Source organism: Methylosinus sp. LW4 (assembly GCF_000379125.1).
GTDB lineage: Bacteria > Pseudomonadota > Alphaproteobacteria > Rhizobiales > Beijerinckiaceae > Methylosinus.
The window spans coordinates 707,837-765,276 of record NZ_KB900627.1; the positions used below are offsets into that span (position 1 = coordinate 707,837).

A 57,440-nucleotide genomic window follows, 5' to 3' on the forward strand; every position below is an offset into this window, starting at 1 on the left:
ATCGATTTTCTCAACACCACGCCGATTGTGAACGGAGAGACGATCGACTTTCTCGCCGACGCCGAAGGGCTGGCGAAATGGGCGCGCGCCGCTGGGATCGATTGCTCGCACAAACCCTCGAAGGTGGAGCTGAAGTCGGCGTGGGAGACGCGCGAGGCGCTCCGCAAGCTCTTCGACAAAATTTCTACCGGAGAAGCGATCTCCACGCGGCTCCTCGAGCCGGTCGATAGTCTGCTAGGGTCGGTGGAGATTCGCGAGCGACTGTTCTTGCGCGACGGCCGCGTCGCCCTCACGGAGGAAACGCGAATCGAGAAGGATGTGGTCGCGGCTGTCGTCGCGCGAGATTTCGCGAAATTCGTTTGTGAGACGGAGCCGGGACGAATGAAGCGCTGCGCAAATCCCGACTGCTCGATGGTGTTCTACGATCGCGGACGCAACAATATCCGGCGATGGTGCACGATGGCAATCTGCGGCAATCGAGACAAGGTCGCGCATTATCGCGCGCGCAAGGCGCGAGAAAAATGAGCGCGGCTAATCGCCGCTTCTCGAGAGCGCGAATTGAGCGAGCTCGGCGAGCGATCTACCCGTCGCGTCCGGCGTCACGCCCAACTCTTCGAGCGGCGCATCCGTTCGATTGACCCAGAAGGTTTCGCGAGCGTGAGGCCCGCGGCGCCGGCTGCGTTCACCGCATCGGCGGCGTTCGCGAGGGCGATGGCGTCGCGCGCGACGAGCACGACGAATGTGTGCCTACCCTGATGTCGAACGGTCGAATCGGCATCGGCATCGGCATCGCCATCCGATATCAGCATCAGTAACAGTCCTCCTCAGCAGCTTTCGCGGATGCTCAGGGAATTCCGAACCCCGCCATCGCCCTGACGTGCTGTCGTGGCGATGGCGTCTCCAGACGAGCGGCGACGAGCTCGACGCGCCGCCGGCGCCAAGGGGCGCCCACCCGTCGTTGAGCAAAATGCGCCCCACCGCGTCACCGCCCGCCCAATCAATTTCCCCCGCAATGATTTCGGTTAGCCGCTGGCTTGCCTAAAGACCACGGGCTTAGACGCTCTGCGCCGGAGCAGGGTCATCAGCAGTGGTCCGACTGAGAATGCGCCTTGCTCGGCCTTGGCCGTAAGGATGCGCAAATAACCGCCGGCGCTTTTGATTTCGTCGCCCCGCTGCAGAATGGCGGCGATGACGATCGCCGCATCGTGTTCGCCTAGAACTTCCAGCGCCCGCGCCCAGGCGTCCGGTGAGACGCCGAGCGCAGGTCTGACGATCGCGGCGGCGGCCTGGAAGTCCGCCCAGTCACCAATGGCCCCTCCCTTGGCGTAGTCGACGATATCGGGGCAGGCGGCGACCGCCATCGAAAGCGGGTAGACGCGCGACGCTGCGCGCATCTCTCCGGCGGCCGGGTTCGCGGCAGGCGACGGCTCGCTGGAGTCGACACCCGCGGCGCCGCGATCTGGATTTTTCGGCAACGGCGTTTCGGCCCCGCCTTCTCGAAGGCCGTGGTCAATATCACGAGCATCTGTAGTTTGATTCTGTAGGTGCCGCTCATTCGAGGCGTCATTGCCGCTCATTTTTCCATCTTTTGCGCGTGCTTTCAGAAGACTGCCGACTTCTTCGGCGAGAATGCCGAGTTCGTCGGCGAGAGCGTCGAGTTCCGCCCTCGCCAGATTTCGCGCGTAGCGTTCCGCGAGCGAGAGAAGTTGTCGATGCAACTCTTCCCAGTCCGCGTGAATGGCCTCCTCCAAGCCGGTCGCAATCATCTTGGCGATATCGCGCCGCAACAGCGATATCCGCTCACGCAGAAACGCAATCGCACTGTCCTCGGCTCGCGCGGCCTCGGCTAGGCGTTCGATCTCGGCTGCGCGCGCAACGAGCGGCGAAAGATCGAAGCCGAAGGCCGCATCGATCTTTCCGCAACGCCGTCGTGCGAAGCGTTTGCCGTTGGGAGAGTCACGTCGGATGATCAACCCTACGTCGACGAGACTCGCGAGATGGCGTCGCAGGGTCGACGGCGCCATGCCATGCGCTCGGATGGAGAGCTCCTTGTTCGACGGAAAGACGACGAGAAGACCTTCCTCCGTTCGCGGCAGAGCAAGGGCCGTCTCCGGGTGAAAACTCAACAGAGCGTGTAGGACGGCTAGCGCTCGATCCGTCGTTCCGATCAGCACCTTGGCTTCGGTGAGCGCGCGAAACAAACGCCATTTGTGGACGACTGACTCTGCGTCGCCCGTCCGCCCGGCAAAATCACAGGCCGAAACCTGCGCCGCCACCATGGCGAGCGACAGCGGTCGCCGTCCGAACGGCGTCGATAGATGTGTCTGCACGATCCTCTGCCTTTTCTCGTTCAGGCAAAAGAAATCCGCTCGCCGAAACGGCGCCGACTCTTGACAGCGATGTCCGGAAATGGTCCTCTGATCTTGCTAATGGATCGGCTGAGGGCTTCCGGGGCGGAGACGTTTCGGAGGCCTATTCTTTTGCGCGTTGAAACTCCTTGCAGGCGGTTTGAAAACTGTTCTGCCGTATGCGGTGACGATGGACGCGGCGAAACGGACGCCATGAAAATCAGGCCTTGTTGGTCATTCTCCTTTGTTCGATGATGCGAGCACGGTCTTCAGATCGGGATCGCCAGCGCGGCGAGCAGCGCCGACTCCAATCCTGACGTGCGCGACGCAAAAGGACGATCTCGCCGGGCGCCGGTGATCGAGCTAAAAATTGCGTCCTATTCGAACTGCGCTTTCATTTCTTCGTAGGCGTCCCCGAAGGTCGAGAAATCTTCATTGAGCTCATGGGAGCCCGGCTGCGCGATCGCATCGTCGAACTCTTCGATGTCAAAATCGTCGAAGCGCTCTTCTGCGATCGCCTGGACGACGAGCGGCCGAAGCGCGGACAAGCCGACACGCGCCGCGAGCGACGCCCAGCCGAGCCACACGATGGGCTCGTCGCCGAGCTGTTCGTAGACATCGATCAAGAAATTGGCGACGGTTTCACGATCGACCTTTTCTCGATGCTCGAGCATCGCTAGGGCGTTGACGAGGATGTTGTGGCGCGCGATTTTGTGAGCCTTCAGATCACGCACAATTTCGAACAGAGGCTCTGGATCCCCGTCGAACACGGCGGCGATGACGCGGTGGCCGACCATGTCGAATACGGATTCGAAACCTGGATGATCGGTGAATTCGGGACAATGGATCAAGCGCGCGAGCGGACGATAGGCTCTTTGGTCCCCCCAGTCGCCGAGAACGAAGAAGATGAGCAACACGGGAGTAGGGCTTTCGGCTTGCACTTTCGACGACGCGGAGATGAATTTTTCAATCTCGCTCAGAAATAGAGGAAGCAGCTCTTCGCGTCGCCGCGAAGCTTCCTGCAGCGCGCGTTTCGGAATTCGTCCATCAGTAAAATAGCGGCGGGTCAGCGATCGCAAAATCTTTCCGGGGGGCAAAGGGGGAGATGCCATGAATGCTCCTTATGATCGACAAAGCGCCTAGTTCGGCCCAGCCTCTATAGCGTGATGGATAATCTCGACCGAATTATCGACGCCGCCGGATCGACATCAGACACTTTTTTGCCTCGGACGACGAGCTGGCCCCGAATCGACACGCGTCGATGCTGGCGCGACTCTGCGCGAATGTCGCAGGACGATGGCGCGGCGATTCCGATGGCAAAATTTTTCTGCTGCGACGAAATGACTCACTCGACAAGGCCGCTAATTTCGGCGGGCTGAGTCGCGCGATCTCACAAAGGATGAGTCCTGAAAGGACGTTAGCGCGTAAGCGTTGCTGTGGCGACGACTCGTCCAACCAAAACAGCGGGCTATTGCGTAGGGGTGACGTTGCTGTATTCTCGAGATCGAGACCTGTGGCGAAGGCGGCGCGCGCGGTTCCCAGCTGACATAATTTGCGTGCGCGCGAAATTCGATGCAGCGAAATTGAAAGCGGACGCGCAGAACGCGCCCGACAAGACATTTTCATTCGATTAGGGGACCGCGAAATGACAGCATCATTCCCGCGTCGAAAGCAGCCGCGCGATTTAATTTCTGGGCGCGAAATATTGGCCGCCTTGCAGAACGAAACGATGCACCCACGCGTTCAAGGAACGCTACTTCGAAAATGTGACGAGACACTCGACTGCTTGATGGAGTTCTCTGATCAAAACACGCCTAGCCCCGCGTCAAGAGGACGTAAGCGGCTCGATCAGCGGCGCGGTGCCGATGCAGTTCGATATATCGAGCAGATGATCCGCCAAATCGTGGCGACCGTGCCCGCGAGCGCGGGTGAAAAGATGGGGAAGATGGCTATCTATCGGGAATACGCAGATTTCAGCGAAGGGCGACCAGAAGTGTTGAGGATCCTGTTGCGAGCTGCCTGTGACGAGATGGAGCGGGAGTTTCTTGGAACAGCGAAACATACAATCGGAGATTCGTGAAATTTCGCGGTCCGCATTCGCGTACATGTCTTCTAGCGTCGGGTGGTCGAAAGGAGACCACCATGAAACCACATATGCTTGCGATCGGGGCGATATTCGCCTCGACGATTGCCCTCGCCGAGCCCGGAATTTGTCGGGCGGGCGTAGAGAGCGACGCCCATGGGCCGGAAGCCTCGTTTGCTTCCGAACGGCCGAGCGGCGACGCCGCCGTGACTTTCAGCGCCGCGGGGCTATCGCCTCTTCCGCCGGAACTCGTCGAGCAAACGCCGGCGCTCAGGCATCTCGCAGGAAGCGGCGCGCAGCTGTTCGACGTGGGAACTGCGCATGGTCTGCGCGTTGTCGTGGCGCGACAGCGCGAAGAATTCATGATCTTGCAGGTTGCTCCCGATGGTGAGGCTATTGTCGCAGGCGCACAGGCCGATTTGTCGGCGACGCTGCTACTCGTGATCGCGGGTCGAGACGAGTCGCGCGTGACGGATCTCGGAACCAGTCATGGAATGCACGGGCTATTCGTGCGAAACGGTCGACAGTTCCAGGTATTTTACGCGACGCCCGACGGCGAGCGCGTGATCCCGGGCGTCATGTGGGACGCGAGTGGAAAAAACATCACGCGTGAACAAGTCGCTCCTTTGCCGGGCGTGACGCCGACCGTGACGATCGGGGGCGAGAAGGAGATCGGAGCGACGAGCGCCGGCGGCCGAAGCAATTCCGTCTCGGCATTGGAGGCCGCTCGAAGCGCGATGTTCGGGACGATGGGATCAGAGACCGCGCCGAGAATCTATGTCTTCATCGATCCACTATGCGGATATTCCGTTCGCGCCCTTCAGCAATTGCAACCGTTCGTCGCCGCGGGGAAGGCGCAGGTCGCGCTCATTCCCGTATCGGTGCTCGACTATGAGGATGAAGGCCGGAGTACCAAGAGCGCCTTGGCGATGTTGAGCAAGCCTTCCGACCAAATGGCGGCCGCGTGGTCGCGCGGCGATTTGAACAGGGCGCCGGCGAAGGAAGCGGACGAGTTGCTTCGTCGAAACATGGCGATCGCCGAAGCGGTCGGTTTGCGCGGGACGCCGACGGTGATCTGGCGCAAGCAGGATGGTTCGGAGGGGCGCGTCGACGGGCTGCCAGAGGATTGGAACGCTGTCATCGCATCGATGGGGAGCGAGAGCCATGCAGCAAGATAAATGGAGCCCGAGACGATCGGCGGCGCGTAAAAGGGCCTCGCTGCTGAACCGCGCATGGAATGGCGTCAGATGGATCGGCTCCGTTCCGGGACGCGCATTCCCGAAACCTGAAGTCGCCGAAGGCGGTCGCTTCTTAGCAGGATTGGTCTCGGGCGTTCGTCGCCGCGCGCGACACGATAGCCGACTCAGAGTGGATGAAGATCGCCGCATCGATTTCGAGGCGACGGCGTTTCTGCATGGGATGAAAGTCTGGCAGGTCGAGCAGTTGGTGCAGCGCCGTCGCCGGCAGACGGCGCTGGCTGCTTATCTCTTATTTGGCGCGGCCTGGGCGCTGTTCTTCTACTGGCTCTGCGAGATCGCGATCACGCCATGGGAGTCCTGGCGCATTGCTCCGGTTCTGGAGTTTGCGCCGTTCTGCGTGTTTCTGTTTCTGGCGGCGTTCCAAAGCGCGCTGCAGAATTATCAGCTCAGAACGCGGCGCCTGGCGACGGCGTGGGAATATCTCACCACGTCCGAGCGATTCTGGCCGAGCTGAGAGCCGCGCATTTTCGGCGGCGTCGATGAGCGCCGGCGCGAGGCTCCGGAGCAATAAGCTCCCGACGATCTCCTGCATGACGAAAAATGCTCGGGCGGTGCGCAGAATTATCTGCGCACCGCCCGAAGCATTTGTTCTCGGCGATGCCGAGCGTTCATGGCGATCACGGCTGTTGATTTCCACTGAGAGCTGACCCAGGCAGCACGGGTTTTTCCACCGAGAACTGACCCATGTTCGAACCTTTCCCCCTCGACCGTCGCGGGGGACCTGGGAGTGATCGACATGGAGTTATTGAGCGTCATCCGACGCTGGCGATATCGGCAGGAGTTCTCGATCCGAGAGATCGCGCGACGCACGGGGCTGTCGCGCAATACCGTGCGCAAATACCTGCGCTCGGACAGCGTCGAGCCGCGGTTCGCCACGCCCGATCGACCGAGCCGGCTCGACCCGTTCGCCGACAAGCTGGCGCACATGCTGCGTCACGAGGCCGCAAAGTCGCGCAAGCAGAAGCGGACGGTCAAACAGTTGCACGCGGATCTGGTCGCCCTCGGCTACGACGGCTCCTACAATCGCGTGGCGGCCTTCGCGCGGGAGTGGAGGGCGGCGCGGCATCGGGAGCAGCAGACCTGCGGGCGCGGCGCGTTCGTGCCGCTGACGTTTCTACCCGGCGAGGCGTTCCAGTTCGACTGGTCGGAGGATTGGGCGATCATCGCGGGCGAGCGGACGAAGTTGCAGGTCGCCCAGTTCAAGCTCTCCTACAGCCGCGCGTTCTTCCTCCGCGCCTACCCGCAACAGACGCATGAGATGCTGTTCGACGCTCACAATCACGCCTTCCGCGTGCTGGGCGGCGTGCCCCGGCGAGGCATTTACGACAATATGAGCACGGCGATCGACAAGGTCGGGCGCGGCAAAGAGCGCCAGGTCAACGCCCGCTTCGCCGCCATGGTCAGCCATTTCCTGTTCGAGGCCGCATTCTGCAATCCGGCCTCCGGCTGGGAAAAGGGGCAAATCGAGAAGAACGTTCAGGACGCTCGTCACCGCCTCTGGCAGCCGATCCCGAGCTTTCCGTCGCTGGCGGCGCTCAACGACTGGCTGGAGGCGCGATGCCGCGAGCTGTGGGCCGAGATTCCGCACAGCGCGCAGCCGGGGACGATCGCGGACGCTTGGCGCGAGGAGGTTCCGCAGCTGATGCAGCCTCCGCGGCCATTCGACGGCTTCGTCGAACACACCAAGCGGGTCACGCCGACGTGCCTGATCCATCTGGAGCGCAATCGCTACAGCGTGCCGGCCTCGTTCGCCAATCGCCCCGTCAGCGTGCGGGTCTACCCCGAGCGCGTCGTCGTCGCCGCCGAGGGGCAGATCGTGTGCGAGCACGCCCGCGTCTTCGCCCGTTCGCATAACGACAAGAGCGTGACGGTCTACGACTGGCGGCATTATCTCTCCGTCATCCAGCGCAAGCCGGGCGCGCTGCGCAACGGCGCGCCCTTCGCCGAACTGCCGGTCGCCTTACGGACGCTGCAACAGCGCATGCTCGAGAAGCCGGGCGGCGACCGTGAGATGGTCGAGATTTTGGCTCTGGTCCTACAGCACGACGAGCAGGCCGTGCTGACCGCCGTCGAACTGGCGTTGGCGGCCGGCGCGCCGACCAAGACGCACATCTTGAACCTGTTGCATCGCCTGGTGGACGGCAAGCCGGTCGACGCGCCGCCCGTGAAGCCGCCCAATGCGCTGACGCTCACCACCGAGCCGCAGGCCAATGTCGAGCGNTACGACGCGCTGCGCAAAGGTCGGGAGGCGCGCCATGCGTCATAATCCTGCCGCCGGCGCCATCGTCATCATGCTGCGCAGTCTCAAAATGCACGGCATGGCGCAAGCCGTCAGCGAGCTGACCGAGCAAGGCTCCCCGGCCTTCGAGGCGGCGCTGCCGATCCTGTCGCAACTCTTGAAGGCGGAAACCGCCGACCGGGAGGTGAGATCGATCGCCTACCAGCTCAAATCCGCGCGGTTCCCGAACTATCGCGATCTCGCCGGCTTCGACTTCGCCAGCAGTGAGGTCAACGAGGCGCTCGCGCGCCAGCTTCATCGCTGCGAGTTCCTCGAAGATGCGCATAACGCCGTCCTGGTCGGGGGACCTGGCACGGGCAAGACGCATCTGGCGACAGCAATCGGCGTCCAGGCGATCCAGCATCACAGAAAGCGCGTGCGGTTCTTCTCCACCGTCGAGCTCGTCAACGCGCTCGAAACTGAAAAGCACCAAGGCAAGTCGGGCCAAGTCGCGGCGCGGCTCGTTCATTCCGATCTCGTCATCCTCGATGAGCTCGGCTACCTGCCGTTCAGCGGCTCCGGCGGGGCGCTGCTGTTCCATCTGCTGAGCAAGCTCTACGAGCGGACCAGCGTCATCATCACGACGAATCTGAGCTTCGGCGAATGGGCCGCCGTCTTCGGGGACGCCAAGATGACGACGGCTCTGCTCGATCGCCTCACTCACCGCTGCCACATCCTCGAAACCGGGAACGACAGCTTCCGGTTCAAGGACAGCTCGGCGACGGCGGACAAACCTGCAAAGGAGAAGACCAAAACTTGACGACCGACTGACCCGCAAGCCATCTTCAACCCGGGTCAATTCTCAATGGAAATCCTGGGTCAAATCTCGACGGAAATCGACATGCGCAGGTCTTCCTCGACGCGGATCTGCGCGGAATTGGTGACGCGCAGCACCTGCCGCGGCTCGTCCTCGGCATTCTCGCGCTTCGCCCAGGCGGAGACGAGATCGACATGCTCGCCGTGAAGCTCGATCCCCTTGCGCTCGATCTGCTCGACGACGCGGTCTATGTCCTTGACCCCGCCGGCGACGCCGGCGCCGATCAGTCCGCGCGCCGCGTGGACGCGGAGTCGATCATGGTCGATCACGGCGGCCGTGTGGAATTCTTCGGCGAGGTGTCTCGCGGCGAAAGCGTAGGCCCGCTCGATCCGCGCCTCGACCGGCAGCGCGTCGATCTTCGCGCCCTCCATGACGGTGGCGTGTTTCCAGCCCATCGCCTCGGCCTGATCGCGCCAGATTTTGTGGTCGGTCTTCTCGCCATGCTTGGCCAGGCGAGCGGCCGCCGCCGCCTCGCGGAGGATTTCGGCTTTCTTTTCGGCGGAGATGTCGTCCCAGTCGAGGCCTTGGCCTGCGGCGAAGGCCTTGGCGTTGCGCAGGACCTGATGGGTGCTCTTGCTGAAGGCCTCATTGGCGAATTGCGGGATGGCGAGGATGACGGCGGCCTGCTCCTTCTCGTCATAGGCGACGCGAATGCCGAGCGCGCGCAGCTCGTCGGCGAGGACCGCCTGAGCGAAGGCGCCGAACTCGTGGACGCGGGCATGGAGCCGCTGGGTGTCGAGCGATCCGATATGGCCCTCGCCGGTGACGACGAGATTGAACAGCGCATTATGGATGTGATCGTGCGGATCGCCGGCGATCGGCGCTTCGAGGAGATAGGTCGCGCCCTCGCGGCCGTCCTGAACCGGCAGGGTCGGACGGGCGATATAATGCTTGAAGCTCACCCAGCCGACCGCGCCGGGATCGGCGCCGTTCTCCCCCGCGCGCCCGCGCCGCGCCCAGCCGATTTCCCGAGCGACATAGCGCATCGCTGCATCATTGGCGCGATGGATGGCGTTGCGGATGGCGGCCGCCTCTGCCGGATCGGCCGCGAATTCGGCGGCGAGCGTCACGGATTTGTGGGGCGAGAAGGTGAAGTCGTAGCCGCTGATCTCGCGCTTATGGTTCGACCAGGCCTCGCCATTATCGGCGCGCTTGCCTTCGAACAGGCGGTCCAGCTCCTCGTTCTTGGGCGCATGATGAGAATTGACGCCGAGCGCTCGGGCGACGGAAAGAGGCATGTCCGGCCGCCACGCCGGCCCCGCGTCGCGACCTGTGTAATAGTTGGTGAGGCGGGAACCGGGCTCCAGCTGTTGGCCGAGCGCCTCGGACGTCTGCTCGGCCGGCTGCGGGCCGAGTCTCGCCTCGGTGAAATACATGCGGACGAGCTTGCCGTCGGAGGCCGCCGCGAATTTGCGGAAAGTAATCATCGCTCAGGCCTTCGCGAGGGAGGCGAAACGCTTTTCCAGCGCCTCGACAGTCTGGTCCGGCAGGCCTTTCTGCATGTCGACGAGAAGGTCGACCGTCCTGCGCGAGAGGATGAGCTGCTCGCGGTTCTGCGCGATCAGATGCGCGAGCAAGTCGCTCAGCGTCGGCTCGCCGGCGTCGTCCTTGGGAGCGAGCAGGGCGATGATCTCGTCGAGACGGGCGATGGCGATGCGGATCTGCTCGTTCTGAAGGCCCACGGCTTCGACGATCTGGTAGGCTTCGTGCTCGACCCGGCCGAGCCCTTCTTTCAATTCCTTGGTCATGAATGCGCCTCCTGCATGGAGGCCGAGCGTCACCGGACTCTGCGCGAATGAAAACGACCTGACGAAACGCCTGCGTGGCGGGGCGACCTCGCCGAGCGCGCCGCTGCATCGCGCTCCGAAAGCCCCGTCGCGAACGAAGGCGCGCCGCTATGGAACGTCGTCGCCGGGCTGGATCGCTCCCGCGGCCGCGACTGCCGATCTGAGATGGGGCGCAGCTTTGAACACAACGACCCGACGCGACGAGATGAGAGCCGCGGCGCCGGTTTTCGGATTGCGGCCAGGCCGGGCGTTTTTGGAACGAATTCGGAAAGTGCCGAAGCCGCGTAGACTTAGGTCTTCTCCGCGGGCCAAGGCCGAGAGCATTTCCTCGAGCGCGCAATCGAGCAGGGCTTTGGCGTCGACGCGCGAGAAACCGGGGATGCGGGCATAAATGGCGGCGGCGAGATCCTCGCGCGTCACCGTGCTTCGAGAAACAGCTTCGTCCAAATTCCTGTCCGGCTTATCGCCGTTCCCTCGAAATCGCCGCGCCGTCTGCGGCGGAAAAAACGAATCACAATGCGGCGGAGAGCTCTCTAAAGCCTATGTATGGACGAGGCCAGCTCCGCCTCCGCTGACTATTCGCGCTCGGTGTGGTTTTTCGTTGACGATCCGATTGATGGGTCGGAACGAATGGAGACCGCGCCATAGAAGGATGCGAAACACCACAGGTTCCGGTCTGCGATGGCGAGGATGCGCCATAAGGAGACGATCGTCGTGGATAGCCGGAGGGTCGGCTTTCCCTGGATTTCGCGGACATTCCTGGTAGCGGAACAGGAGGAAATTCACCTCACGTTCGAGGCGAAGGCTTTGTGACGACGTCCCGTCCCCGACACTCTGGGCTTTGCGATGCGCCTACTACGACTGTGCGCGACCAGATACCGGCGCCGACCAGCGAAAATGACTATCCTCCGGTCGCCGTGAACAGCGCCGCAACGTCGGAGAGGCGGCTCACCTCCGCGCGGACGCGGGCCATAGAGGCGTTGAGATAAGACTGTTGCGCGGTCAAGACGGCGAGCTGCGAGACGCCGCCATATTTGCGTTGCGCGCGCGTCTGGTCGAGGAAGCGCCGCGCGGCGGCTTCCGCGAGGCGCGCGGCGCGCACCGAGCGCGCGTCGGCTTGAAGCGCCCGCAGGCTGTCGGCGACATTCTGGAACGCGCCGATCACCGTCTCGCGATAGCGCGCTTTCGCCTCCTCGAGCCGCGCTTCGGCGGCGCGCTGGCGATTCAGCAGCGTCATTCCCTGAAAAATCGGCTGCGAGACCGTTCCCGCGAGCGTATAGAAGCCCGTTCCCGGCGCGAATAATTGTGCGAGCTTCAGCGCGCTGGCTCCTGTGTCGGCGGTGAGCGTCACATTGGGGAGGCGGGCGGCGACCGCCACGCCGACATCCGCGCTCGCTCCATGCACATCCGTCGCCGCCTGCAATATGTCTGGCCGTTTTTCGACGACCTGCGCCGGCAGACGCAGCGGAAGCTCCTTGGGAAGCGCCAATTCGGAGAGCGCGAAGGTCTCGTCGATCTCCTGTGACGGATAGCGGCCGGCGAGCGCGGTCAGGCGATTGCGCTGCGCCGCGAGCCGCCCATCGAGTCCGGGGAGCGACTGGCGCGTCTGCGCCAGCGCAGCTTCCTGAGACGCGAGATCGAGCCCCGAGGCGGCGCCGAGAGAATGCTGCAGGGTGAGCAGCGCGAGGTTTTCCTGCTGGATCGCCACCAGCTTCTGCGTCGTGGCGATCTGGCTGCGCAGCGAGGCCTCCTCGATCGCCGCGACGACGACGTCATGGGCGAGCGTCAGTCGGGCCGCCGCCAATTGCAGGCGCGCGCGCTCGGCCTGCGCCTCGAGCGATTCGACGGCCCTCGCGTTGGCGCCCCAAATGTCCGGCGTGAAGGAGGCGTTCAATTGCTTGGTGAACAGATTGGTCGGCGCGCCGCCGCCGGCGCTCGACCGGGTCGAGCTCGACATTCCCGAAACCTGCGGAAAAAACGCCCCCTCCTGCGCGCTCGCCGTCGCATCCGCCGCGCGTATCGCCGCCTCCGCCGCCTCGAGCGTCGGGCTTTTCGCGAGCGCCTCCTCGACGAGCGCGTCCAGCGCCTCGGAGCGATAAGCCTTCCACCATCGCGGCGGCGCCTCCGCCCCTTGCGCGAAGATCTGTCCATTGCCGGGCGAGACGGTCGGCTCGCGCGTGAATCGCGTCGCGTCGGGCGCGGGAGCGGGCGTGTAATCCGGGCCGACGGCGCAGGCGGAGAGCGTCATGCTCGCGAGCGCCGCTCCGAGGACGCAGCCGCGGCGAATGAGGAGATTCGCGTCAGTCACGGGCGAGCGCCTCCACGGGATCGAGCCGCGCGGCCTTGCGCGCCGGCGCATAGCCGGCGACGACGCCGGTCAGCGCCGCGCAACCGACGGCGATGGCGACGGCGCGGCCGGACAGTGCGAATTCGAACCCCTTCGGCGACAGCCATGCGAGGACGAATCCGATGGCCACAGAGATCGCGACGCCTCCCGCGGCGCCGAGCAGGCATGCAGCGATCGCTTCGGTGAGAAATTGATCGCGGATATCGGCTCGCCGCGCGCCGACGGCGATGCGTATGCCGATCTCCTTGGCGCGTTCCGCCGCCGACACCAGCATGATGTTCATCACCCCGACGCCGCCGACGACGAGCGAGATCGCGCCGATCGTGGCGAATACGAGCGACATGACCAGGACGAGATTTTCACTCGTCTTGCTCACCTCGTCGAGGTTCCACACGACAAAGTCCTTTGTCCGATGCCGCTCCGAGAGCAGGTCGGTCATTCTGCGCTCGGCGATCTCCGTCGATTGATCGGCGCGCAATCGCAGGAAAATGTTCTGGAGATGCTGGCGGCCGGTCAGCCTGGTCGAGACGACCGTGAACGGGACCCAGACATTGAGCTTGCTATCCGAGCTTTGCTGAAGCCGTCCCTCGACATGGCCGACAACGCCGATGATCATGCATGGCAGATTGCCGATATAGACCGTCTTGCCGAGCGGAGACTCCGAGCCGAAAAACTGTCGCTGGACATTCTCGTCGATGACGATGACTTGCGCCTGTCGGGCGACGTCTTCCGCATCGAAGGCCACGCCTGCGACGATGGCGAGAGATTTGACGTCGAAATAGCTCTCGCCGACGCCCCAGATCGTCGCGAGCCCGCTCGACGAGCCATATCGCAACAAAGACGATGTCGTTTGTCTCGGACTGGCGCTGCGGACGTAATATTGTCGGCGGAGCGCGTCGAGGTCCTGAACGGTCAGAGTTTGCAGCCGTTCGGCGCGGGGGTCGCCATATTGCTGTCCCGGCTCGATTTCGAATTGCTTCGCGCCCACCGCTTCGAGGGATTTCTCCAGGAAGCGCTGCGCATTGTCGCCGAGGGCGACGGTCATGACGACGGCGAAGACGCCGATGATGACGCCGAGCGCGGTCAAGGCGGTGCGCAACCGATGCGCCCGCAACGACAAGAAAGCCATTCGCGCCGCGTCGAGGTAGCGGATCCATGGCGAGGGACGGATCGTCGAGATCGCGGGCTTCGGCGACGCCGGCCCGGCCTCATGTGCGATGGCGCGATCGCCGACAATGACGCCGTCCGCCATTTCGATAATTCGCTTCGCATGTGCGGCGACCCGATGATCATGCGTCGCGATGATCAGCGTATGCCCTCGAGCATTGAGCTCGAGCAGGATTTTCATCATCTCCTCGCCGGTCGCGCTGTCGAGCGCACCGGTCGGCTCGTCCGCGAGAATGACGGCGCCGCCATTCATCAGCGCGCGCGCGATGCTGACGCGCTGCTGCTGGCCGCCGGACAGCTCGTTGGGCAGATGATCGAGCCTTTCGCCGAGGCCGAGACGCGTCAGCAGCTCGGTGGCGCGGGCATGTCGTTCGGCGGCGCCCGCGCCGGCGTAGACTGCCGGAATCTCCACATTGTCCCTGGCGGTCAGCTGCGACAGCAAATGATAGCGCTGGAAGACGAAGCCGAAATAAGCGCAGCGCAAGGCGGCGGTCTCATCGGGATCGAGCTTCGACGTATCTCGTCCGGCGACGCTGTAGATTCCTGAATTGGGTCGATCGAGGCAGCCGAGAATATTCATCAAGGTCGATTTGCCGGAGCCGGAGGCGCCGACGAGCGCGATCATCTCGCCCGAGGCGATGTCGAGATCTATGGCGCGGAGCGCATTCACATCCTGGCCGCCGACGCGATAGCGGCGGGATACGGCGCGCAATCGCAGAAAAGGCGCGTCGCTCATGGCTCGTCCTTTGCTCCGCGCACCGACGAGCCGAGCCGCTCGCCGACGACGACCTCCTCGCCCTCGGCGAGACCGTCGATCACCTCGACTCGAATGTGATTATTGACCCCGGTCCGAATGCTGCGCGTCGCGACTCCAGAGCGGTCGATGACGCGCACGCGATAGCGTCCGTCGGCGATCTTCTCGCGCAAGGCGCCGACAGGAACGGCCAGAACATTGCGCGCGTCGCCGAGCCGGATCGAGACTTGCGCGGTCATGCCGATGCGCAACAGACGGTCGGAATTCGCGACATCGAACAGCGCATTGTAGAACACCGCGCTCGACGGGCCGGTGCTCGAGGAGGAGGATGCGGAGGCCATCGAAGCCGGCTCGGAATAGCTCTGCGGTGCCGGCTCGACCGCGCGTAGCACGCCGGAAAAGCTCCTGTCCGGCTCGCTCATGATCGAGAAGGAGACGGCTTGGCCGACGCGCACGCGCGTCACATCGCCTTCGGAGATTTGCGTCTTGACGGTCATCGCGTCGAGATCGGCGAGCTTCAATATGACCGGCACGGTCTGGGAGGCGACGACAGTCTGGCCTTCGCGCGTCAGAATGGCGACGACGTCGCCGTCGATCGGCGCGGTGATCTTCGTGTAGGCGAGGTTGGTCGCGGCGATCTCGATCTGCGCGCGGGCCTGCGCGATCTGCGCGTCGAGCGAGGCGATCGATTCTTCATCGGCGATCAATTGCTGCTCGGCCGCCTCGAGATCGCGGCGCGAGGTCGCGTCGCCTCGGATCATGCCCTTCTGCCGATCGAATTCGAGCTTCGACTTTTTCTGGCGCGCGATCGCCGCCCGGCGGTCGGCCTCGAGCCGCGCCAGATTGGCCTGCTGGGAACGCAGATCATTCTCCGGCAGAACCGGATCGATGATCGCGAGCAGATCGCCCGCGTGGACATGATCGCCCAGGGCGACCCTCAGCGACTTCAGCTGCCCGGTGACGCGCGTGCCGACATCGACCTGACGCGTCGCCTGCAAGGCGCCCGTCGCGAGCACGCTCGTCTCGAGATCGACGCGGGCGGCTTTTTCAGTGACATAGCCGATCGACGCGGGGGCGAAGAGGAATCTCACGGCGAGATAGGCCGCGAGGCCGAACGCGGCCAAAATCGCATATCGATTTTTTTTGTCGAAACCCCGCAAGGAAAAGAACGCCGCCATGACCCGCTTTCACTACCGATTTGACTGACACGCTATGCCGTTTGCATACAGCGGCGACGATAGTCTGCGACATCGTGCGCGATCGGATGCGTTCGATCGAAGGAGAGTTCCGTGAGCGGTGTCACCAGCAGCAAGGGATCGCTCTCGCCGACCTCCACCTGGCACATGAGGCCGAATGCCCCGCCGGCGTCGAACACATTGGTCACCTTGCATCTTCTGTCCGAACCTCTTTTTCCGAAGCGCATCAACGAAGCGCGCAACCGTCCTCTCGGATGCGCCATGAGAGGCAGGCATCGACGAAATGCTTCGAGCAGGCGTCGCGTGTCCCGATAGCTCGCGGCGCGGAGGCGCTCTATGTCGGAAGAAGTCGTGCGATGAAACATGTCGTTCATTTCCAACGCAATTTATATCCATCAATGCTGACATGGTCATTTCAACGAGAGGGTTGGTCGGATCATTTCGCGTCGCATACGGACGAGCGAGCGCGGTCAGTCGGCCGCCAGCGACTCTCGAGGCGCGCGGGCGGACGAGCCGCGCCGCTTGCGGAAGCGTCGGGCCTCGAGCTTCTTCCACCAGAGGTAGACGCCGGTCGCCGACAGCAGGGTGATGACGAGGCCGAGGACGCAGACGAAGATTTTGTATGGCAGGCCGAACACGCCCGCCACATGCAGCGCGACGAGCCAGCGGTCGACGAGTTCCTGCTTCTCCGTCAGACGTAGAAAAGGAACATCGGCTGGCGCTCCAGTGTCGCCGTCGATCGTGATGAGGCTCGGTCGCTCTTCGAGGAAGCCGTCTCGGGGAGCGCTGCTGCGCGCGGCGTACATATAGACGCCGAACGGCTCCATATAGAGAAATTGCGTGGGCTCCGGCGCGCCGTGACCCTGCGTCTTCGCCTGCTCGGCCGCGAGGCGCTGGGCCGCCTCCAGAGCGGCGCGCGGCTCGAGCGCGGGGACGGGCTTCGCCGCGCGCATCGGTATGTCCTTCAGCTTCATGACTTCATCGAGAATGGAGTAGTGATGCATGAATCTCGACATCGTCCAATCATAGAGCGGCCGCAGATTGAACATCACGCTCGACCAAGCGAAGATGAACAGCATGGGCCAAAGCCAGAGGCCGCTCGCCCGGTGTAGATCGAGATTGAGCCGATAGGCGCCGGCGCCGCGCTTGATAACCCAAGCGGCCTTCCATTTCCGCCAGAAGCCGGAAAAGGAGACGGGAAGCGTCAGGTAGAATCCGTTGAAGCAGTCGAGCGTCCAGAGCACGGCGACGATACCGAGGATCAGCGTGCCCGGACCGGAGACGAGCAGCGCGACGTGCAATTTGTAGATGAAGCGCATGAAGTTGCTGCTTTTGGAATAGTCGCCGATCATGCGACGTCCGAGCTCGTCGCCGGTCCAGGGATCGACGCAGAGCTGGTTGAATCCGAGATCATAGGGCTTGCCTGTGGCCGGATCTTTTTCGGGCCTGTAGTTGATCTGCGCCTGATCGATTCCGTTCCATTGCGCGCCGATGATCCGCGCATGGGGAATGGGCGGCGCGCGCTCCATCAGCGTCGCGAAATCGAGGGGCGGGACGCCGGGCCGTGGCGTCGCGTAGAACTCGGGCGCGAAGACATGTTCCAACTCGTGGTGGAAGGCGAGCAGGCTGCCGGTAAGGCCGACGATGATAAGAAACACCGCCATCAACAGGCCGACCCAGCGATGCAGGAAGACGAAGGTGCCGCGGATCATGTTCGTGAATCCTTTTTAATACAGCAAAGCCCCTTTCAAGGGCGCGTCCCTCTCCCATTGGGAGACGGACGCGGAGCGGCCGCCGGGTGAGAGGGTTCCCTCTCGCCGATCATCGTGCGGCGAGCCCCTCATCCGACCTCGCTTCGCGAGGCCACCTTCTCCCTGTGGGAAAAGGGTCGCGCGCGATCGACACGGGTATGTTTGCGGCTCCACGCGGTCCCCCCATGTCGGTGGGAAGATGGGACCATCTGGACGAGATCGACAATGAAGAACGACGCCTCATGGCAAAGCCTGCCCGTCAGAATTCGAACTTCAGTGACCCGACGATGTTGAAGGGCGCGCCCCAGGTCCTACCATTGATGACATTGTAGTTCGACGACGGCAGGGTCTGCACGCGGGCGAATGTGTAATAAGAGCGATCGAAGATATTCGTGGCGTTGATCTGCGCCGTTGTCTTCACCCCGTCGAGATCGAAGCTGTAGGCCGCCATCAGATCGACGAGCCCGTAGGACCAGAGCAGAGGGACCGCGCCGACTCTCCCGGCGGTGACGTCAAACGGCGGCTGCGAGCCGTGATAGGTGTAGCCGGCGCCGACCTTCAGCCCCTTTAGCTCTGGCACCTGAAATTCATAGGTCGTCCAGAGCCGCGCGAGATTGCGCGGCACATTGGGGTAGCGCTGGCCGGGCTTCAAACCGCTTTGTTGAGTGCCCTCGGCGACGCGAACGTCCTGGTTCGTATAATTGAGGATCACGTTCCAGCCCGGCAGCAGCTCGCCTTGAATGTCGATCTCTGGACCAGAGCTTCGCGCCTTGCCAACGAGAGAGATACAGGACGGCGTGCCGTTGCAGAGATGAGTCGCGTCCGGATCGGATATCGGAACATTGGTCTTGACTAGATTGTAATAGTCGATATTGGCGCGCAGCCTTCCGTCGAAGAACTCGAACTTCGCGCCTGCCTCCCAGCTCTCGGCGTCCGTGGGCGGCGCAGGCGTGCCGGGATAGATCGTGCCGGAATTCGCGGCGAACCCTTCCGTGTAGTTGCCATAGAGGCTCACCCAAGATTGCGGACGCCAGAGCAAGCCGAAACGCGGCGTGACGCGGGCCATGTGGGCCGGTATGCCGGAGTTCGACACGGGCCCCGACACGAACGACGCCGATCTACTCGCAAGCGTGTTCCACTGAAAAACGTACTGATAGCGGGCCCCGGCCATCACATGGAAACCGTATGGCAGCTCGATTTGGTCCTGCACATAGACGCCGGCCGTGTCCTGCCGATTGTACGATTCCTGGTGATTGGTTGAAGTCAGCGGTGAGGCAGGAACCCCAGGAAAGATGGGATTCAGCAGGCTGATGGCCGACCAGCCCCAAGGAACGAAGCCTTGACTGATCGATGCGGAAGTGAATCGAGAGTAGTCGCCGCCGAGCAGCAGAGTGTTCTTGGCTCCGAGCAGATCGAAATGGCCGACGAGATCCTGATTGGTCTGCCAAGACGACATTTGTGTCGTCGAATATGAAGTACCCAGCGTGATCAACGGGTTGGAGCCCGCGCTTGTCGATAACGCCGGGTCGGTTATCGCGTTGCTGTTCGTGCTGTAAAACGTGACCCGCGATCTGAGTGACCAGTCATCATTGAAATTATGCGCTCCTGTCAGCGCCGCATAGACTGTCGGCTGAAATGCTTGGCCAAATCCATAGAGGCTCGTGTTGCGTGGCGTGTCTAAGAACGTTCCGTTGATCGACGCAGCACGGAATTCATAAAGGCTCGACAGGTCGTTGCTGTAATTTACCTCCGCCTTTATCCAGGTGTCGTTGTCGATCTGCCATTTGACGACCGGCGCGACAAAAAAATTCCGGCTGTGCGTTCGGTCGATGACGGAGCCGAAGGGTGCGCCGTTGTTCTCATAGGACATGTCGACCCTGTACAGCACCGACTTGTCGCTGGTGACCGGGCCCGTGGCGCTGAGGCTCGTGCGGTAGAATGCCAACGCCCCGATCTGCTGCTGGATGGCGTAATGAGGCGTGTCCAGGGGGGCCCGAGTCGTGATGTTGACGATGCCTCCGGGCTCGGAAAGTCCGTAGAGAATAGCGGCGGGGCCTTTCAGCAGCTCGATTCCGCCGATGTTGGCGAATTGTTTCGTGCCGGCGATATCTATTGTGCCGGCGCCATTCGTAGTGACGCCGGTGACCCGAACCCCGTCCTGGTAGAACTCCTGCGTCGCGAAGCCGCGAACAAAAAAGCCAGCAGTTCTCTGTGACGTTTGCCCGAGAGCTTCGACGATGGTGACGCCGCTGACATTCTGCAAGGCGTCCCTCAATGTCGTCGCCTGCTGGTCCTCGAGCGCTTTCTGCGTGATCGTCTGCACGTTGATCGGAGTATTCATGACCGGCGTGTCGGTCTTGGTCGCCGTGGAGGCGTTCGGCACGACATAGCTGTTCTGCGAGGTGAGGCCCTCGCCCTTTCCGCTGCCCGGCCCACCCGCCCGCGGCCGTTCCGCCCCTATGTCGATCGCCGGCAGCGCCTCCGCCCCGGCGTCGCTGCGCACGCCCGTGTCGTTCTGCGCCAGCACGATGAACACGTCACGCTGATTGTCGGCGAGGCGGTAGCCGAGACCCGTCCCCGCCAGCAGCCGATCGAGCGCGCCGCCGAGCGTGTAGTCTCCGGCTAACCCACTCGTCTTCACATTGCGTGTGAGCCCGGCCAGGAACACCAATTGCAGGCCATTCTGTTCAGCGATGCGGGCCAGCGCCATGCCGACCGATCCGGCTGGAATGCGATAGGATTTCACTTCGGCGGCGATCTCCGCGGCCGGCATGCGGGCGTGGGCGGACGCCGGCGCATCGCCGCCGAATGCGAGAACCCCCATCGCCGCCGCCAGAACCGCGCTCATACGCTCGTCCTTTCGACCGAAATCCTTGCGCCTCATCCGCCGCCCCCTCGCTCGATTGCCGGGGGACGAATGCGCCCCCTATTAAGGAGGACGGCCGGTGGAGACGTTTGGAAGGGTCGGGTAAGCGAAATATTTTCACTTTTTCGACGCAACCGACGGCGCCGCGCCGCGCCATTTCTCAGTTATATATATAAATCAGATAGCTACTGAGAGAGAGCGTCTTCACGCCCAGCGCGGCTTCGAGAGCGCTCGCGGCGCCGATCGGATTTGCAGCGTCGAAGGAGCCCGTCACGCGCAGGCCCCGCAGGGAGGGCGCTGCGAACAGGAAGCCCCTGTGATAGCGGCCGAGCGTCGCCAGCACGTCGGCGAGCGGCGCATCCTCGAAGACCAGGCGTCCGCGCCGCCAGCCGCCGACGCGAAAGAGATCGACCGGCGACGGCTCGGTGGTCCGCGCGTCGGCGCCGAAGCGGCTCTGCCGGCCCTCCTCCACAATGGTGCGGGCGTCGCCGCTCGTCACGGCCACTCTGTGCTCGGCGACGGCGACCTCGGCATGGGTCTTGTCCTCGAGCGCGATGTCGAAGGCCGTGCCGAGCGCGGTCACGGTCGCACCCGCCGCCTCCACAACAAAGGGGCGCGCCGCGTTCGGCGCCGCCTCGAAATAGGCTTCGCCGGCGAGCAGAGCGATGCGCCGCTCGCCGGCGCTGTAATGTATAGTGAGGGCGGATCGCGCCGAGAGATGGGCGTGCGAGCCGTCCGCCAGTTCGACCACGCGGGTCTCGCCGACGCCGGTGAGGACGTCGGCGCGAAAGCGCAGAGCGATCTCGTCGAAGAACAGAAACGCCGCCAGCGAGGCGGCGAGCAGCGCCGCGAATGGCGTGATCCGCGCCGGCCTTTTCGCAAGACCGGGCCGGCCTCCGGTCCAGAGCTCCTGCACGTCGTCGAAGAGACGCGAGGCCTCGTCGAAAGCGGCACGATGCGACGGATCGGCGGCGAGCCAGGCGTCGAGAGCCGCGCGATCGGCTGCCGAGAGCGGCCCGGCGTCGCATTTGACCCACCAGGCAAGCGCCGCCGCGGAAGGATCGCCGTCACGGTTCGGCTCGTCGTCACGGCTCATCGGAAAATCATCGCCTCCGGCGCTGGATTTCGGCGGGACAGCCTCGGGCCGCGCATGCGAGCGGTCGCTGGCGCGTCGCCCCCTCACTTTCTTAGACGCCCGAGACGCGAGAATGGAAGGGTCGGCGCCCGCCTATTTTATCGCCGCGCGGCACCGCTCCATGGCGAGATGAAAGTGCTGCTCGACCGTCTTGCGCGAAATTCCCAGTTTGATGGCGATGTCGCGCTGCGACATGTTCTGGCTGACCCGCATCTCGAAAATCTCCCGGCAGCGAGGCGGCAGCGAGGCGACTGTTTCGGCCAGTCGCGCCGAACGTTGCGCGTGCTCGATGAGATTGTCGGCGCCGGGCTCGTCCGAAGCGGCGTCGATCGACTCCGCGCTCGCGGGGTCGACGAGCTTTTGCTCGCGGTCACGATGGCGCGCGAAATCATTCGCGAGATTTCCAGCGGTACGGCGCAGATAGGCGGGCGGGTCGACGATCTCCGCCGTCGTCTCGCGGCTCAAGAGGCGCACGAAGGTCTCCTGAAGGAGGTCGGGCGCGTTCTCGCGGCCCACGCGCCGATTCAAATATCGCAAGAGCGCACGCCGGTTGCTCAGGAAGAGCTCACGGAAAGAAGCTGATGTCTTGTCCACCATATGGGGCTTCCGATGGCAGATCGGGGGGGCGACGCCGATGTCAGGGATTTCCCGTTCATTCAGCGCCCAGAAATGGGCGGATCGCGAAGATGAGGAATCGTCCCGTTCGCCGGGGAAGCGGCTCGAGCGCAGACGCGCATAGTATCGAGCGATCAGCCGACCGGCGGCGCGCGCGACGACCAGGAACTGATCCACCCGGCCGGCGACGATTGCTCGACGATCGGAAAAACATCGCCTCGAGCGAACGACGCGGCCAGGATGGAGAGGCCTAGGGCGATTGGAATGGCCGAGAGCGTTTCCTGGGGGCCATCCAGCTGACCGGACCGGCATGGAACGCAGCAAGAGCAAGAAAAATGAGGCCCTGGGGAATGGCGGTGGTCATGGACGTCGTCGAGGCCGCCGCAATCGCCGACGTCCAGAGGGGCGACCCCGCGGTCCATTCCATGGGACCGAGCGGCGGCGGTCATGCCGGACAAGACGAGAGCCCAAGCCATGAGGCCCGCAATCAATAGGCGGGTGATTCCCATCGGCCGGAGCGTGAGCTTTTCCATCCTGCCTACGGAACCCCCCGACGCTTCGCAGAGTCAAGGCCGGGGGCTGGCGGACCAGCGAAAGCCCTTTCTCTGTTGCAGAAACGCAACACAGCATGAAGAGCGGTTTTTTGCGGCAGTTGTAATTCTCGGCCGCCCCCGAGACGGAGCGTATTTTTCACCGAAGCACGACGCATTCCATTCCCGGCGGCCATGACGCGACAGCAGATCCGGGAATGTCGGCTATCGGCGAAACCGGACGTCGGCCCCGAGGGCTGGACGCGGCCGTTTAGGGTCATAGTTCCTCCTTCGCCCTCGGGAACGGCCAAGGGGCGCCAGGAGCGGACCTACGCCAGATCCCGCGTTCGATCATCTTTTTTCGCTTCACCATCCCGCGGGGAGCTACACTCTTTCTCCTCATCGGCCCCGTGGCGCCACGAATAGGCACCCTGGCAATCACCCGCCCACACGTCGTCTTTGCAGCTTCCCGTTGAGATTCGCCGCTCTGGCAATAAACGAGAGAAAGGGCGATCGCGGTCATTCATCTATTGGACGACGTTAGGGAAGTTTATTCCACGCTTAAACCAAATTGCCTTTCGAGTATATCAACTAAACATTCCACCTTCCGATCAGGAAGCTTCCACACACACAAGTGATTAGGGTCAGAGGCTGCGGTAGGACAAAAGAATGGCGTTCCAAATTTTAGCGGGCACCGAATCGCGGGCGCAAATATAGCTTGCATAAGTATTGAGTGGACTGTAATACAATCTATTGCTCTTGGAACAAAAATATCAGGCTGTTTAGTATGTAAGTTGTAAAATACAATAGACTGTCGCGCTCTAGATACAATCCTATTTAATCCTCCTGTTGTAATTAGCTCTATTGGGAATATGCTTGCTCCAATATCGCGCCGTATTTTTAGCGCGTCTCGGTGAGCCTTTAGCGCGCCCCCCATGAGAGCTCGTTCCCAAGGGAGCTGTTTCAGAATATTGTCTGCAACAGCAAATGCCTTGTCCGCCATCCAAGTGGGGGACGGCAGCCCAACGCATGCGCACAGCTCCTTGGAGAACCTCTCAATCTCCGCCGGTTCCGCGCTTTCGATAGGCCTCAATTTTGGTAGAGCATTGCAGACGGTGACAAACGTTTCACCTGGGTAGCAATCTCCTCGGCCCTGCTCATCTACAATATCCCATGGAACATCATAAAGAATAAAAGGGTCATACATGAGCGCAATGTCGATGCACACCGAAAGGGTCGGGAGCAGGGTGTCGAGACGACAAAAGCCAGACTGCAAAACATACAAGATGACAGCCCAATATTCATTGCCTTCTGGGAGGTAATTAAGTGCCTCGGCGAGATCGCATCTCAGGGCATTTTGCAAATGACTTAACTCGCATACTACAGCATAAGCCTCCATAAGCGACGCTGCGTTTAATGCGATCTGAGCTAACCCATCCTCTGTTGCAACCTCGATTATTGGAATTTTTTTGATGTGTGCCCCTATCGAAACAAGGAACTTTATGAACTCATCCTTCTCGATAGACTCTCTATCCGCTGGTGTGATTGAAAAGTGAGGAGACCAAGGCTCCATTCTCACCGATACGGTCAGCCCAGAGAGACATTTCTTCAGGGGATCAAAATTTTGGCTTATCGATAGCTGATCCATTGCATCAGCCAACATAAAACAGTGACCGTACATAGTTTTTTCATCTTCTGATAGAGACTCTAGCCGGCTGTGAAGATTTTGAAAAATCGGCAGCGGCCATCCTCGCTTTGTAGACAAATTGCGCAGGCAAATGAGCGTATAGCGAAGAGTTCTCAGCCCAAAAGAAGAGCTAATGAATTGACTGAAGTGGGCGCACTCATGAAAAAATGTCAATGATGTAGAAAACTTATTCCTCACTTCTATTGATATTGGCTGAGTGATTGGATAAGGTTGCATGGATGCCTCTGCTTCCAGCACAGAGGACTCTATGCCTATTGCATACGCAAAAGGGGAATACGCTCCCGCCTCAATTCGGCTATTTCCTAGTATGTTTTTTAGATGCATGTCCTAAGAAGTCCTGAATTTAGTACAGTTGACCAAAGAATAAACTATCCTGGTCTGTAGCATTCTCTGCATCGGCACTGCGTCCGAGTGTAATCGGCTTGAAATCTTTTGGAAAACCTGGAAAGGGACTTTGGATCTTGCAAACCCCGATGAGCGGGACAAGTCCTTCCTCGGCCACGAGTTGAAACCCGATATTGCTTTGAGACAGCAATTGGACCTTTGCTGACGCGTCTGCAAGATCAATCAAAGGCTGTTCCGCTGAGCCCTCAAGGATCAATGACGAATTGTCGCCGCCAGAAATAGCAACAGTTGTCGAGCCCGCGCGAACCAAATCCGTCACAACTACCCACGACAACTTCCAAGAAGTCGCGCGATACATTTGCATAATCTGGCGACCGAGGGCCGGCTTATCAGTAACTTGCCTGTGCCGGCAGCCAGCCGCATTGAAAAATACTGCATCATTGCCGCGAAAAGTTACTTCCATCCTGGCTTTTGCGTAAGCGGTGCCTTTTGCGTGAAGCTTGATATCGGTGCTTCCTTCGGACGAAAACGTCATACGATCCGATCGGGTATCCTCCCGCTGCTCAAAATTCACACCCTGATCACGAACATTTCCAAGATGTAGAAAGGTGACCCCGTGCATGAGCCCGTAATCGCCGATTTCAACGGGTCGCCCAGGTTCCCAGTTTGCGAAAAAGGGCCGGAAGTTCTCATGAATTACTTTCGTATATGCATCTACGATGGTCATCACCAGCTCCGCTGGAGTGAGTTTGTTCCGCCCAAAGCGACCCGTTGGCCGAGGCTTGCAGGAACTGCATTCGACGCGTAACAGAATGCGTCAACCAGTGCCAGCAGCAGTTCGCCAACTGGCTCCCCCGAGCTTAATGGCAGCTTGCGCTCCGCACAAGGCGGAGGGGTGCCGGAAAGCGTCACCGGGACGCATGGTTGTAGGGCAGAGATGGGTCAGAGTTCCTCGTTCGCCGCCTCGAAAGGAGGTTGTGCCAGAAGCCGCCATTCGATCTGATACGACGCGTGCAGCAAAGGCCGGACAGAGAGAAAATCCGCTTTGTATAATCAGGCGACAAATGCCGCCCTTGGTTTTAGACCAAGCAACCGTTTTTCGTACGCTACGACTTGTAGCAGTAGGACGACGGGCCACCTTTCGACTTGACTACTGCTGCATCTTAGAACACAGCATAAAGGGTGCGCCGAGCATCTCTCATCTCCTTAGTCCTTCTACTCACCAGTTGCGGTCCGGGCGACAAGACGGTGTTTAGCTCGCGCGCGTCCCCAGACGGATCTCTGGTCGCGGAGAACGTGATGTTAGGCGACGGCGAGACGGGGGGCCAGCTTGTGATCCGTGCGAGAGATGGGACCGAGCGGCACTTCGATTTCGCCGATACCGCGCCGAACCTCTTTCTGAGATGGATTGACGACCAGCAACTGGAAGTCTGGAGCGAAAGGCAGAAGCTGGACTTCGGAAAGAATCCGAGCCTAGGCGATGTTCGAATTGTTCCGAAATCATATGAATTCCCGCAAGATGGCGCGAACGCATATAGTCGTCTTGGTCTCAACACGCGAAGTGTAGCCGTACCCAGCGGGAAAGTCGTCGTAACATTTGCTAACCAGACAAAGGTGGCGGCGCGCCTCTGCGTCCTCACGATCGGCACGGCTCCAGACCCCGCCTACGACACAGCAAACGTTGAGATAACCGCTTTCGTCAACCCGGTCTGCAACCGCGCCCGGCCCTGCGCCGCCATCTCTACACGTTTCACCCTTGAGGACGAGCATCGCACGACCCCTCAGGTGACGTTGACTTCGGCGACAGTCTCGGAAATACCGTCCTACAACCGTCTCCCGACTGGTGCCGACGGGACCTCGATTAGGGGCAATTTCTCGAGACGGCGGCGGCGACCCTGGTCGACAATCTCATGGGCGACTTCGTAACGCTCGACTTCTCGCGGAATTTTTTTGACGAAGTGATCAGGTACACTCTACCGCTCTCTACCGCCGTAGAGCCGATAGGCCAATTTCAGGTCTGCTTGGGCAACGCCGACATACTCTGGATTCGGCACGGGCCCTGACGCTCATAGACATGTCCGAAACGGGATGGAGGTGCTGCGTCCTTGTCGCGATCAAAGCTTGGTACGAAAGGTGGAGTCTGTCGCGGCTCGACCCGACCCATCGAAACGGCACTAATGGGTCAAAATGTCCGCTCGCCCACAGCCTTTTGCACGAGATGAAGCGATCAGGCTGAACATTTTAACGTGCCCAACGCGACATCTGGCTTGAGCTTTTATGACGGGAAGTTACACTCCGCTAGTGACATTCGAAGCAGAATGAGCCCCCATGGCATATGTGCACGCCCCCAACAGTCTAGTGAGAGTGTTTGACCCGGATACCGGTCATTGCCTCCGACAGGAAATAAGGGACATTCCCTTTCCTGCGAGACAATACGAGCTTCGACTGGATTCTGACAACCACCGATCCCCGACGTTTGTTCTGCGAGGATATTGGCGAGGGATACCAGAAAAGCAATTATTTGAGATCTATTTTCCTTTCCAAAATATTGAAAAATCTTACAAAACAGCCTTGTATCTCAGATCTGACCACAGACCATCTTTCGAGTGGTTTAAAGAAGTGATAATCCCCGAGTTTCGCGAAGCGATTCTCTGTATCCTAAGTTATCTTGACGCAGAAAGAGAGAAAAGGCGCATACCGACAATCCTTACCTTCGAAGTTTGAGTTTTGATATCACCCTGATATAACATGGCCCGACATGGCGGAGCATAGAGTTGCGACACGTTAAGGACTAATATCCATCCTACTTCCGCGAAATGTCGCCATGTCGGCTTAACACAGACTCACTCGTCTTCCGTGGCAAAGGACGACCATGGACCGGGCCATATTATCAGGTCTTTTATCGACGCTCTTTTTCGTGGTGGCCTTTCCCTCCTGCGCCATGGCCGCCAGCTTCGATTGCGCCCAGGCGACGACGATGCGCGAGAAGCTGATCTGCCGCGACCGAAGCTTATCTGATCTCGATACACGCCTCGCCCGGCTCTACAGGGAGCGGCGTGGCTTGCTCAGTCGCAACGGAGCCGAACAGCTTCGACTTTCGCAGGCGAGCTGGATTGGATTCATCGATATCATCTGTCCATCGAACCCTCCTGAGCATGCATTCAGATCACGACCGCAAGTACAATGCCTGGACGCTCGATATCGTGAGCGTCTCGACCAGCTCTCGGAAGTGGGACGGAAGCTCGGCCCTTTCGTTATCAATCGCATCGATCATTATGCTGCCTATCTGCGCCTGCCACGGATGATACCGGGGGTATGCCCGGATTTTACATTCGGCATATCGCCTACCCACAGATTGACAATCTTGAGACTTCCTTAGCTGTCTCCTGGAACAAGAGGGTAAAGGAGACGATCGAACTGAGGGAGGACGATTTATGCAATGACGGCGGGGCTGACTGTAACATAGACTATCGGATCGACTATGCTAGCGACGAACTGATCAGCACCGCTTGGCTCTATGATAGATATGAGCACGGCGCGGCCCACGGAACATTCTGGAGCAATGTCGATAATATCTTATTTCGTGCAGAGCTGCGTGAGTTAAGAACTTCCGATCTTTTCGGACCGGACGAACGGTGGTTCACCGAATTTCAGCGGCTCGTGTGGAACGAACTGCGTAAGCAGCGATGGAGCCCACCCGACGATGCCAATGGCGAGGCCAAGGCGGACCTCCTCGCGGCGAGCCTTCAACCTACAAAATGGGCCTTGAGCGCGAACGGAATTCGCATCGATTTCAATGCGTATGAAGGCGGCTGCTACGCTTGTACCCCTCGTGAACCTGTTGAATTATCTTGGGCAGAACTCGAACAACTTCGCTCGCCGGATTCTATTTTGCGCGAACTCCGCAAGGAGCGTGATAACCGATAGAAACATTGTAGCGCCCGCCACTTTGCAGAAAGGAGTACTTTGAAGGCCGCGCTCGAACAAACGACGACGCCAACGTCGCCGTCGGAGCTCTCTTCGTAGGGGTTCTGCTTTACCGGCCCCAACGGCCAAGGGGCGCCAAAAGCTGTCATCGGCACTGGCCGGTGAGGTCGACCTCTAATATCGTCAGGGCATGGGAACTGATCCATTTCGACCGTTAGAGACGACCCGCCTCCTTTTGCGCTGCGTCGTTGCCGACGACGCCGTAGCGACGGCCATGATGATGACGCCGGAAGTCAGCCGATGGGTGGCTTATTGGCCCGTCCCTTTCACCTACGAAATGGCGGTTGCTCGTATCGAGGCCGCCCGCGAATGGGCTCGCAGGGGCGACGCGCTGCCGTTCGCCGTGACCGACAAAGCAGCCAACGGCGACCTAATCGGGTGGGTGATGATCTACCGAGACGAAGAGAATCGTCGGCGCGGATCTCTCGGCTATTGGTTTGGCGAGAAGCACCATGGCAAGGGCTACATGAGGGAACTTGCACCTATAGCGTTGGCGGCAGGTTTCGACCTGCTCGATCTCGACGTGATCGAGGCCGCCGCGCAACCGGAAAATGCAGCGTCGATTGCCGTCATGAAGGCTTGTGGAATGAAGCCGACTGGGGAAGGGATGGTCTACGCACCCGCCCGGGAGCGCCATGAACTTTGCCACTTCTATGAGGTTCAGCGTCCTCGCGCCCTGGCTTGAAAGTCCGCCAGCCTTTTTTCCCTGAAATTCGGGCCTCGTGCTCCGAACAACGTCTACGGGTCATCAAAGAGCAATGTCCCTTCGGGTCATAGTTCGCCGCTCGCCGTCTCGAAACGGCGAGGTCGCGCCATAAGCCGTCATTCGGTGCCCCTTGCTCTTTACAGAACCTCGAGAAGTCGCGCGATCGCTCTGGCGTGGTTGGGCCATGGGGGCTTTCAAAGAACCAATGCCTCGACGCCCTTGTTCGCCTTCGGCACGGCATCGGCCGCCAACGCCGGGATGTTCATGCCCTCGACGCGAATCACCTGCACATCCGTGATGCCGATGAAGCCGAGGATTAGCCGCAGGTAAGGCTCGACGAAATCCCATGAACGCCAGCGCCCGTCCGTGAAGACGCCGCCTGAGGCCAGGATCAGAATGGCCTTTTTGTTCTTCGCCAGACCGAGCGCTCCGCCTGTGAGTGCCGGGCGTAAACTCCCCAAATGTGCCGATTGAAAATTCCCCAGTTTTCGTGACGCCGGGCCTTCCAGGGCATGCCCTGGAAGGCCCGGCGACGCGCCAATTCGCCGATGCTGCTCCCCTCGGCGGGAGGGAGGGCGCGGTGATCAAACTCGGGGAAATTGTCATGATCCTGGAACTACATCGTCAGGGCGTCTCGGTGTCCGCCATTGCGCGCCAGCTCGGAATCGACCGGAAGACCGTCCGCAAGCACATCGCCGCGGGGCTGGCGGCGCCCAGCTACAAAGCCAGACCGCCGCGCGAGCGCGCGATCGCGTCCTTCGAGGCCTATCTGCGGGAGCGCCTCGCCGCCTATCCGGCCTTGAGCGGCCGTCGGCTGTGGCGGGAGATTAAGGGGCATGGATATGCCGGCGGCTATACCGCTGTCACCGACCTGCTGCGTGAGCTTCGCCCGCCGCGTCCCAAAGGCTTCGAGGTCCGCTTCGAAACCCCGCCTGGAGAGCAGGCGCAGGTCGACTTCGCCCGCTTCGACCTCGAGTTCCTCGACGCGCCCGGCGTCAAGCGCATCGTCTGGCTCTTTTCCATGGTCCTCGGCCATTCCCGCTTCATCTGGGCGCGCTTCGTCCTGCATCAGGACATGCAGAGCGTCCTGCGCTGCCACATGGCCGCCTTCGAGGCGCTCGGCGGCGTTCCCCGCGAAATCCTCTACGACCGCATGAAGACCGCTGTCATCGGCGAAGACCCGGACGGTCTCGTCGTCTACAATCGCACGCTACTCGATCTCGCCCGCCATTACGGTTTCCGGCCGCGCGCCTGCAAAGCCTATCGCGCGAAAACGAAGGGGAAGGTCGAGCGGCCGTTCCGCTATATCCGCGAGGATTTTTTCCTCGGCGGCTCCTTCCGCGATCTCGACGATCTGAATGCTCAGCTCCGGAACTGGCTCGATACGATCGCCAATCCGCGCGTCCATGCCACGACGAAGCGCGTCGTCGACGAGGCCTTCGCCGAAGAGAAGGCGGCGCTCGAAGCTTTGCCTGCCATGGCTTATCAGGCGGTGCTGCGGCTCGAACGACGCGCCTCGCATGAAGGCATGGTCAGCGTCGGCGGCAATCTCTACAGCGTGCCGGACACCACGCGGCGGCGCGTCCTCGACGTCCATGTCTTCGCCGACGCGATCCGCATCTTCGAGGACGGCGAGCTGATCGCCACACATGCGCCGCTCGAAAGCCGCGGCGAGAAGTGTCTCGATCCGGCGCATCGCCGAACGCCGTCGCCAGCGCCGGGCCGACGCCCGCCCGAAGAGCCGCAGCCCGTGTTGCGGCGTGCCGGCGATCATGCCGCGCGGCGCCCTCTGGCCTTCTATGACGCGGTGGGCCGCCGCCTGGCCGCGCAGGGAGGCTCACGATGAACGCCGCTCCCTCCGCGATCATCGACCGCGTCAAACGCAATCTCGTCGGCCTGAGGATGCCGCGCGCCCTCGAGATCCTCGACGTCACCCTGCGCGCCGTCGAGCGCGGCGAAGCCACGGCGCTCGATGTCGTCGACATTCTCCTCGCCGAGGAACTCACCCTGCGTGAGAACCGCCGCGTCCGGATGGCTCTTCAGATGGCGCGCCTCTCCGCCGTCAAAACGCTTGCCGGCTTCGACTTCTCCTTCCAGCCCTCGCTCGACAAGAGCCGCGTCATGGCGCTCGCCGAGTTGCAGTTCATCGACCGCGCCGAAGCCGTCCATCTCATCGGCCCGCCCGGCACGGGGAAAACCCATCTCGGCCTGGCGCTCGGCGTCGAAGCGGTCAAAGCCGGCCGCAGCGTCTACTTCGCCTCCCTCGCCGACATCATCGCGGTGCTCGCCAGAGCCGAGCGCGAGGGAACGCTGCGGGAGAAGATCCGCTACTTCTGCCGGTTCGCGCTGCTGATCGTCGACGAGATCGGCTATCTGCCGGTCACGCCGGGCGGCGGCAATCTGTTCTTCCAGCTCGTCAACGCCCGCTATGAGAAAGGCGCGATGATCCTCACCTCGAACCGCGGCTTCGCGGAATGGGGCGACATCTTCGGCGACGCCGTCGTCGCCACGGCGCTTCTCGACCGCCTCCTACATCATGCCGTCGTCTTCCAAATCGAAGGCTCCAGCTATCGCCTGCGCGAGCACGCTGACCTCTTGCCCGAACATGTTCGGACAAAAGCCAGCATTCAGCCGGCGCCGATCCCGCCGACGCTCAGGCGCCGCGGACGACCGCCCAAAAACGGAGGAGCAGATCACATCGACGGCTGATCGCCACGCCCGCCAGACTGGGGAATTTTACTTCGGCGCTTCTGGGGAAATTAAAATCGGCATTTACAGCCTTCGGCATATTGGAACGTCCGGCCCGGCCGCACGACGAGGTCGATCCAGGCCTTCAGCGCGGATGGAATTCCAAAATTCCACATCGGCGTTGCGATAACCAGAAGGTCGGAGGCCAGAACCTCGTCGGTCAGTTCGTCCGATAGATGGGCAGCGTCCTTCAGCCTCTCCGCTTCGAGCGGGTCCCTCGTAGAGATGGCTCGGAGCGTGGTCCCGTCGAGATGCGGCAGGTGCTCGGCGGCGAGGTCCCGGCGGAGCAGTCCTACCGATGGATAGAGGCTGGTGAGCCGCGTGGCGAGCGCTTCGGCGACCGCCCGGCTCGCCGAATCCGTTTCTCTTGGGCTCACTTCGATCATCAGAATTTGCTTCATGGCCTTACCTCCTTGCCTGCGCCGTCAAAGCGTTCCAGGCTGCGAGCGAGTCCATGTAGTCACGCCAGTGTGCGATCTTGTGGTTTTCGATCCTGATGATCGAGCAAAACCGGTTGTCGTATCGCGCGTCGGTCGCGAGGATCGTTCCGTGGACTTCGTATTCGATGACGATGACGCGGCCATCATCGGTTTTGTGGACGATCAACTCGTTGGCGGACTGAAGCACGATGCTTTCGACATAACCGCGGAAGGCGGCCATCAGATCCGCCCGCCCTTTGATGATGCGGGGCCAGCCCGGAACGTCGTAGCGCACCTCGTAGATGGTGTCGTTGGTGACGACGTCGAAAAAGTGCTTGCCCTCGACGAGGTCGCCAACTGCCCCCCGAACGAGGTCGAAATACGGGGCCGCGGGCTCGTAAGCGGCATATTTCAGGTCGGGCATCTGGGTCTCTCCTTGCGCTTCGGAAAGTTGCTTATGGAATGAGAGCCACATATAAATCAGAACCTGATATCGAAGAAGAAGGCACTTTTGTTTCAGCCACTAACACCGAGGTAACCCATGAGGGAGCGGGGCAAGACCGTCCCATTGGACCCTGCCGCGATCTGCCGAAGCTCGGACCCCATGGCGGTGCGCGAGCTGCTGACGAAGATCGGTGACAAGTGGACGATCTTCGTCGTGCTATCGCTCGACCTACTCGGTGGGCGGGCGCGGTTTTCCGAACTCGAACGCGCGATTCCGGGAATTTCGCAGCGGATGCTCTCCGCGACCCTGAAGAATCTCGAACGCGACGGATTGGCGATCCGTGAGGTGTTTCCCGAGGTCCCTCCTCGGGTCGAGTATGAGATGACGGACCTCGGAAAGAGCCTGTTGCGGCCCACGCAAGGGCTGGTCGATTGGGCCAAGGAAAACTGGGAGCAAGTCAGGCAAGCGCAGTCAAAATACGACCAGCGATAGCATCTCGCGTCTCTGTGAAAGGGCGTCCGATGGACGAGTTTCGAACCGCGGTCGCTCGAGTGACCGCTTTTCTTGTTTTCGGGTTCGGATGTATTCGGAAGTGACAGGTTGGTTTAGCAGCCCGTTGACGAAGTCGCGTCTGCCTGATTCCGTTTTGCGGCGAGATTCGGCCGGGGTGTATCGATGTCGATGCGGCGTGAGACGGGGATGCAGGGCGAGTTGATGGCCCCGTATGGGTGCCGCCGTGCTCTGCATGAAGCCGCGTGGTCAGTTGACGCCGGCTCAGGCGGCGAAGGTAGCGGCTCTGAAAGACGCTTAACCGGACTTCGTGATTATGCGCGGACTCGCCATGCGCCTTCGCGGCATTCCTCGCAGCAAGAACGTCGAGGGGCTCGAAACCTGGCTGAACGATGTGCAGCACTCCGGGCCATTCGCCATCCAGCGTTTCGTCCGCACGTTGCGACGCGACATCGAAACCGTCAAGAATGGAGTGACGGAAGCTTGGAGCAACGGACAAACAGAAGGACAAATCAAACGGCTGAAAACTCTCAAGCGCTCGATGTATGGCCGCGCAGGAGCCGAACTCCTGCGCGCGCGGATGTTACCGCTTTCGTCAATGGTCGAGCACGGAAAGTGATGATGACCCGAATAGGGATCAAAGCTACGCTTACGCTTCACAAGCCGGAAGCGCTGACCTCTCCTCACTGCGTCAGCCGCAGCGAGCCGAGCCCCGTCCCGATCGTCGAGAAGGCGAGATTGAGGCTCGCCGCGTCGGTCGCCGCGAAATAATGCGAGGCGTTGGTGGCGCAGTTCTTCAACAGCGTCAGTCCCTGGGCGTCGATCGGATCGTTCGGGATCGAGAAGCCAATGGTGAATATCTCGATTCCCGCCGCCTTGGCGTTTGCGCAGGCTTCGAGCGTCAGATCGTCCTCGGCGCTGCGCGACGTCGACAGATAGCTCGAATAGCTTCCCGCAGAGGCCGTCAGCGCCGAACGGTAATTGACGCCGTCGCCCGACGAGCCGTCCGGAAGGCGCGTGTTCGCGGCGCCATTGTAGGTGTAGTAGCCGAGCGACTCATAGTCCGAGCCGACCACAGTGCCCGTCTGTGTTCCCCAATTGTTGAATCCATCAGTCATGAACACGATGACCTTGTGATTGCCGGAGGCGCTATAGACCCTGCCCTGAGCGAAGGGCCCGACCGGCGAGATCGTCCGCCAGCCCCACATGAATCCGGCATGGAGATTGGTGTTGCCGTTCGCGGAAAGTTGAGCGATCTTGCTGTTGACCGTGGTCTGCGTCGAGGTGAGCTGCAGAACCGTCTGCGTCGAATTGTCGGGACAAAACTGGTTCGGCCCGAAAAACGCCGACGGGCCGAAGCTCCCGCCGAGCGAGCTGGTCGCCTTATATTTGCAGACATGGGTCAGCTTTGCCCAATCGCCGCTCGCCGTGTCGCTGCAGTTCGAGCCCGAGCCATTGTCGCCGAGATAATCGTTCCCGTAATTGCTATAATAGCTGTAGCCAGACGGATCCGGCTCGTCCGGCGCGAGATAGGGGACGAAGAGCGTCTCCGGGTCAGTCGAAGAGATCGTCAGATCGCGCACATTATAGGGATAGGCGGACTCCTCGAAGCATCCGCGCCAATCCAGCGCGGAGTTGCGCTTCTTCAGCTTGCTGAAAATGTCGAAACGACTCGTGAAGCCGGCGGCCCTCGCAGCGGTCTCGCCGCCGAAGACGACCCAATGCTGCGAATTGGCTCCATCCAGATCGATCCAGGAGAGCGCTCGATTGGCCGAGACGTTCGGATCGACGGCGACGACGCCGCCCGCAAAGGGAGTTATCGCGAATTTGACTCGCCCCGGCGCCTTCGTGAACATGGTGTTCACGAAGCTCGTCGCGGCGCTTTGCAACGCCTGGATCTTGGTTGTGCCGCTCGTGCTCTCGCTCATGGAGCCGGAATTGTCGAGCACCAGCGCGATCTCATAAGTGTCGGTCGGGCTGATACCACCCTGCAGCGCCGCGCAGGACGTCACCTGCGTCGACATCGCGCTCGTTCCGGCGATCTTCATGACCGATGTCACGACCTGAGCCTGCGCTGTGACGCACAAGGACAGCCGATCCGTGGCGATCGTCGTCGAGGTCACGGTCGCCGTGGGGTTGCGATAATTTGTCGTGAGATAGACCTGCGCCTGGCTGCGCGCCAGCTGATCCGTGGTCGAGCTGACGATGCCTTTGGCCACCGCGAGCACGGCGGCGTCCGCCGCCCGCTGCAGCGAGCCGCGCGCCGCCGCGAGGCGGCCGTAGTCGATTCCTGCGCCGACCATCATGACGACCGGCACGAAGCTCAATCCGAATATGATCCCGACATTGCCGCCGCGATCCCGCATGAAGGAGCGAGCCGATCGCCCCGGTTCCGATATAGGCCGCATGAAGGAACTCTCAAGTTTTTTGTAACTCCGCCTGCTTGTGCTTACGGCGAATTCCTCATCACAGTGCTGAATCGATCCCGGCAATTTCGATTGATTGTCGTTAACCTCGACAAAGCGTCAACCGAGCAAGACTGGCCGCGAGGCTTCGGGCGCCGCGCTTCGTGTATATTGGTTCCTGAGATCTGCGGGCTGGACGATTCCGCGGCTTCGACACCGACTTGACCAAAGAAAACGCGCGAGCCCGGCTCGCCTCCTTCCGCGCGGGTCTTCGTCACTTTCTGGGGAGATGGATTTATTGGATTGGCAGCATTCGCTTCCGCAACAATTCAATGCCCGCGCGGCCGAACATGAACGACCTTCTTCCAATCTTCGAGCGTCATCAGTCCGCCTCGACGGGGGAAGTCTCGAGCGCCCGGAGCGGTCATTCGCCAGGAGCGACGGCTCGGTTCCATATCAATAAGGCCTTATGCGACCGCTGCGAGCACGGTTGCGCTCGACCACCAACCAAGCGAGCGTCCGCCAAGACACCAGCAGGAGGAAGGCGAGAAGGCCGAGCCCGAAATCTGCGGGCGTGACAATTGCGCTCGTCCAAACCGCGTGTAGAGCGCCGCCAGAAGAATCCCGACCACCGTCGCGTTGACGCCACTGAGCGCCGCTCGCAACCCCGAGCGATGACGCAAAGCATCCCAAAATGGCAAAGCGCCGAGGAGGAGAAGGTAGGATGGCAAATAAATCGCCGCAAGGCAGATGAGACCGCCCGCGCAGCCGTTCGACGACGACGCGCGCGACCATTCCACGACGAATCTTACGGTCGCGCTGTTGTCGTGCCTGCGACGAAGGGCGGCGCAAAGTGGGCGACCGATTGCGGCTCCGTCTGATCAACGACGGGAAAATCGCCTTCCCATCCGCCGCCGAGCGCCTTGTAGAGCTTGACAAAATTGGTCGCGACAATCGTGCGGCTCTGAGCCTCCAGCAGTTCGGCCTGCAACGCCTGGCGCTGCGCGTCGAGCACGTTGATGAAATCGGAAACCCCGCTGTTGTAACGCGCGCGCGCAAGCGCAAGCGCCTCGCGCTGATGCGCCGCTTGCGCATTGAGCCGCAGAAAGCGCGTTTGCTCCGTGCGCAACGCGACGAGCGCGTCGACCACCTCCGTCCAGGCTGTGAGCACAGTCTTGTGATAGACCAGCGCCGCCTCGCGCGATTGCGCGTCGCGCAGCTCGAGTTGCGACTTGAGGCGGCCGGCGTCGAAGATCGGCACGGACACCGTCGGGCCGAATTGATACTGCAACGACGCACCGTGAAAGAGCTTCTTTGCGTCGAGGGCGTTGAAGTCGACCGCCCCGTTGAACTTGAAGGACGGATAAAATTCAGCGATCGTCACGCCGATGTTCGCCGTCGCCGCATGCAGCTCGGCTTCTGCGCGGCGGATGTCGGGACGCCGGCGCGCAAGTTCGGAGGGCAGGCCGACCGGCGGGCGCGGTGGCGACAACAGCTGCGGTCCGCGGCGCGCGAGCGTCGCGCGCAGGGCCTGCGGGGGCTCGTCGAGCAGCAGACCGATCGCATCAATATAGGCCGACTCCTGGTTGGCGAGCGCGGGCAACTGCGCCTGCGCGCTCTCAACCTGTGCGGCGGCGTTCTCGACGTCGAGATAAGTCGCGGCGCCTCGATCGGCGCGCTGCTTTGTCCAATGCGCAATTTCTTTGGCGCTGGCGAGATTGGACTTGGTGATCGCGATCTGCGCCTCCACGCCGCGCAGTTCGACGTAATCGCGCACGAGTTCGGCGACCGTAGAAACCAGCATGTCCCGGCGCTGATATTCCAGCGACTCGGCCTGCGCTTCGGCCGCCTCGACCTGGCGACGCACATGCCCCCAAAGGTCGATTTCCCAGGAGGCGTCGAAGCCCGTCTGCCAGATGTTGATCGGCGGAATTTTCAGGGGAACGCCATTGTTGAAGGCGCTGCCGAGACTCACAATGCCATTATTGCTCAACAGCTCGCGCGTATATTGTCCCGACGCGTTGACGAGGGGCAGTTGCGCCGCGGCCGCAGCGTCGCGTTGCGCGCGGCTTTGCCAGAGTCGTTCGGTCGCGATGCGCACGTCAAGATTAGCGCCGCTGACGCGTTCGACCAGCGCCGCGAGAGTCGCATCCTTGAACTGCCGCCACCAGGCAGGATGGAGGCCTGACGCCCGCTCGGCGCTTGGGCCGGCGATCTCGGAGCTCCCGAGATAGGACTTCTGCGGCAGTTTTGGATCCGGAGGGACGAAATCAGGACCGACGCTGCAACGGACAAGGGACGCGGCGAGGACGAGGGTCGCACAAAATCGCGCGGACAGACCATTGAACATTCTCATCGTCAATGCGCAGCGGCGCCGCCGCCTCCCTTCCGAGATGACAGCAGAAAGCAAAGCGGCGCGACAGCGAAGGAGACGAGTCCCGCCACAAGGAAGACGTCCGCGTAGGCGAGCGTCGCGGATTGCTCTTGATAAACCTGATAGACCTTGCCGAGCGCAGCGTCGTGCGCGGCCTGCCCGACATAACCCAAGGCGGAGAGCGCGCGCCGGTAGGTCTCGACCAGCGCGTTGAAAGGCTCGTGCAGCGGCGTCGCCCATTGCGACAGATAGGCCTGATGCGTCTGCGAACGACGCAAGATCAGCGCGCTTGCGACCGAAATGCCGATCGATCCGCAGACGTTGCGCAGCATTACGAACAGCGCCGTCGCGTCGCCGTTGAGCTCCCGGGGGACCTGGGCGAATGCTATGGTGCTGATGGGCACGAACAAAAAAGCCAGCCCCGCAGTTTGCGTCGCGCGGAGGAAAACGAGGGAGGAGAAATCCATCTGGGTCGTGAGCCGCGTCGAATAGAAGAAGGACGCCCCCATGGTGAGAAAGCCGATCAGGATGAGGGCGCGCGTCTGAACCAGCGGCATGATGCGCCCGATGACCGGGATCATGAGAATGATCATCAGCGCGCCGGGCGACAGCACAAGGCCCGACCACGTGGCGTCATAGCCGATAATCGTTTGCGTGAATTGCGGGATGACCACGGCGCCTGCGTAGAGAATACCGCCTGTAGCGCCGATCAGCGCGCAGGAGGTGGCGAAATTTCGGTCCCTCAACACAGAGAGATCGACGACCGGCTTGCGCGCGCGAAGAAGCCAGACGACCGCGCCGATTATGCCTACGACAGCGAGCGCCGCCATTAGTTTGATGAAGGGAGAGGCGAACCAATCGTCGTCCTGGCCACGGTCGAGCGTGACCTGCAACGCGCCAAGGCCGAGCATGATCAGCGCGAGGCCGGCATAATCGATGTCCGCGAGCGAACTTCGCTTGAGCCACGGCGGATCTTGGATAAGCGCGGAGATGAGGAAGATCGCGCCGACGCCGACGGGGACATTGATGAAGAACACCCAGCGCCAGCTATACGTGTCCGTGATATAGCCTCCGAGCGTCGGTCCAAGCACCGGTGCGACGATGGTGGCGATAGCAGTCACGCCGAACGCCGCTGCGCGCTTCTCCGGCGGAAACGTGTCGAGGATGATCGACTGCTGGCAGGGCTGCATGCCGCCGCCAAAAAACCCCTGCAGCAGACGAAAGAACACGAGCTGCGCGAGACTCGTCGCGGAGCCGCAGAGGAAAGAGCAGACTGTGAACATCGCGACGCAAATGATGAAATAGCGCTTCCGTCCCAAAAGCGAAGACAGCCAACCCGAAATCATGAGCACAACGCCATTCGCGAGGAGGTAGGACGTCAGCGCCCAAGTCGATTCGTCGTAACTTGCTGAGAGGCTTCCGGCGATATGCGGCAGCGACACATTGACGATGGTCGTGTCGAGAATCTCCATAAACGCCGCTAGCGTCACCACGACGACGATCGCCCAACGGTTCGCCTTGGGCTTCCATTCGGAATGCGCGTCCGCGCCATCGGTCGCGCTCATTTGAGATAGACTCGCGGCGTGACCGAGACGCCGAGCGGCAGCGGGATCGCGGGATCAAGGCCGGAGTCGATGACGATCTTAACCGGCACCCGCTGCACGATCTTGACGAAATTTCCGGTGGCATTCTCGGGCGGGAAGGCGGTGAATTTTGCGCCTGCGCCGCGTTGAATGCTGTCGACATGGCCTTTGAGCGCGAGTTGCGGATAGGCGTCGACCTCTATGTCGACATTTTGGCCGGAACGCATATGTGCAAGCTGATTTTCTTTGAAATTCGCCGTCACCCAGACTTCGGTCGCGACGAGCGACATTATCTGCTGACCGACCGCAACGAAATTTCCGGCCTCGACGTTGCGCTTCGTTACCCAGCCGTCCTGCGGCGCGGTCACGTTCGTCCAGGATAGATTCAGATTTGATTGATCAAGTCTTGCTTGCGCGGTCTCGACCTGACCCTCGAATTGGCCGACCTGCGTGTCCGCTTCGCCGATGCGTTGGGGCGCAGGTTCGGACTGAAGCACTTGCGCTTGCGCGAGCGCCACTTGCGCTTTCGCCTGTTTCAGAGCGGCGGCAGCTGCATCAATTTCCTGCTGGGTCGTCGCTTTTGGCGGCAGGCTTCGTTGGCGCTGGTAGTCGGCGAATGCGCGCGTCTCAACGGCCTGCGCGTTTGCAAGCTGCGCCTGAGCTTGCGCGAGCTGGGCAGGGAAATTTTTGCGCGCGATTTCCGCGCCGAGGCGCAGGCCCTCGAGTTGCGCTTTCGCCGTATCCAGAGCGCCCTGTGCGGACCCGCGGTCGATCAGGAACGGGCGCTGAGAGATGTGAATCAGAGCATCGCCCTTATGAACGAATTGATTGTCGTTCACATCGACCGAGGCGACGAGGCCGGCGACCTGTGGGGCGATCATTATTGCGTGGCCATCAGTGAACGCGTCGTCTGTCGATTCCACATTTTGTGACGACAGCCAAAAATAAAGCACGCCGGTCAGCGTCGCAGCGGCTACGAGCCCGCCCGCAATTTTTGTCGTTTGCGGACGAGACGCCACCGAGGTCGCGGCTTTCGGTTGAGACGTCTTTGCCTCAGGCTCGATGTCGATCATAAACTTTCGCTCATGGAATTCGAGATATTCACGACCCGCTCGCGGGCCGCGCCGCTCTGTCCCCGAGTGTCCGGAAGCATCTGTTTCTTTCAGCAGATTTGACGGTGCCGCATAAAACCAGTCGCCTTCTTGCGCCGCTGTCCGGAAATGCCGAGGGATTTACGAGCGGTTCGAGATATGACAGGACAGAAGCATAATGACAGAATGCTGTCAATATCTGGAGAACAAAACTTGACCTCGCCCGCGCATACGCCAGACGGCGCTGCCCTCGTTGAGCTCTTCCTTGCGGTGTGCCAATTTCACGGCGTGCTCGTCACCGCCGGGGACAAATTCTCCGCCGTCGTCGGTCTGACGATGGCCCGCTGGCAGGTTCTCGGTGCGCTCTATCGCGTGGGACGCCCAGAAACCGTGTCGAACATCGCGCGCACAATGGGCCTGGCTCGGCAATCCGTGCAGCGCACTGCAGACGATCTCGAGAAACTCGGCCTCGTTGTTTACGAGACGAACCCCCATCACAAGCGCGCGCTTCTCATGCGGCTGACGCCGGAAGGCGCCGAAGCGTTTCGCCATATCGTCGAAATGCGGGCGCCTTGGGTCAATGCGCTCGCCGCCGAACTCGACGCGGGAGACATCGCCGTCGCGACACGCATACTGAAATCGCTGCGTCAGAAATTCGAGGAAAAGATGTGACGCGCGCCGCCGCCGGGGGGACGCCCCACCGTTTGTAAAGCCCGATCATGGGCGGGAATTGGCGATTTTTGCGGGGGAGACTTGGATTGAAGAGAGTCAGGGTCTGGAGCATGGCGCAGGCGACAGCGAGCAGGCGGTCGGCGACCGAGCGGAGGGCTCGTCCGTGACCACGGCCTCTGGCGCGCAGGGCGGCGTATTTGGCCCGGCTTCGTGGGTCGTGTTGCACGGCTGTGCGCGGCCCAGTGATAGATGGCGTTGCGCAGTCGAACGTGCCCGGCTTGGCGCATCAGCACGATCTTGCTCTTTCCCGACCGTTTCGTGATCGGCGCGACGCCCGATAGGCAGCGCAGCGCATGGTCGTCTCGGAGTTGCAGAGCGTGCTGAGCTTCTGTGAGCAGCGTGGCGAGAACCTGCTCGACATAGGCCAGGAACGAGCGGCCATCGAGCGCGCCGTCGATCATCATCGGCGCGTCGATGCGATCGACGCGCAGCGCCGCGATCAGCGTCGTCGTCTCCCGGTCTCCAAATGGGACCGACGCACGGCCGGGCGCACCGTCGACAATGACCTGCTCCGGCGTCTGTTGTGACAACCTCTTCGCCAAGCTCAAAGACTGGCGGCGTATCGCCACCCGTTACGATCGATGCGCGCACGCCTTCTTCTCGAACATATGCATCGCCGCCGCTGTCGCCTTCTATCTCAATCAATGAGTCCTGAGCTTAGCTTGCATCGTATCGAACGCGAGCGTTTTGGATGTTCTCCCGATTGCAGTTCGCCCACGTAACGAGAGCCATTACGGGCGCAAGAAGGGTCCGTCCCACAATCGTCAACTCATAATCCACGCGCGGCGGAATAGTCGGAAACAATGTCCGCTTCACCAACCCATCACGTTCCAGTCCGCGCAAGGTAATCGTCAGCATCCGTTGTGAGATGCCGTCGATCTGACGCCGCAGCTCATTGAACCGAATTGGTCCATCTTTGAGCGTTGCAATGATGTACAGGGTCCATTTGTCGCCGACGAGATCAAGGATTTCCCGAACCATCCGGCAGTCGTCACCTTTGCCGGGGGTAGGAAAATCAATGTCACTAAGTGTCATTGGAGTGCCTTCTTGCGAGGGACGCGGTAGTCACCTTAATAGTGTTGGTAACAAGTATTTACTACCCTGTTCACGTCGGAGCAACCATGACCAACATCCTCCTCGTTACATCGAGCCCTCGTGGCCCCGAAGGCCTGTCCACCCGCTTCGCGACCGAGATCGCCGAAGGCTTAAAGGCTCGCTTGGGCGGCGCCCTTTTGACTCGCGATCTCTCGTTCAACCCACCGCCGCATATCACGCAGGCCTATATTCACGGCCGCGTCGCGGCCCCCGAGGCGCGCACGCCCGAGCAGGTCAAAGCGGTCGGCCTTGCCCAGGAGTTCGTCGATGAGGTGAAGGCTGCTGACGTGATCGTCTTGGGTTCGGGCATGATCAATTTCGGCCCGTCGTCGCAGCTCAAGGCCTGGTTCGATCACATCACTTGGCCGGGCGTGACCTTTGGTTATAGCGCAGCCGGCAGGCCGCAGGGATTGCTGATCGGCAAGAAGGTCTATCTCGTCACCGCCGCGGGCGGCGTCTTCTCGGAAGGCGACTGGGCCCCCTTTGATTTCCAGACCGGCTATCTGCGCCACCTCTTGGGCTTCATCGGCCTGACCGACGTTGAAATCGTCCGCGTGGAAGGCACCGTCTTCGGGCCTGAGGCGGCCAAGGCCGCCATCGCCGCCACCGAAGCCCAGGTTCGCTCGGTCTTGGAAAAGGTCGCCTGAAGGCGGCCGGTCGGCTGCTCAAGCTGTGAGCGCGACATGCACGTCAGCAGCCAGAGCAGTTGATCCAAGCCAAAAGACTGCAAGGAAGATAAGATGAAGATTGCTCTCTTTGGAGGGACCGGACCAACCGGCAGACACATCATCGAAGAGGCGCTCCGGCAGGGATATCAGCTCTCCGTCTACACGCGGGATGCCAGAAAGCTTTCTGCCTTCGGCGGCAAGATCGAGGTCATCGTTGGTGACCTGAGCAATCGGGAAGCGATCGAGGCGTGCGTCGCCGGCGCCGACGCGGTGATCAGCGCGCTGGGGCCAAACAGTCTGAAAGCGCGCGAGAAGCGGCCGATTATGCGCGGCGTCAGCACGATCATCTCTGTCATGGAAGAGCTGAACGTTCGTCGCCTCATTCAGATTTCGACGGCCATATATCGTGATCCGAAGGACGGTTTCGACTTCAAGTCGCAAGCATTCGTCATGCTGTTCAAGCTGATCGTTCGCAACGCCCAGGATGACATCAAGGCGACCGCTGAACTGGTGAGCAACTCACGCCTCGATTGGACCCTGGTTCGGATTCCCAACCTCGAGGATGGGCCCGCAACAGGTCAAGTGGACGTCGGCTGGTACGGCAAGACGAAGCTCGGCATGAAGCTGTCCCGCGGGAATCTCGCCAAATTCCTGGTCGATCAGGTCGCAGCCAAGGAGTTCGTGCGTGCTGCGCCGGGGATGGCCGATCACATCTGAGGGCGGATGGACCTCGATCCCGCGGATCAGCGCACGGAGAAAGGCGTGCGCGAGCGAAATGACTTGCGCACCCCAGCCGCACCCCAAATCGTAGATGATCGCGCCATCTGGAAGCCCGAGACGGCCCCTCGTTGCAGGTTGTTTCGCGGCGCCTCCATTCCTCAATTCGTGTGGTAACGCGTCGCGAGCTGGGGCGACTGCGCGGTAAATGCTGCAAGGTCGGCCTGAAAGATGGCGCCGAGCAGATCAGCCCTCTCGACGCCAGGGGCACAGACGACTTCGCCGAGGGCGAGCGCTTGCAGGCTGGCGGTCACGACATCCTCCGCCGACATGCGCGGCGCCGCACTGAGATCCAGGCCCTGACGTTCGTGGAACTCCGTCGCGACCAGGCCGGGACACAGCGCCTGTATCCGCAGGCCTCGAGATTTCAGTTCTTCGTGCAGCGCTTGCGACAGCGCCACGATATGGGCGAGGGTTCCGACATAGACGGCCCTGCCGGGCGCCTGGCCGAGCGGCGCCGGACCGCCGAATGCGAGCATGCCGGACACATTGATGATCGTGCCTTCGCCGCGCGCGACCATGCCGGAGACCGCGGCGCGGGCAAGCATCGTCGGCGCGACGACCTTCACGTGCAGAAGCTCGCTCGCCTTGGCGGCGGGCAGCTCGGCGAACGGCATGTAATGGCCGACGCCGGCGTTGTTGACGAGCATGGAGAGCTGCTCGCGAGCGCACACATCGGCGACGGCCTCGACACCGGCGTCGGCGCCGAGGTCGGCGACGAGAGGCTGGACTTTGACGTTCGGAAGGGCCGCGACGAGTTCATCGAGCCGATCAAGGCGACGCCCCACGACCACGAGGTCGTATCCTTCCGCGCCGAGCCGGCGGGCAAACGCGCGGCCGATGCCCGAAGATGCGCCGGTGACGAGCGCCAACCGTGGGGGATTGTTGCGAGCGATCGACATCATGATCTCCTTCATGCCGGAATGGTGCGCTTTGGTTCGGCCGAAGCCTTCCTTTACGCCGCCTCGGTCATGCTGCTTACACGCCGGTTGGCCAGATCAGCATGAGTTTCGAGTCGGACTCTCAGCGCGACCGACCGACAGGCAGTGCAATGTCCTGGGGCCGGGCCCAAGACCAGCTCAAAGCCTACCCTGCATCCCCCGCTCGCTTCGAGAACATATACATGTAGAGGCTGTCGGCATATTCCTTCGCGACGACGACCAGGCCGTCGCGGACCTCGAAGAGGAAATGATACCGATTGTGGAAGGGCCCCGCCGGTGTGTCGGCGTCGCCCTCGACCTCGGCAGCCACGCGGGCGCCTTCGGCCGTCATTCCGGTGATGGTATATGTGACGTCGGTTTTAACGCGCGCCTTGAATCCCCGGTACAGCTCCGCCCACTGAGCCTTGCTCCGGGTTCCGGCCAGAGGAGTCAATGTAGGGTCCTGCGGCACCACCCACTGCAGGTCATCAGCCAACAGGCGCAGCAGGTCGGCTATGTCGTCGCTGCCAAGCAAGCCGATAAACTTGCGCACGACGTTCTTGTTGTCCTCAATGTTCGACATGCTGTGACCTCCTGCTAATGCGCTGCGCCGCCGTCGAGAATGAGAGTGCCGCCGGTGAAATAGGAGGCGTCGTCGCTTACAAGGAACGCGATCAAGCCTCCCGCGTCATGCTCTGGATCGCCGAGATGGCCCATCGGCAACTTCTTCATGAACGCTTCTCGCTGGCTCGGATCCTTGAGATTGTCGGCGAGCGCGTCGGTCAGAATGCCGGGAAGGATGCAGTTGACGGTGATTCCGTACGCCCCGAGTTCGTGCGCCGCCGTCAGCGACAGGCTACGAATGGCTTCTTTCGTCGCATTGTAAGGAGCCATGTAGGGTTTCCCCGCCAAGGCCATGGGTGATCCGAAGTTGACGATCCGGCCATGGCGCTGGCTTTTCATGAATGGCAGCACGGCGCGCATGCCGTGAAGCGTGCCTTTGAATCCAGTGGCGAAGGTGTAATCCCATTCTTCGTCCGAGATGTCTTCGAATGGCGTCTCCGGCGGCGACAGCGCATGGCGTCCGGGGGAGCCCCAGGACTGAGCGACGTTGATCAGGATGTCGACGGCGCCGAATGTGGCCACGGTCTGCGCGACCATCGACTTGACCTGCGCGTCACTGCCGACATCGACGGTCGATCCGATCGCGGACATGCCAGCGGTCTTGATCTCTTCGACGACCTTATTCACGGTTGCCGCACTGCGCGAGGCGACGACGACGTGCGCGCCGTCTTTGGCAAGCCGGAGAGCGATGCCGCGCCCAATCCCGCGCCCGGCGCCTGTCACGATGGCGACCTTGTCTGCAAGCTTTGCCATTTTTTACTCCCGTCAGTGCAGTTGGACACGCCGATGTCGCCTGAAATGCCGAGGACCGGGGTCACGGCAGCGTCACGCCGCCGTTGAGCGCGATCCGTTCGGTGACCGCCAAGAGCTTGACTGCATTGGCAGGACCGAGCGCCAGCGGCTCGGATTCTGCACCGCCGCGACGGTCGTCTGACCGGCCGCGGCGCTCCGCCCGGCGATCAGGACATTGGCCTTGCGACGGCCGAGTTCGATGGCCGCCGCGCGACCGATGCCGGAAGATGCGCCGGTGACAGGCGCCAACGGGGGGGGGACTCCCCACCGTTTGTAAAGCCCGATCATGGGCGGGGATTGGCGATTTTCTCGGGGAGACTTGGATTGAAGAGAGTCCGGGTCTGGAGCATGGCGCAGGCGACGGCGAGCAGGCGGTCGGCGACCGAGCGAAGGGCTCGTCCGTGACCATGGCCTCTGGCGCGCAGGGCGGCGTATTTGGCCCGGCTTCGTGGGTCGTGTTGCACGGCTGTGCGCGCCCAGTGATAGACGGCGTTGCGCAGTCGAACGTGCGCGGCTTGGCGCATCAGCACGATCTTGCTCTTCCCCGATCGTTTCGTGATCGGCGCGACGCCCGACAGGCAGCGCAGCGCATGGTAGTCTCGGCGTTGCAGAGCGTGCTGAGCTTCTGTGAGCAGCGTGGCGAGGACGATCCTTCCGACGCCGGGCAAGGATCGCAGGATCGTCACGTCGCGCGGCTCTTGTGTCTGCCCCTCGGCTGTGTCCTCGCCGCCGGCGAGCTTTTCGGTCAGGCGATCGAGGCGCTTGTCGGCCTCGCGGATCTGGCGATTGACGAGCGCGAGGCGCTGGGCGGCTCCTTCGATATGCCCGGTCACGGCGCTGACCGTGCCGGCCGCGACGGAGATGGCGGGCGCCCTCAGCCGCTCCAACGCCGCGGCGGCGGTAAGGCGACGGATACGGTGACGTTTGAGCAGACGCTCGACCGTCGCCTCGCGCACGCGCCTGGCCTTGTCGGGCGTCGGAACGAGACGCCACAGCTCGAGAACCCAATCGGCGGCGACGTCGTCGCAGAGTTCGAGAAGCTGCGGATAATAACGCCAGAGCAGCTCGCGGACTTGATTGGACAGACGGGTGCGTTCGACACGCAGCTCGTCGGCGATGCGCGACCATTCCCGCAGCTCGACGACCGTTGGATCGAGCGGCGCCAACAACCGGAAGCAGCGCCGATCGGTGCGCAACGCATCGGCGAGCGCCTCGGCGTCACGGCTGTCGTCCTTGGCGCCGGCGGGCGAGAAGCGGTCGCGGAAGCGATCGAGCTGCTTGGGATTGATGGCGTGAACGCGGAAGCCTCGCTCCATCAAGCTTTCCACGACGGGGCCATGCGGAACCTCGATGGCGATCATCACGGCCTCGGGCGGCGCGCCGGTGGACTCGAGAATCCAGTCGGCCATCTCCTTCAACCCTTCGCCGCCATGCTCGAAGGCGCGCTCGCCGATTTTGGCGCCTCTGGCGTCCGACAGGCGCACGTGGTGCGTTTGCGAAGCCCAGTCCACGCCGACGAACCAGTTATTCTCATCCTCCATGTCGAAGCCCCCCGTTGCCACGGAGCCGCCGCGATGTCAGCCGTTCCCTGTACTGGCGCTCGAAGGCGCGGACTCCCCACGGGGCATCCATCGCGGCCGCCCGCCGGGGCACAGGTCCCCCCCAGGTGTTCAGGACACAGGGGGCGATTGGTCGCTCCCGGCGGGTCGGCTCGATCCAGGAGAGTAGCTCGAACTCGGTCTTTCGGGCGCGCGCGGTCGGAAGCGCTTTGCTGCGCTACGCTCCGCGTCGCGCTCCCGACCGCGCGCTATTCGTCATGAACCTTGGAAACGGTACAGGGGGAGTTGTTGCGAGCGATCGACATCATGATCTCCTTCATGCCGGAATGGCGCGCTTCGGATCGAGCGCTACGCCTCGGCCGCTCGAGGGGCGATCTCGACGAGTTGGATCGCCTTTTCCGGGCAGGCGACGACGCACAGGCCGCAGGCGAGACAGCGGTCGGCGTGCGGCGTGTAGGCGGTGCGCATGCCGTGCACGCGCACGCGCACGCGACCGAGCCAGCCAAGAGCGCGATAGTCCTTCTCGTCGATCGGCCCCACTTCGAAGACACCGTAGGGACAGACCTCGACGCAATCGCCTTTGGCCTCACATTTCCCATGATTGACGATCGGCACGAATGCGCCGGGCGGAGCCTTGCATTCGGCGCCGGGGCGTCGTGGGTCGGCTGCCGCCCGCCGCACCTTGGCGGCGTTGGTCCTCTTGCTCGGGGCGCCGTCCGTCAAATCGGTCATGTCGATTGCCTTTCCTCATCATTTGCAGGAGCCGTCAGACCGACCATCCGGGCGCTGTCACTCCAAAGCCTACTCATGATTTCGTCGCGCTGCGCGAGGTCCGATGTGCGGGGCCAAGTGAAGCGCCGCTTGACGAGTGATGCGTAGAGCCGTCCGGGGGGCGGCGCGATGCGGCCGAGAGCCAGATCGGCAAGCATCTGTCCGGCTTGAGCGGGCTTGTTGATCCGGAACAGCGGCACGACGATGGGCCGCAACGTCCTGGTGAGCAGCCTTATGCCGAGGGGGGCCCTGCGTTGCAGGCCGGTTCCCAGAGTGAAGCCCGGATTGTAGGCGATGACGCTGAGGCGCTTGGCCTCGGCCGCCTTCGAAAGGCCGAGGGCGCGTGCGGTCAAAAGGTTGCACAGCTTGGAGGCGGAATAGGCCCGGAAGCCGTCCCGAAACGGCCTGGATCGGACGCCAGCTTCTCGCACCGGATGCGCGAGCCGTTCAGCATCGGCGTGGTCGGGTGGCGCGATTGGATTGAGCGCCGGATCATGCGTGTCACTGGTCGTGATCAGGACCGTCGCGGCTTCGGCCAACCGCGGCAAGAGAAGCCGCAGCAACAGATAGTGCGCCAGATGATTTACGGCGAAGGTCGTCTCGAAGCCGTCTTCGGTGCGCTCCGTGTCGTTTGGAAATTGCGTTGCGGCGTTGAGCACAAGGGCATCGATCGGGGTCTCGCCGAGGCGTTCGCTGACCGTTTGAGCGAACGCGCGAACGCTCGCCAGCCGCGCCAGATCCAAGGGCAGCGCATGCGCACCCGGAGGAGGCACGCCGCGCGCGCCGAGCCATAGCTGAACGTCGGGCATCCGGAGCATGTGCTCCGCGGCGACCCTGCCGATGCCCGACGTTGCTCCCGTCATGACGACTGTCGTCATGACGACCTCCGCGAGCGTGATGCTGCTTCGGGGGCGGCGCCCCAGCAGACGATCTTGACAGCGATGCGCATGCGGTCGAGATATTCGGCCGGCGTCGTCACCGAGCGCTTGAGCCCGCCCGACGTCGCCGAAAGGTTGGCGGCAAGGTCCCTGGCGGAGACCCCTGCCTCATTCCAGCGCGCGGCAATGCCCGCAGCGTCCAGCGCATCCGCCACCTCGGAGACCACCGCCTTCTCGACCTCGTCAAAAACAGGACCGACAAGCTCGATCATCGCCGCCATCAGTTCGCCGAGGTACGCGGCGCCGATCGCTTTGCCGTGCATTGCCGCAAAGGCTCCGAGCAGGCGCTCCTCGATATCGCGATCGTCGCGAGTGAGCGCTGCAGTGGCCTCCGTGCGCATCGCCTCGAGGGTGCGCGAGACCATGGCCTTGAACACGGCCTCCTTGGTCGGAAAGTAAAGATAAAGGGCCTGGCGCGAGATCCCGACGGTCCGCGCGATATCTTCCATCGTCGTCTTCTTGAAGCCGTACCGCAGGAAGATGCCAGTTGCCGCATCGATGATCGCGACCTGTCGTGCCGTTTCGGCGTCATTGCCCATGCTCATGCCCATCTTTCGGCTCGCGCATCGTCAGGTTCTTCAGCAGGTTCATCAGCGCCGGCTCGATTGCACGCCGCTCCATTAATCCCGCTCAATTCGGGATCGTCCGGCGTCACGGCCGAGCTGATAGGCGGATGTCCAAGCGTTCATGTCGTTTCAGCGTTGCCATCGATGCACAGAATGTGCTTGACAACATGACATAATATCGAAGATTGTCAAGTATGTCGTCGATCCGGCATGGTGGCCCGTAACTTCGCGTGCGGTTCGGCGCGGCTTTCAGGGCCGGTAGACCAAAACGCGCTTCGAGAGCGAGGAGGAATCTGTGCCATCCGAGGGATTTACGGTGGCCGATGTGCCCGATCAGTCAGGCAAATGCTTCATCGTCACAGGGGCCAATACGGGCATAGGCTTCGAAGTGGCGAGCGCGCTGGCGGCGCGGCGTGCGCGGGTGCTGCTCGCTTGCCGCGACGAAGCGAAGGCGAGAGCCGCGATGAGCCGGATTCGTCAAAAGACTTCGGGAGCCGAGCTCGCGCTCCTGCCGCTTGACCTAGCGGATCTGGCGAGTGTGCGACGGGCGGCCGAACTGGCCGCCAAGGAGCCACGTGTTGACGTGCTGATCAACAATGCCGGCGTGCAGGGGCCGATGCTGAAGCACACAGCGCAGGGCTTCGAGCAGACGTTCGGCGTCAATCACCTTGGCTGCTTCGCATTCACCGCGCTGGTGCTGCCCAAGCTCATGGAAACGCCAGGATCGCGCATCGTCGTCACGAGCAGCGGGCAGCACAAGGGCGCGAACATCGACTGGGAAGACCTTAACGCGCAGAAGAACTACAAATGGCTCCCGCGCTATGGCGCGAGCAAGCTCGCGAACCTGCTCTTCGTCTTCGAACTGGACCGACGGCTGAGGGCGGCAGGAGCGCCGGTCACGGCGGTGGCCTGCCATCCGGGTCTTGTCGGAACGAACCTCGCCCGCGACAGCTGGTGGGGCAACATGGCGATGTCCCTGATCGGCTTGCTATTCGCCAAGCCCGCCATGGGCGCCTGGGGCGCGCTGCACGCAGCGACCGGGCGAATAAAGCCCGGCGGTTACTACGGGCCGACGGGATTATCTGGGCTGCGAGGGCCTTCCGGTGAAGGTGTTTCCTCTGAGGAGGCGAGGAATCCGCAGCTCGCCAGGCGACTGTGGGATGTGTCCGTCAAGATGACCGGGATCGATCCTGGCTTGCCCTCCGTCGATGGCGCGTCCTGACTTAGGGATGGAAGGCGCCGCCGTCGACGCGAGACGGGTCAGATTAATCCAAGATTGTCGGTTCAATGACCAGAAGGATGAGATAATGCTGCAAATCGATCTTTACACCGAGATCACCTGTCCCTGGTGCATCATCGGGTATCATCGTCTCGATAAGGTCCTGGCGGAACGTTTCCCTGAGGTCGACGTGGATATCCGTCAGCACCCGGTCCTTTTGCTCCCCGATGCGCCAGCGGAGGGCCTCTACATTCCCGATCTTCTCCGCTCGCGCTATGGCGTGACAGATCCGAAGGCGTCGTTCGCCCGGCCTGAGGCGGAGGCGCGGGCGTCCGGCCTTGATCTCGACCTGAGCCGCCAACCCTGGACTTACAGGACGCAGGCGGCGCACGGGTTGATCCTTGCGGCGCGAGCGCGAGGTACGCAGCATCAGCTCGCTGTCGCGATCACCGATGCCCATTTTCTGAAAGCAAAGAACATCTCAGACGCCGATATCCTCGCAGACATCGCCGTGGCCTATGGGTTCGAACGCGAAGAAGCCCGCGCGATAGCGCTCGATCCAGAGCAACACCGACGTGTCGAGCGGGAGGCGACCCAATCGACGGCGGCCGGGGTCAGGTCAGTTCCTCACTTCGTCTTCGGCGGACGCATCGCCATCAACGGTGGACGCAGCGAAGACGAGATTGCATCGGCCATCCGTGAGGCTGCTGGAGTCGCCGCGTCTGGCTAGCAGGGATCGGGGCACCATCGCAGCAAAACGCCTAACGCAGCCGCGTCAGCGACGAGACGCTCGCCGATCGTCTGCTCGTTCCGGCCAGCGCGCTCCATGTGACGAGCGCGGCAGAGCTCCGCAAGCCGTTCAGCGCTTCGAGCGTCTGCGCATGCGGAACCGGCGTCAGGAAATTCGCTCGCGAGAACTTCACCGGACCCTCGACCTTGCCCTTACCCTTCCCCTTGCCGGGGCGGCCGAAACGGTCGGAAAACAGAAAATGGCTGACGAGCTAAAGCCGCTCATGCAGGCCATCGCCGGCTGAAGTATCGTGTCTCGTGCCGGCCCGTGGCCAATAGCCGGCAAATCGAAAAATCGCGTTTTCACACGGCCTCGGTCACAGTTCCTCCTTCGCCTTCGGGAACGGCCAAGGGGCGCCATAATCGGTCATTCGACCCCCTCCAAGCGAAGGTCCTCTTTCCTTGGAGTTTGTGGACGTTCGCGGCGGCGGGGCCTGGTCGGGACGCGCACTATCGATAAGTTGGCGACCGCGCGCGTAATCGGAAGCCCTCGGTGGAAGGCGAGTTATGGGCCCGATGAAGATCGCCAGGTCGACGCCGTCGCAGACTTCGACTTGGCAAACGAGTCCGAAGGCGTCGCACACATTGCCGCTCGGCATCGGCGGTCCGAGTCCAGGTGGCGAACCCGCGCGTCCGATCGACGTCTCGGGAACGCATGTCTCGAACATGTCGGTCACGTCGAAATCTGCTTCTGTAAACGCAATTTCGACGTCTGGATTGCTTTCTTTGGCAGTCGGCGGAATCGCTTTCATTGCATCGAAAGCCGCTGGCGAGAGCGGCGTGGTCGAGCGCCTCGTCGCCGGCGGATTCGACGATCTTGCGCTCGATCATACGGCCGTCGGCGCCGACGGTGAAAGTCAGGATCCCGGCGCCTTGACGCCGCTGCGACGTACCTGCCGCGGATAGCACATGTGCTTTTGAATTTCCGCGGGGCCGGCGGCTTCACCCTACCGACACTAAACTGTCACGAGATATGGGTAGTCGCAGGCGTCTCGCATCGGCTCGCTACGCGCGAGCCTATATTTCGGATATCCATGAGCTATCGAAGCCTCCTGCTGCGAACCGCGGCCCACCGCAAGGTCGTGCTCGCATCGGTCGCGCTGACGTTCATCGTCGCGCTTTTCGGCCGATACGCCGCGACGCCGTCGCATTCGGCAGCCGGCGTGAAGCAAGCGCCCGTCGTGCCGGTAAGCGTCGACAAAGTGTCGAGAGCCGACGTTCAATCGTTTCTCACGGCGCCCGGAACCGTGAAGCCCCTGAACTCGGCGACAATCCGCAGTCGGGTCGACGGCTTGTTGAAGAAGGTTCTGTTCGTCGAAGGCCAATTGGTCCACGCCGGCGACCTGCTGGCCGAAGTCGATCCCGACCCTTATGAGGCCGCCGTCGATCTCGCCGAAGCCGCGAAGGCGCGCGACGAGGCGCAGCTCGTGAATGCGAGGCGCGATCTCGGTCGCTATTCCCGTCTGACCGAGAGCGGCGCGATCAGCGCGCAGCAAAAGGACGCGACGAAGTCGCTCGTCGCGCAATATGAAGCCGCTGTGAAGGCCGATCAGGCCCAGATCGAGCTCGCGCAGATTCAGTTCCAGTATTGCAAGATCGTCGCGCCTTTCGACGGCCGGGTGGGGACGAAGATCGTCGATCCGGGCAATGTCGTTCGCGCCGGAGAAGCGACCGGCATCGTGACGATCAATCAGATCAAGCCGATCGCGATCGAATTCACCGTGCCCGCGGACGCGCTCCCGCAGCTGCGCGAGGCGCTCGGTCGAGGGGTTGTGCCGGTCATCGCCGAAGACACTGCGGGCAAGCTTCTCGCCCGTGGCGAGCTTGTGATGATCGACAATCAGATCAATCCGACGAGCGCGACTATTCGCCTCAAGGCCAATTTCGAAAACGCCGACGAATCGCTCTGGCCCGGTCTCTTCGTGAATGTGCGGCTTCCCCTTTCGACCTACAAATCTGCGCTGACGACAGCGGCGGGCGCGATACAGCTCGGCGCCGCCGGACATTTCGCCTATGTGGTCGGAACTGACAATATCGTCGAGAAGCGCGCGATCGCCGTCGGCTATTCCGACAGGTCGCTCGCCGTCGTCACGACGGGGCTGAACGAGCATGAAACGGTGGTGACCGAGGGGCACTATCGCATTCAGTCGGGAAGCCGCGTCCAATTCCTCGTGACAAAGCCGGAAGCAGGCGGCTGACGATGGCGTTCTCTACGGTTTTCATCACACGTCCGATCGCGACCACTCTGCTCATGCTCGGCCTGTCATTGATGGGGGTCGTGTCCTATGCGCTCCTTCCCATCGCCGGCGTTCCGCAAGTCGATATTCCGACGATAAAAGTCTCCGCGCAGCTCGCAGGCGCGAGCGCCGAGACGATGGCCACGGCCGTCACGGCGCCGCTCGAACGTCAGCTCAGCGTCGTGCCCGGGATGACGACGATGAGCTCGAGCTCCTCTCTCGGCCATACGGCGATCCAGGTCGAGTTTGATCTGTCGCGCAGTGTCGACGCGGCTGCGCAGGATGTGCAATCGGCGATCAATGCGGCGCTCGGCGATCTGCCGAAAAGCATGACGAACCCGCCCATCTATGAAAAGACCAATCCCGCGGACGCCTTGCTGATGTCCATCGCCGTCACCTCCGACGATCTTCCGATCATCAAGGTGGACGAATTCGCCGAGAATTATATCGCGCCCGCCGTATCCAGGATCATCGGCGTCGGCTTTGTCGATTACCATGGACAGCAAAAGCGCGCGATACGCATACAGCTCGATCCCAGAAAGCTCGCCGCCATCGGTCTCACGACGCAAGACGTGCGCGTCGCCGTCGGATCCGCTACCGTCAATACGCCAAAAGGCACGCTGGACGGGCCCAAGCGCTCCGTCACGCTCGATGCGACCGATCAGCTATTCTCGCCGGACGCCGTAGACGAGACGATAATCGCGTATCGAAGCGGCGCCCCCGTGCGCATCATTGATGTGGGACGCGCCGTCGATGGGGTCGAGGACGTTCGCGGCGCCGCCTGGCTTGGCGAAAGGCAGACGGTAATCATCGACGTCCACAAGCAGCCCGGTTTCAACGTCAACGAGACCGTGGAGCAGATCAGGCGCGCGCTGCCCGATATCGAAAGGCGACTGCCGCCATCTGTCCATCTTCAGATTTTGGGCGATCGGACTCGCACCATCCGAGCGTCGGTCGCTGATGTCCAGCTCACATTGTCAATCAGCGTCGCGCTCGTCGTACTCGTCGTGTTTCTGTTCCTGCGTCACGCCGCGGCGACGCTGATTCCGAGCGTCGCTATTCCCGTATCCTTATTGTGCACCTTCACCGCGATGTCCCTTTTCGGCTACACGCTCGACAATGTCTCGCTGATGGCCATGACCGTGACGATCGGCTTTATCATCGACGACGCCATCGTGATGGTCGAGAATATCATCCGGCACGTCGAGAGCGGAGAGTCTCCTCTCGACGCGGCGATCCGCGGAGCCTCGGAAATCGGCTTCACCATCGTATCGATGACTTTATCGTTGGTCGCGGTGTTCATTCCATTGCTGCTCATGGGTGGGCTGATCGGGCGGCTGTTCCGAGAATTCGCGATGACGGCCAGCATCGCGATCATTATGTCCGGCGTCGTATCGCTGACGCTGACGCCGACTATGTGTGCGATCGTGCTGCGCAGGAAGCCCATCGGGGGCACGCATCGACATTCATTTCTCGATCAGCTGGAGCGCGGATTTTCGAGAATGCAGAACGCCTATGCCGCCAGTCTCCGCTGGTCCTTGCGGGAACGCTCTCTCGTTATGGCGGCCTTCGCAGTGTCCATCATTCTCACCGCCTATCTCTACGCGATCGTTCCGAAGGGCTTTTTCCCGCAGCAGGACAATGGACTCATTTCCGCGAGCGCCGAAGCCGCGCAGGATATTTCCTACCCGAGCATGGTGGAGCACACTCAGTCGCTCGTAAAGCTCATCCTCGAAGACAAGGATGTTCGCAACGTCAGCTATTGGCTCGACAATACCAATAGCGCGCGCATCAATATCGACCTCGCGCCGCTCGAGGAGCGCGACAGCTCGACGACGGAGGTGATCGCCAGATTGCGCAAGAAGGCGCAAGCCGTTCCCGGCGTCGCGCTTTTCGGGCAGGCCCGACAAGACGTCCAAATCGGCGCGCGCGTATCGAAGACGCAATATCAATACACGCTCCAGGATCCGAATATCGGCGAGCTCTTTGAATGGGCGCCGAAAATTCTCGAAAAGCTGTCGGCTCTGCCTGAGCTTCAGGACGTGACCGGCGATTTACAGGCGAATGCGCCGCGAATGGTCCTCAAGATCGATCGTGACATATTGGGACGTCTCGGGATCACGCCGCAATCTCTGGACGACGCGCTCTATGACGCTTTCGGCCAGAGGCAGATCGCGACGATTTTCAGCCAGCTCGATCAACATCATGTCGTGATGGAGGTGGAGCCGCGCTTTCAGGAGGACGTAAGCGCGCTCAGAGAACTCTACCTGCGTTCGCCGGTCTCCGGACAAATGATTCCTCTTTCTGTGCTCACAAAATTCGAGCCGTCCGTGTCGCCGCTGACGATCAATCATCAGGATCAGTTTCCCTCGGTTACGCTTTCTTTCAATCTCGCGCCGGGACATTCGCTCGGCGAGGCGCTCGACGCGATTCACGCGATGGAGCTTTCGACGCCGAAGCCCGCCGCGCTCACCGCGAGGTTTCAGGGTTCTGCGCAGG

General features: G+C 61.8%; 52 protein-coding genes and 4 pseudogenes (2 of these 56 running past the window's edge). 21 read left to right on the forward strand and 35 right to left on the reverse strand.

The window, feature by feature from the left end; translation table 11 throughout:
• Positions 1-525 carry the 3' portion of a CGNR zinc finger domain-containing protein gene (locus METLW4_RS26765; RefSeq protein WP_018268563.1) on the forward strand. Its footprint begins 60 nt before the window's first position, so 525 of the gene's 585 nt are visible here — the last part of the coding sequence; its start codon lies beyond the left edge, outside the window; the stop codon is at positions 523-525.
• 74 nt (positions 526-599) lie between these two features.
• Here the strand turns inward: METLW4_RS26765 and METLW4_RS28680 are convergent, their stop codons facing one another.
• From METLW4_RS28680 to METLW4_RS0122850, 3 genes are all read right to left on the reverse strand, one after another.
• Positions 600-809, reverse strand: a complete 210-nt coding sequence (locus tag METLW4_RS28680) for a hypothetical protein (protein WP_018268564.1) — start codon at positions 807-809, stop codon at positions 600-602.
• Between the two features lie 213 nt (positions 810-1,022).
• Positions 1,023-2,330 carry a plasmid replication protein RepC gene (gene repC, locus METLW4_RS0122845; protein ID WP_083919378.1) on the reverse strand — a complete coding sequence of 436 codons (1,308 nt, stop codon included), beginning with the start codon at positions 2,328-2,330 and terminating at the stop codon, positions 1,023-1,025.
• Positions 2,331-2,725: 395 nt separating this feature from the next.
• Positions 2,726-3,460 carry a DUF1186 domain-containing protein gene (locus METLW4_RS0122850; RefSeq protein ID WP_083919379.1) on the reverse strand — a complete coding sequence of 245 codons (735 nt, stop codon included), beginning with the start codon at positions 3,458-3,460 and terminating at the stop codon, positions 2,726-2,728.
• 533 nt (positions 3,461-3,993) lie between these two features.
• On the opposite strand from METLW4_RS0122850, the gene METLW4_RS28115 reads away from it, so the two are divergent.
• From METLW4_RS28115 to istB (METLW4_RS0122880), 5 genes are all read left to right on the forward strand, one after another.
• On the forward strand, positions 3,994-4,428 hold the full coding sequence (locus METLW4_RS28115) for a hypothetical protein (RefSeq protein ID WP_157235606.1): 435 nt from the start codon (positions 3,994-3,996) through the stop codon (positions 4,426-4,428).
• A gap of 62 nt (positions 4,429-4,490) precedes the next feature.
• Positions 4,491-5,609, forward strand: a complete 1,119-nt coding sequence (locus METLW4_RS25940) for a hypothetical protein (protein ID WP_198290253.1) — start codon at positions 4,491-4,493, stop codon at positions 5,607-5,609.
• A 190-nt stretch (positions 5,610-5,799) separates the two neighbouring features.
• Positions 5,800-6,144: a hypothetical protein gene (locus METLW4_RS28425; RefSeq protein ID WP_018268570.1), complete on the forward strand. Its 345-nt coding sequence runs from the start codon at positions 5,800-5,802 to the stop codon at positions 6,142-6,144.
• Between the two features lie 282 nt (positions 6,145-6,426).
• Entirely contained in the window at positions 6,427-7,956 is a 1,530-nt protein-coding gene (istA, locus tag METLW4_RS0122875) for an IS21 family transposase (protein ID WP_157234838.1), read from the forward strand.
• On the forward strand, positions 7,946-8,728 hold the full coding sequence (gene istB, locus METLW4_RS0122880) for an IS21-like element helper ATPase IstB (protein WP_018264842.1): 783 nt from the start codon (positions 7,946-7,948) through the stop codon (positions 8,726-8,728). Before istA (METLW4_RS0122875) ends, istB (METLW4_RS0122880) begins: the two co-directional genes overlap by 11 nt.
• Before the next feature lie 59 nt (positions 8,729-8,787).
• On the opposite strand, the gene mobF is transcribed toward istB (METLW4_RS0122880), so the two are convergent.
• The 13 genes and pseudogenes from mobF to METLW4_RS28135 all read right to left on the reverse strand — a co-directional run bounded on the left by mobF (position 8,788) and on the right by METLW4_RS28135 (position 25,713).
• Complete coding sequence (gene mobF, locus METLW4_RS25945) at positions 8,788-10,212, reverse strand: MobF family relaxase (RefSeq protein WP_018268571.1); 1,425 nt, start codon at positions 10,210-10,212, stop codon at positions 8,788-8,790.
• A gap of 3 nt (positions 10,213-10,215) precedes the next feature.
• Positions 10,216-10,533, reverse strand: a complete 318-nt coding sequence (locus METLW4_RS0122890) for a hypothetical protein (protein WP_157235608.1) — start codon at positions 10,531-10,533, stop codon at positions 10,216-10,218.
• 147 nt (positions 10,534-10,680) lie between these two features.
• Positions 10,681-11,025: pseudogene (locus METLW4_RS25950) on the reverse strand (integration host factor subunit alpha); the annotation flags it as partial.
• Positions 11,026-11,473: 448 nt separating this feature from the next.
• Complete coding sequence (locus METLW4_RS0122905) at positions 11,474-12,880, reverse strand: efflux transporter outer membrane subunit (RefSeq protein ID WP_245258531.1); 1,407 nt, start codon at positions 12,878-12,880, stop codon at positions 11,474-11,476.
• Positions 12,873-14,822 (reverse strand): MacB family efflux pump subunit, encoded by a 1,950-nt coding sequence (locus METLW4_RS0122910; protein ID WP_018268576.1) that lies wholly within the window; start codon positions 14,820-14,822, stop codon positions 12,873-12,875. Before METLW4_RS0122910 ends, METLW4_RS0122905 begins: the two co-directional genes overlap by 8 nt.
• The gene (locus tag METLW4_RS0122915) at positions 14,819-15,964 is read right to left on the reverse strand and encodes an efflux RND transporter periplasmic adaptor subunit (RefSeq protein WP_245258532.1); all 1,146 of its coding nucleotides are present in this window, start codon (positions 15,962-15,964) and stop codon (positions 14,819-14,821) included. The genes METLW4_RS0122910 and METLW4_RS0122915 overlap by 4 nt, the downstream gene beginning before the upstream one ends.
• 86 nt (positions 15,965-16,050) lie before the next feature.
• A complete protein-coding gene (locus tag METLW4_RS28125) occupies positions 16,051-16,224 on the reverse strand; it encodes a hypothetical protein (protein WP_157235609.1) in 174 nt (57 codons plus the stop codon).
• A gap of 282 nt (positions 16,225-16,506) precedes the next feature.
• Positions 16,507-17,748, reverse strand: a complete 1,242-nt coding sequence (locus METLW4_RS0122925; protein ID WP_018268579.1) for a PepSY-associated TM helix domain-containing protein — start codon at positions 17,746-17,748, stop codon at positions 16,507-16,509.
• Between the two features lie 298 nt (positions 17,749-18,046).
• Entirely contained in the window at positions 18,047-20,635 is a 2,589-nt protein-coding gene (locus tag METLW4_RS25955; RefSeq protein WP_157235610.1) for a TonB-dependent siderophore receptor, read from the reverse strand.
• Positions 20,636-20,813: 178 nt separating this feature from the next.
• Positions 20,814-21,749: a FecR family protein gene (locus METLW4_RS0122935; protein WP_026191768.1), complete on the reverse strand. Its 936-nt coding sequence runs from the start codon at positions 21,747-21,749 to the stop codon at positions 20,814-20,816.
• 132 nt (positions 21,750-21,881) lie between these two features.
• Positions 21,882-22,727, reverse strand: coding sequence for an RNA polymerase sigma factor (locus tag METLW4_RS28685; protein ID WP_245258533.1), 846 nt, complete (start codon positions 22,725-22,727; stop codon positions 21,882-21,884).
• A 756-nt stretch (positions 22,728-23,483) separates the two neighbouring features.
• Positions 23,484-24,878 (reverse strand): hypothetical protein, encoded by a 1,395-nt coding sequence (locus METLW4_RS28130; RefSeq protein ID WP_157235611.1) that lies wholly within the window; start codon positions 24,876-24,878, stop codon positions 23,484-23,486.
• A 106-nt stretch (positions 24,879-24,984) separates the two neighbouring features.
• The gene (locus METLW4_RS28135) at positions 24,985-25,713 is read right to left on the reverse strand and encodes a hypothetical protein (RefSeq protein ID WP_157235612.1); all 729 of its coding nucleotides are present in this window, start codon (positions 25,711-25,713) and stop codon (positions 24,985-24,987) included.
• Between the two features lie 2,214 nt (positions 25,714-27,927).
• On the opposite strand from METLW4_RS28135, the gene METLW4_RS28960 reads away from it, so the two are divergent.
• The 3 genes from METLW4_RS28960 (at position 27,928) to METLW4_RS26770 (ending at position 29,658) form a co-directional block, all read left to right on the forward strand.
• Entirely contained in the window at positions 27,928-28,365 is a 438-nt protein-coding gene (locus METLW4_RS28960; protein ID WP_371212342.1) for a lysozyme inhibitor LprI family protein, read from the forward strand.
• Positions 28,302-28,913, forward strand: coding sequence for an RsiV family protein (locus METLW4_RS28140; RefSeq protein WP_018268587.1), 612 nt, complete (start codon positions 28,302-28,304; stop codon positions 28,911-28,913). The genes METLW4_RS28960 and METLW4_RS28140 overlap by 64 nt, the downstream gene beginning before the upstream one ends.
• 190 nt (positions 28,914-29,103) lie before the next feature.
• The gene (locus METLW4_RS26770; protein WP_018268588.1) at positions 29,104-29,658 is read left to right on the forward strand and encodes a GNAT family N-acetyltransferase; all 555 of its coding nucleotides are present in this window, start codon (positions 29,104-29,106) and stop codon (positions 29,656-29,658) included.
• 215 nt (positions 29,659-29,873) lie between these two features.
• Here the strand turns inward: METLW4_RS26770 and METLW4_RS0122975 are convergent, their stop codons facing one another.
• Positions 29,874-30,140 (reverse strand): NAD(P)H-dependent oxidoreductase, encoded by a 267-nt coding sequence (locus METLW4_RS0122975; protein WP_018268589.1) that lies wholly within the window; start codon positions 30,138-30,140, stop codon positions 29,874-29,876.
• Between the two features lie 119 nt (positions 30,141-30,259).
• On the opposite strand from METLW4_RS0122975, the gene istA (METLW4_RS0122980) reads away from it, so the two are divergent.
• A complete protein-coding gene (gene istA / locus METLW4_RS0122980) occupies positions 30,260-31,525 on the forward strand; it encodes an IS21 family transposase (protein ID WP_026191770.1) in 1,266 nt (421 codons plus the stop codon).
• Positions 31,522-32,388: an IS21-like element helper ATPase IstB gene (gene istB / locus METLW4_RS0122985; RefSeq protein WP_018268032.1), complete on the forward strand. Its 867-nt coding sequence runs from the start codon at positions 31,522-31,524 to the stop codon at positions 32,386-32,388. The genes istA (METLW4_RS0122980) and istB (METLW4_RS0122985) overlap by 4 nt, the downstream gene beginning before the upstream one ends.
• A 50-nt stretch (positions 32,389-32,438) precedes the next feature.
• Here istB (METLW4_RS0122985) and METLW4_RS25965 read toward each other — a convergent pair whose 3' ends face one another.
• Positions 32,439-32,828, reverse strand: coding sequence for an FMN-dependent NADH-azoreductase (locus METLW4_RS25965; protein WP_018268590.1), 390 nt, complete (start codon positions 32,826-32,828; stop codon positions 32,439-32,441).
• 4 nt (positions 32,829-32,832) lie between these two features.
• A complete protein-coding gene (locus METLW4_RS0122995) occupies positions 32,833-33,270 on the reverse strand; it encodes a nuclear transport factor 2 family protein (RefSeq protein ID WP_026191771.1) in 438 nt (145 codons plus the stop codon).
• 180 nt (positions 33,271-33,450) lie between these two features.
• Between METLW4_RS0122995 and METLW4_RS0123000 the strand changes: the two genes are divergently transcribed.
• Complete coding sequence (locus METLW4_RS0123000; RefSeq protein WP_245258535.1) at positions 33,451-33,783, forward strand: winged helix-turn-helix transcriptional regulator; 333 nt, start codon at positions 33,451-33,453, stop codon at positions 33,781-33,783.
• Positions 33,784-34,021: 238 nt separating this feature from the next.
• Positions 34,022-34,420: pseudogene (locus METLW4_RS25970) on the forward strand (transposase); the annotation flags it as partial.
• 64 nt (positions 34,421-34,484) lie between these two features.
• Here METLW4_RS25970 and METLW4_RS0123010 read toward each other — a convergent pair.
• The 5 genes from METLW4_RS0123010 to METLW4_RS0123025 all read right to left on the reverse strand — a co-directional run bounded on the left by METLW4_RS0123010 (position 34,485) and on the right by METLW4_RS0123025 (position 41,236).
• The gene (locus METLW4_RS0123010) at positions 34,485-36,167 is read right to left on the reverse strand and encodes a TadE/TadG family type IV pilus assembly protein (RefSeq protein ID WP_018268594.1); all 1,683 of its coding nucleotides are present in this window, start codon (positions 36,165-36,167) and stop codon (positions 34,485-34,487) included.
• 506 nt (positions 36,168-36,673) lie between these two features.
• The gene (locus tag METLW4_RS27240; RefSeq protein ID WP_245258536.1) at positions 36,674-37,006 is read right to left on the reverse strand and encodes a chromate transporter; all 333 of its coding nucleotides are present in this window, start codon (positions 37,004-37,006) and stop codon (positions 36,674-36,676) included.
• An 8-nt stretch (positions 37,007-37,014) separates the two neighbouring features.
• Entirely contained in the window at positions 37,015-38,556 is a 1,542-nt protein-coding gene (locus METLW4_RS0123015; RefSeq protein ID WP_018268595.1) for an efflux transporter outer membrane subunit, read from the reverse strand.
• 8 nt (positions 38,557-38,564) lie between these two features.
• Positions 38,565-40,145 carry a DHA2 family efflux MFS transporter permease subunit gene (locus METLW4_RS0123020; RefSeq protein WP_018268596.1) on the reverse strand — a complete coding sequence of 527 codons (1,581 nt, stop codon included), beginning with the start codon at positions 40,143-40,145 and terminating at the stop codon, positions 38,565-38,567.
• Positions 40,142-41,236 carry an HlyD family secretion protein gene (locus METLW4_RS0123025; RefSeq protein ID WP_018268597.1) on the reverse strand — a complete coding sequence of 365 codons (1,095 nt, stop codon included), beginning with the start codon at positions 41,234-41,236 and terminating at the stop codon, positions 40,142-40,144. Before METLW4_RS0123025 ends, METLW4_RS0123020 begins: the two co-directional genes overlap by 4 nt.
• Positions 41,237-41,467: 231 nt before the next feature.
• Between METLW4_RS0123025 and METLW4_RS0123035 the strand changes: the two genes are divergently transcribed.
• A complete protein-coding gene (locus METLW4_RS0123035) occupies positions 41,468-41,926 on the forward strand; it encodes a MarR family winged helix-turn-helix transcriptional regulator (RefSeq protein WP_026191773.1) in 459 nt (152 codons plus the stop codon).
• Here the strand turns inward: METLW4_RS0123035 and METLW4_RS28965 are convergent.
• A pseudogene (locus METLW4_RS28965) lies at positions 41,902-42,468 on the reverse strand (transposase); the annotation flags it as partial. The gene METLW4_RS0123035 and the pseudogene METLW4_RS28965 overlap by 25 nt on opposite strands.
• Positions 42,469-42,517: 49 nt before the next feature.
• Between METLW4_RS28965 and METLW4_RS28695 the strand changes: the two are divergent.
• Positions 42,518-42,634: pseudogene (locus METLW4_RS28695) on the forward strand (IS5/IS1182 family transposase); the annotation flags it as partial.
• 9 nt (positions 42,635-42,643) lie between these two features.
• On the opposite strand, the gene METLW4_RS0123050 reads toward METLW4_RS28695, so the two are convergent.
• Positions 42,644-43,021 (reverse strand): winged helix-turn-helix transcriptional regulator, encoded by a 378-nt coding sequence (locus METLW4_RS0123050; protein ID WP_018268602.1) that lies wholly within the window; start codon positions 43,019-43,021, stop codon positions 42,644-42,646.
• A gap of 86 nt (positions 43,022-43,107) precedes the next feature.
• Between METLW4_RS0123050 and METLW4_RS0123055 the strand changes: the two genes are divergently transcribed.
• Together METLW4_RS0123055 and METLW4_RS0123060 are read left to right on the forward strand one after the other, a co-directional pair.
• Positions 43,108-43,728: an FMN-dependent NADH-azoreductase gene (locus METLW4_RS0123055; RefSeq protein ID WP_026191774.1), complete on the forward strand. Its 621-nt coding sequence runs from the start codon at positions 43,108-43,110 to the stop codon at positions 43,726-43,728.
• A gap of 93 nt (positions 43,729-43,821) precedes the next feature.
• Positions 43,822-44,466: an NAD(P)-dependent oxidoreductase gene (locus METLW4_RS0123060; RefSeq protein ID WP_018268604.1), complete on the forward strand. Its 645-nt coding sequence runs from the start codon at positions 43,822-43,824 to the stop codon at positions 44,464-44,466.
• 161 nt (positions 44,467-44,627) lie between these two features.
• Here the strand turns inward: METLW4_RS0123060 and METLW4_RS0123065 are convergent, their stop codons facing one another.
• The 7 genes from METLW4_RS0123065 to METLW4_RS0123100 all read right to left on the reverse strand — a co-directional run bounded on the left by METLW4_RS0123065 (position 44,628) and on the right by METLW4_RS0123100 (position 50,669).
• Positions 44,628-45,443 carry an SDR family NAD(P)-dependent oxidoreductase gene (locus METLW4_RS0123065; RefSeq protein ID WP_018268605.1) on the reverse strand — a complete coding sequence of 272 codons (816 nt, stop codon included), beginning with the start codon at positions 45,441-45,443 and terminating at the stop codon, positions 44,628-44,630.
• 169 nt (positions 45,444-45,612) lie between these two features.
• On the reverse strand, positions 45,613-46,029 hold the full coding sequence (locus METLW4_RS26775) for a nuclear transport factor 2 family protein (protein WP_018268606.1): 417 nt from the start codon (positions 46,027-46,029) through the stop codon (positions 45,613-45,615).
• Between the two features lie 14 nt (positions 46,030-46,043).
• Positions 46,044-46,823 carry an SDR family NAD(P)-dependent oxidoreductase gene (locus METLW4_RS0123075; protein WP_018268607.1) on the reverse strand — a complete coding sequence of 260 codons (780 nt, stop codon included), beginning with the start codon at positions 46,821-46,823 and terminating at the stop codon, positions 46,044-46,046.
• 323 nt (positions 46,824-47,146) lie between these two features.
• The gene (locus METLW4_RS27250) at positions 47,147-48,403 is read right to left on the reverse strand and encodes an IS110 family transposase (RefSeq protein ID WP_018264804.1); all 1,257 of its coding nucleotides are present in this window, start codon (positions 48,401-48,403) and stop codon (positions 47,147-47,149) included.
• Positions 48,404-48,769: 366 nt separating this feature from the next.
• A complete protein-coding gene (locus METLW4_RS0123090) occupies positions 48,770-49,153 on the reverse strand; it encodes a 4Fe-4S dicluster domain-containing protein (protein ID WP_043333339.1) in 384 nt (127 codons plus the stop codon).
• A complete protein-coding gene (locus METLW4_RS0123095) occupies positions 49,150-50,070 on the reverse strand; it encodes an SDR family NAD(P)-dependent oxidoreductase (RefSeq protein ID WP_018268610.1) in 921 nt (306 codons plus the stop codon). Before METLW4_RS0123095 ends, METLW4_RS0123090 begins: the two co-directional genes overlap by 4 nt.
• A complete protein-coding gene (locus METLW4_RS0123100) occupies positions 50,067-50,669 on the reverse strand; it encodes a TetR/AcrR family transcriptional regulator (protein ID WP_018268611.1) in 603 nt (200 codons plus the stop codon). Before METLW4_RS0123100 ends, METLW4_RS0123095 begins: the two co-directional genes overlap by 4 nt.
• Positions 50,670-50,991: 322 nt before the next feature.
• On the opposite strand from METLW4_RS0123100, the gene METLW4_RS0123110 reads away from it, so the two are divergent.
• A complete protein-coding gene (locus METLW4_RS0123110; protein ID WP_018268612.1) occupies positions 50,992-51,918 on the forward strand; it encodes an oxidoreductase in 927 nt (308 codons plus the stop codon).
• A gap of 85 nt (positions 51,919-52,003) precedes the next feature.
• The gene (locus METLW4_RS0123115; RefSeq protein ID WP_085983247.1) at positions 52,004-52,645 is read left to right on the forward strand and encodes a DsbA family oxidoreductase; all 642 of its coding nucleotides are present in this window, start codon (positions 52,004-52,006) and stop codon (positions 52,643-52,645) included.
• A 31-nt stretch (positions 52,646-52,676) separates the two neighbouring features.
• Here the strand turns inward: METLW4_RS0123115 and METLW4_RS28145 are convergent, their stop codons facing one another.
• Together METLW4_RS28145 and METLW4_RS28970 are read right to left on the reverse strand one after the other, a co-directional pair.
• A complete protein-coding gene (locus METLW4_RS28145; RefSeq protein WP_018268614.1) occupies positions 52,677-52,838 on the reverse strand; it encodes a hypothetical protein in 162 nt (53 codons plus the stop codon).
• Positions 52,839-53,154: 316 nt separating this feature from the next.
• A complete protein-coding gene (locus METLW4_RS28970) occupies positions 53,155-53,535 on the reverse strand; it encodes a hypothetical protein (RefSeq protein WP_371212336.1) in 381 nt (126 codons plus the stop codon).
• A 203-nt stretch (positions 53,536-53,738) separates the two neighbouring features.
• On the opposite strand from METLW4_RS28970, the gene METLW4_RS25995 reads away from it, so the two are divergent.
• Together METLW4_RS25995 and METLW4_RS26000 are read left to right on the forward strand one after the other, a co-directional pair.
• A complete protein-coding gene (locus METLW4_RS25995) occupies positions 53,739-54,902 on the forward strand; it encodes an efflux RND transporter periplasmic adaptor subunit (RefSeq protein WP_018268616.1) in 1,164 nt (387 codons plus the stop codon).
• A gap of 2 nt (positions 54,903-54,904) precedes the next feature.
• On the forward strand, positions 54,905-57,440 hold the 5' portion of the coding sequence (locus METLW4_RS26000; RefSeq protein ID WP_043333342.1) for an efflux RND transporter permease subunit. It continues 584 nt past the right edge of the window; only the first 2,536 of its 3,120 coding nucleotides appear in the window; it begins with the start codon at positions 54,905-54,907; the stop codon falls past the right edge of the window.

Bases quoted from the DNA above. Each gene is read 5' to 3' on its own strand.
- METLW4_RS0122995 (WP_026191771.1), bottom strand. From the start codon at position 33,270: ATGCCCGACCTGAAATATGCCGCTTACGAGCCCGCGGCCCCGTATTTC.
- METLW4_RS25995 (WP_018268616.1), top strand. From the start codon at position 53,739: ATGAGCTATCGAAGCCTCCTGCTGCGAACCGCGGCCCACCGCAAGGTC.
- METLW4_RS0123060 (WP_018268604.1), top strand. From the start codon at position 43,822: ATGAAGATTGCTCTCTTTGGAGGGACCGGACCAACCGGCAGACACATC.
- METLW4_RS28115 (WP_157235606.1), top strand. From the start codon at position 3,994: ATGACAGCATCATTCCCGCGTCGAAAGCAGCCGCGCGATTTAATTTCT.
- METLW4_RS0123000 (WP_245258535.1), top strand. From the start codon at position 33,451: ATGGCGGTGCGCGAGCTGCTGACGAAGATCGGTGACAAGTGGACGATC.
- METLW4_RS0122935 (WP_026191768.1), bottom strand. From the start codon at position 21,749: ATGAGCCGTGACGACGAGCCGAACCGTGACGGCGATCCTTCCGCGGCG.
- METLW4_RS26770 (WP_018268588.1), top strand. From the start codon at position 29,104: ATGGGAACTGATCCATTTCGACCGTTAGAGACGACCCGCCTCCTTTTG.
- METLW4_RS0123090 (WP_043333339.1), bottom strand. From the start codon at position 49,153: ATGACCGATTTGACGGACGGCGCCCCGAGCAAGAGGACCAACGCCGCC.
- istB (WP_018264842.1), top strand. From the start codon at position 7,946: ATGCGTCATAATCCTGCCGCCGGCGCCATCGTCATCATGCTGCGCAGT.
- METLW4_RS28680 (WP_018268564.1), bottom strand. From the start codon at position 809: ATGCTGATATCGGATGGCGATGCCGATGCCGATGCCGATTCGACCGTT.
- METLW4_RS0122910 (WP_018268576.1), bottom strand. From the start codon at position 14,822: ATGAGCGACGCGCCTTTTCTGCGATTGCGCGCCGTATCCCGCCGCTAT.
- METLW4_RS0123020 (WP_018268596.1), bottom strand. From the start codon at position 40,145: ATGAGCGCGACCGATGGCGCGGACGCGCATTCCGAATGGAAGCCCAAG.
- METLW4_RS28960 (WP_371212342.1), top strand. From the start codon at position 27,928: ATGGCCGCCAGCTTCGATTGCGCCCAGGCGACGACGATGCGCGAGAAG.
- METLW4_RS0122850 (WP_083919379.1), bottom strand. From the start codon at position 3,460: ATGGCATCTCCCCCTTTGCCCCCCGGAAAGATTTTGCGATCGCTGACC.
- METLW4_RS28140 (WP_018268587.1), top strand. From the start codon at position 28,302: ATGCCCGGATTTTACATTCGGCATATCGCCTACCCACAGATTGACAAT.
- METLW4_RS0123095 (WP_018268610.1), bottom strand. From the start codon at position 50,070: ATGACGACAGTCGTCATGACGGGAGCAACGTCGGGCATCGGCAGGGTC.
- METLW4_RS28970 (WP_371212336.1), bottom strand. From the start codon at position 53,535: ATGATCGAGCGCAAGATCGTCGAATCCGCCGGCGACGAGGCGCTCGAC.
- istB (WP_018268032.1), top strand. From the start codon at position 31,522: ATGAACGCCGCTCCCTCCGCGATCATCGACCGCGTCAAACGCAATCTC.
- METLW4_RS0123065 (WP_018268605.1), bottom strand. From the start codon at position 45,443: ATGAAGGAGATCATGATGTCGATCGCTCGCAACAATCCCCCACGGTTG.
- METLW4_RS0123100 (WP_018268611.1), bottom strand. From the start codon at position 50,669: ATGGGCAATGACGCCGAAACGGCACGACAGGTCGCGATCATCGATGCG.
- METLW4_RS25965 (WP_018268590.1), bottom strand. From the start codon at position 32,828: ATGAAGCAAATTCTGATGATCGAAGTGAGCCCAAGAGAAACGGATTCG.
- METLW4_RS0123055 (WP_026191774.1), top strand. From the start codon at position 43,108: ATGACCAACATCCTCCTCGTTACATCGAGCCCTCGTGGCCCCGAAGGC.
- METLW4_RS0123050 (WP_018268602.1), bottom strand. From the start codon at position 43,021: ATGACACTTAGTGACATTGATTTTCCTACCCCCGGCAAAGGTGACGAC.
- METLW4_RS26775 (WP_018268606.1), bottom strand. From the start codon at position 46,029: ATGTCGAACATTGAGGACAACAAGAACGTCGTGCGCAAGTTTATCGGC.
- mobF (WP_018268571.1), bottom strand. From the start codon at position 10,212: ATGATTACTTTCCGCAAATTCGCGGCGGCCTCCGACGGCAAGCTCGTC.
- METLW4_RS0123015 (WP_018268595.1), bottom strand. From the start codon at position 38,556: ATGTTCAATGGTCTGTCCGCGCGATTTTGTGCGACCCTCGTCCTCGCC.
- METLW4_RS28135 (WP_157235612.1), bottom strand. From the start codon at position 25,713: ATGACCATCGTAGATGCATATACGAAAGTAATTCATGAGAACTTCCGG.
- METLW4_RS0122925 (WP_018268579.1), bottom strand. From the start codon at position 17,748: ATGATCCGCGGCACCTTCGTCTTCCTGCATCGCTGGGTCGGCCTGTTG.
- METLW4_RS0123075 (WP_018268607.1), bottom strand. From the start codon at position 46,823: ATGGCAAAGCTTGCAGACAAGGTCGCCATCGTGACAGGCGCCGGGCGC.
- METLW4_RS27250 (WP_018264804.1), bottom strand. From the start codon at position 48,403: ATGGAGGATGAGAATAACTGGTTCGTCGGCGTGGACTGGGCTTCGCAA.
- METLW4_RS25940 (WP_198290253.1), top strand. From the start codon at position 4,491: ATGAAACCACATATGCTTGCGATCGGGGCGATATTCGCCTCGACGATT.
- METLW4_RS0123025 (WP_018268597.1), bottom strand. From the start codon at position 41,236: ATGATCGACATCGAGCCTGAGGCAAAGACGTCTCAACCGAAAGCCGCG.
- METLW4_RS0122890 (WP_157235608.1), bottom strand. From the start codon at position 10,533: ATGACCAAGGAATTGAAAGAAGGGCTCGGCCGGGTCGAGCACGAAGCC.
- METLW4_RS0123010 (WP_018268594.1), bottom strand. From the start codon at position 36,167: ATGCGGGATCGCGGCGGCAATGTCGGGATCATATTCGGATTGAGCTTC.
- METLW4_RS25955 (WP_157235610.1), bottom strand. From the start codon at position 20,635: ATGAGCGCGGTTCTGGCGGCGGCGATGGGGGTTCTCGCATTCGGCGGC.
- METLW4_RS0123115 (WP_085983247.1), top strand. From the start codon at position 52,004: ATGCTGCAAATCGATCTTTACACCGAGATCACCTGTCCCTGGTGCATC.